Origin of the sequence: Streptomyces sp. NPDC048639, assembly GCF_043199075.1 — a bacterium.
GTDB lineage: Bacteria > Actinomycetota > Actinomycetes > Streptomycetales > Streptomycetaceae > Streptomyces.
In genome coordinates this window covers 514608-570099 of the sequence record NZ_JBICVP010000006.1, presented here as the reverse complement: position 1 = coordinate 570099, position 55492 = coordinate 514608, and the positions used below count along the sequence as shown (strand labels likewise).

The following is a 55492-nucleotide window of genomic DNA, read 5'->3' as shown; positions in this document are numbered from 1 at the left end:
CATGACGAACGCGATGAGGACGAGCGCTGCCGCCCATGCGCGGTCGAAGGAGACGTCCGTGCCCAGTTTGTACTGCTCGTAGACGTACAGCGGGAGCGACGACTGCGCCCCGTTGAACGGGTCGTTGTTGATGAACGCGTTGCCGAACACCAGGAGCAGGACAGGGGCGGTCTCACCGGTGATGCGCGCCACGGCGAGCATGACGCCGGTTGTGATGCCGCCGATCGCGGTGGGCAGGACCACCTTGAGGATGGTGCGCCACTTCGGCACGCCCAGGGCGAGGGACGCCTCGCGCAGCTCGTTGGGCACGAGCTTGAGCATCTCCTCGGCTGAGCGCACGACGATCGGCATCATCAGGATCGCCAGGGCCAGGGCGCCGGCGAGGCCGGAGAAGCCCATGCCGAAGGTCAGGACCCAGGTCGAGAGGATGAACAGGCCGGCGACGATCGAGGGGATGCCCGTCATGACGTCGACGAAGAAGGTGACGGCCTTGGCCAGCCGGCCGCGCCCGTACTCGACCAGGTAGATCGCGGTGAGCAGGCCGATCGGGGCGGCGATCAGGGTCGCGATGCCGACCTGCTCCAGGGTCCCGATCATGGCGTGGTAGACGCCGCCGCCTTCGTCGCTGCTGCCGAGACCGGCCATCGAGTGCGAGAGGAAGTCCGCGTCCAGGACCTTGGCGCCGCGGGCGATCGTGCCCCAGGCGAGCGAGATCAGCGGGATGATCGCGACGACGAAGGAGACCCATACGAGGCTGGTGGCGACCCGGTCCTTGGCCTGCCGCTTGCCCTCGACGGCACTGGTGATCACGTAGGTGCCGAGGACGTAGAGCAGACCGGCCATCAGGCCCCACTGGACCTTGCTGTGCCAGCCCGCGCCGAGGCCGATGCCCACACCGGCGGCGAGGGCCGCGACGGCGATGCCGAGCGGGGCCCAGCGGGGCAGGCGCCGGTGGGCGAGGGGGGACGGGCCGGGGGACCCGGTGACGGGGGGCTTGTCCATGACGACGTTGCTCATGCGTTGGCCCCCGAGTACTCCTTGCGGCGGGCGATGATCAGCCGGGCGGTCCCGTTGACCAGCAGCGTGATGACGAAGAGCACCAGACCGGAGGCGATCAGCGCGTCACGCCCGTAGTCGTTGGCCTCGTTGAACTTCGCGGCGATGTTCTGCGCGAACGTGCCGCCGCCCGGGTCCAGCAGATGGGCGGAGAAGAGGAAGCTCGGGGAGAGCACGGTGGCCACGGCCATCGTCTCGCCGAGTGCGCGCCCGAGGCCGAGCATCGAGGCGCTGATGATGCCGGAGCGGCCGAAGGGCAGCACCGACATGCGGATGACCTCCCAGCGGGTGGCGCCGAGGGCCAGGGCCGCCTCCTCGTGCATCTTCGGCACCTGGAGGAAGACCTCGCGGGTCACATTGGTGATGATCGGCAGGATCATCACGGCCAGCAGGATGCCGACCGTGAAGAGCGAGCGGGCCGGTCCCGTGCCCTCCTTGTCGAAGAGATACGTCCAGCCCAGGTACTCGTTCAGCCAGCTGTTGAGGCCGCCGAGGTAGGGGACGAGGACGAGCGCGCCCCACAGGCCGTAGATGATGCTGGGGACCGCGGCGAGCAGGTCGATGACGTACGCCAGCGGGGCGGCGAGGCGCCGCGGCGCGTAGTGCGAGACGAACAGCGCGATGCCGACCGCGATGGGGACGGCGATGAGCATGGCGATGACCGAGCTGACGACCGTGCCGTAGGCCAGGATCGCGATGCCGAACTCCGGCGGGCTCCCCGCCGGGTTCCACTCGAACGCTGTGAGGAAGTTGGCCTCGTCCTTGGAGATCGCCAGGGTGGCGCGGTACGTGAGGAAGACCGCGATGGCCCCCATGATCACCAGCAGCAGGATGCCGGAGCCGCGGGTGAGGCCGAGGAAGATGCGGTCCCCGGCGCGGGTGGACTTGCCCTTGGTGGCGGCGGGCGGTGGCGGTGGCGAGGCGGATGTAGTGGGAGTTATGTCCATTTTTGCTCCGGTCTGTGGGGACCATTCCTCATGGTGAGGGATCCCTGGCGGCGGTGCACCGGATGGGTGACCTCGGGCGGTCGGCCCCGCCCGTCACTGCTGGTGGGCGGGGCCGAGCACGGAGGTCAGGAGAGGGTCGGGACGGTCTCGCGAACCTTGTTCGCGATCTCCTCGGGGAGCGGCGCGTAGCCCTCCTCGCTGAGGATCGACTGGCCGTCCTTGCTGGAGGTGTAGGTCAGGAAGGACTTCACCGCGTCGAGGGTCTCGGTCTTGTTGCCCTTGTCGCAGGCGATCTCGTAGGTGACGAGGATGATCGGGTACGCGCCCTGGGCCTTGGTGGTGTAGTCCAGGTCCATGGCGAGGTCCTTGCCCTTGCCGACGAGCTTCGCGGCCGCGATGGCCTTGGAGGCGTTGTCGGAGGTGGCCTCGACGGGCTGGTCGGCACCGGTGTCGACCTTGACGGTGCTGATCTTCTGCGAGGTCGCGTAGGAGAGCTCGAAGTAGCCGATCGCGCCGTCGGTCTGCTTGACCTGGGAGGCGACGCCGGAGGAGCCGCTCGCGGACTGGCCGCCCTTGGCGGGCCAGGACTTCTCGTCCTCGTACTTCCAGTCCTTCGGCGCGGCCTTGCCCAGGTACTTGCCGAGGTTCTGGGTGGTGCCGGACTCGTCCGAGCGGTGGAAGGCCTGGATCTCGGTGGAGGGGAGCTTGGCGTCCGGGTTCAGCTTCTTGATCGCCGGGTCGTTCCACTTCTTGATCTTCGAGTCGAAGATCTTGGCGATCGTCGGGGCGTCGAGGACGAGGTCGTCCACGCCGGAGACGTTGAAGCCGATGGCGATCGGGCCACCGAGCATCGGCAGGTTGATGCCCTGGCCGCCCTTGCAGACCTTCTTGGACTCGGCGACCTCCTCCGGCTTCAGCGCGGAGTCGGAGCCCGCGAACGCGGTCGAGCCCTGGAGGAACTCGGTGATGCCGCCGCCGGAACCGATGTCCTTGTAGTTGATCTGCGTGTCCTTGCAGGCCGTGGTGTAGGTCTGGACCCAGGCGTCGATGGCGTTCTTCTGAGCCGAGGAGCCGGAGGCCAGGAGCTGGCCCGAACCGTCGCACTTGATCTTGCTGGCGGCGGCCGTGTCGGTGTCGGCGCCGTCCTTGGCGTTGTTGTCCGAACCGCAGGACGTCAGTACCAGGGCACCGGACAATGCGACCGCGCCGACGGTCAGGGCGCGCAGTCCGCGGCCGCTCTTACGCTGAGGCTTCACCTTCGAGGTTCCTTCCTGGGGCCCGCCGGCGGACGGCGAAGCAGAGAGTGTCTTCCGCATGGCCCGGCGGACGCACCGGACCACCGGTAGGGCTGAAATTAGGCAGATCAGGTGAATCGATCGACGGGCACGAGTGAACGCGAGGTGAACCTCGACCGTCGGTGCGGCGACTCTGCCGACAGGGACCACCGCGTGCCTCTGTTGAATTACAGAGAGGCATGGCAACATCCGCACCTGGGACAACACAACACCAACTCGGATCGGTCGGGCGAAACAGGAGGTGGCCGGTGAGGCGGCAGGGGGGCATGGGCATACGGCTCGTGACGGCGACTGCTCTGGTCGGTGCGGTAAGCGCGCTGGTCGTGCCGGGAGTGGCGAGTGCGGCGCCCCGCGAACCCGCGCCGAGACCGGGAGCGGACCGGAGCCTGGAGGAGGTCCGCAAGCAGGTCGACCGCCTGTACCGGAAGGCCGAGGCGGCCACCGAGGCGTACAACGCCGCCCGCAGCGCCTCGAAGAAACAGTCCCGGGAGATCGTCCGGATCGCCAAGGAGATCGTCCGCGCGCAGGAGAAGATGGACCGCCTGAAGAACCGGGCGGGTGCCCTCGCGCGCGCTCAGTACCGCAACGGCACGCTCCCCGACCAGGCCCTGCTCCTGCTGAAGAGCCGGCCCGAGGACTTCTTCCACGACGCCGACCTGGCCCGCAAGGGGCAGCAGGCCACCAGAGGGCTGATGGGCGCGATGGCCCGGACGCAGAGCGACCTGGACGAGTACGCGAGTTCGGCGAGCGAACAGTGGCAGAAGCTCGAAGACAACCGGAAGAAGAAGGCCGGCGCCAAGCAGGAGATCAAGAAGCGTCTCGCGGCCGCCAAGAAGGTCGAGGACCGGCTCGAGAAGGACGAGCTCAAGCGGCTGCGCGAGCTGGAGAACGAGGCCGCCCGCCAGGCGCAGGCCAAATGGCTCGACTCCGGGGTGCTCGACGAGATCAGCGACCGGGCCTCGAAGAAGGGCCGCAAGGCCATCGCCTTCGCGACCAAGCAGATCGGCAAGGACTACGTGTGGGGCGCCGAGGGTCCCGACACCTATGACTGCTCCGGGCTGACCTCACAGGCATGGCTCGCCGCGGACCGCCCCATCCCGCGGACCTCGCAGGAGCAGTGGCGGCAGTTGCCGCGCGTCGAGATCCGGGACATGCGCCCCGGAGACCTGATCATCTATCACCACGACGCGAGCCATGTGGGGATGTACGTCGGGGACGGCGCGATCGTGCACGCCCCGCGGCCGGGACGGCAGGTGACGCTCGCGGGCGCGGGGTCGATGCGGATCCTCGGAGTCGTACGCCCGGACAAGTAGGCCGGGTCCGACAACGGCAGTGGCCCATGGCCCGGTCCAGTGGCGTGCGGTCCGGCGCGGTGGCCTGTGGTTCGGCGCGGTGGCCTGTGGTCCGGCGCGGTGGCCTGTGGTCCGGACGCCGAGCCTCGCCCGGACGCGTAGCCCGCGGTCCTGACGAGGAGCCCACCGGCCTTCCCGGGCACAGGTGTTGACGGTGCGGCAGATGGGCGGGCCGGGCTGCGGAAGCGGTGCGGGAGGGGTACCGGACCGGTCAGCTCTCCTTCCGCAGCGCCTCCCACGTCCGCGCGAACACGTCGTAGGCGTCCTGGCCGAAGAGCACGAAGCGCGCCTCCGTGACGGCGGTCGTCCCCGCGTCGCGGACCTCTGTGAGCGCGATGCGCGCGGCGTCGTCGAGCGGCCAGCGGTACACGCCTGTCGAGACGGCCGGGAATGCGACGGTACGGGCGCCCAGCTCGTCCGCGACGCGCAGCGACTCCCGGTAGCAGGAGGCGAGCGTCTCCGACCGGTCCTCGCCGGACGACCAGACAGGCCCCACCGTGTGGATCACCCAGCGGGCGGGGAGTCGTCCGGCCGTCGTCGCCACCGCCTGGCCGGCCGGGAGCCCCTTCCCGTACCGCGAGGCGCGCAGTGCCCGGCACTCCTCGAGGATCTCGGGTCCACCGCCACGATGGATGGCGCCGTCGACGCCGCCTCCGCCGAGAAGTGAGGAGTTCGCGGCGTTCACGATGGCATCGACCGTCTGGTCCGTGATGTCCCCCATGGACAGAGTGATGTTCGTCATTCCCCGATTGTCTCGCTTCCGGTCAAAAGCCCAGCATGGAGCGGCATATGACAGGTGCGGTTTCCGATTCGCCATTCCGTATCGGTGCGATGGACCGCTAGGGTCGCCTGTCAGCGTCCGCCGTCGGGCGGTTGCTGTGCCCTCGGGGGGAGGGAAGGAAGAAGAGGAAATGCCCGTACCCGTACCGCAGCAGGGCGCAGCTCTCGCTGCGGGAGGTGCTTCGGCCGGCACCCCGATCCGCACACATGCGGAACGTCCGGTGCTGCCGCAGCAGGCAGGTCCGGTCGACAGCGCCGGGCCGGACCGCCCCTCCGTATCCGGGTCCGCGGCCGCCGGTGAGGCGCCTCACGGTCCCGGGCTGACGCTGCTGGTGATCGAGGACCACCCGGCCCTCCCGCTCAACCTCCCGGAGATGCTGGACGCCGAGGGCAAGCGGGTCCGGATCCGTACCGCCCGCAACCTCACCGAGGCCGAGCGGCTGCTCACCGACGACGTGCACTGCATCCTGCTCGACCTGGCTCTGACCGGCCCCGGTGGCCCCGGAAAGGGGAAGGGCGAGGGCGACGAGCTGGACACGCTCCGGCATGTGCTGCACCTCGCCCCCCACCACGCGGTGCTCGCCCTGACCGCCGAGGCGGACGCGGAGCGCGGCGCCGAGGCCGTACGCGTCGGGGCGCAGGACTACCTCTTCCGCAGCGAGCTCGACGCGCAGCTCCTCAACCGTGCCATCCGTTATGCCGTCGAGCGCAAACGCGCGGACGTGGCGCACCGCCGCCTGACCGAATCGGTTCTGCGCAGCCAGGAGAACTCCCGGCTGGAGCGCGGTCTGCTGCCCAAGCCGCTGCTCGACGGCTCCGACCTGCGCTTCGCCGCCCGTTACCGCCCGGGCCGCAGCCGCGCCCTGCTGGGCGGGGACTTCTACGACACCGTCCGCACGCCGGACGGCACGGTGCACGCGATGATCGGCGACGTGTGCGGGCACGGCCCCGACGAGGCCGCGCTCGGCGTCGAACTGCGCATCGCCTGGCGCGCCCTGACCTTCGCCGGCCTGTGCGGCGACGAACTGCTCGGCACCCTGCAGAAGGTGCTGGAGAACGAGCGGGCGGACGAGGAGATCTTCGCCACGCTCTCCACCGTGGACATCGCGCCCGACGGTCGCCGCGCCGGCCTGTGCCTGGCCGGCCACCCGGCACCCCTGGTCGTCCGCCCGGGTCTGGGCCCGCAGCTCCTGCCGTACGAGGAGGGCGGCCCGGCGCTGGGTCTGCTGCCGCGGGCCCGCTGGCCGAGGCTTCAGGTGGAGCTGGGCGGCGACTGGAGCCTGATGATGTACACCGACGGCCTGATCGAGGGCCGTATCGGACAGGGCACGCAGCGGCTGGGCCAGGAGGGCATGGTCGCGATGGTCGGCCGTCAGCTGACGACGGGCCTGCGCGGGGAGGCGCTGCTGGACGCGGCGCTGGCCGAGGCGCGTGCGCTCAACGGTGGCGAGCTCAACGACGATGTGGCGATGCTGCTGCTCGACCGCGGGCAGTGCTGACGCGCGAGGCGCCGACAACTCTGCGGAAACGATCCTCCCCGGCACGGAACGCTGACGGCGGTCCGGTGCTCATCCGGTTCCGAAGGGGCGGCGTCCGCCCTGAGAAGGGCCGGGGCGTCCGCCGTGGGAAGGGCCGACCGTGGGAAGGGCCGACCGTGGGAAGGGCCCGCCGTGGGGAAGGGTCAGCGCCCGCCGTTGAAGGGTCCGTACGGGCCGTCGGAGCTGCTTCCGCGCCGCTTGGGGCCCCGGCCACCGCCCGACAGCGACTTCACAGCGGGCCGGACGTCGACGATGTAGACGATCGCCGCGATGAGCCCGATGATCACGAGGAAGAGCAGGTTGAACAGGTTCACGACGACCGCGAGCCCCAGAATGATCAGCCAGAACGGCTTGGTCTGCTTGTTCGCGGCGCGGAACGCGTCCTCACGCCGGAACAGGGCGTCACCGAACGCGAACACCGTGAACAGGAGCACGCCCAGAAAAAGCCACCCCAGCAGGCTGGAGAACCCCTGCACCAACACGCTGCCCACCACCTAAGAGAACCGTGAATCGATCGGGCGAACTTCGTCCCGTCCGTCACCGTACCCGCGGCGACACCCGACATGCACCCACTGCGACCGGGCCACCGGTAACGGCGAGGGCCGGGCGCGCCTCGCGCGCCCGGCCCTCCCGGTCGTTTCCGGTGCCGTCGGTCACTGCCCCGGCTTCGCTGCCGGCTTCTTGGTGGACACCGGCTTGCGGGCCGGGGCCGGCTTCTTCGGACCGGCGGTCCTGGCCTGCTCGGCCTTCGGCTGCTGGGACTTGCCGTTCTGCGCCTGGGGCTCGGGCTTCCGCTCCGGCTCGGGCTCGACGGCCACGGCGATCTCCGCGATCTCCTCGGCGGTCTCGCCCCGCCAGGTCCGCACGGCACGCTGGCCGCGCTCGGCGAGCTCGTCGTACGTCTCACGGGCCTTGACCGCGTACTCGGCGGCCTTGCCCACGCCCTGGAGCGCGAAGTCCTGCGCCTGGTCGCGGAACTTCTTGAGGTCGGTGTCGAGGTTGCCCATGACCTCGTTCATCTTGGTCTGGACGACGGTCTGGGCCTCCTTCGCCTGCTTCGTCACCCGGTCCTGAACGACCTTGGGGTCGGTGGACCGCACGGCCGCGATGCGCTCCGGAGCCTCGGCGCGGAACTTCTCGATCAGCCCCGGCACCTCCCGGAGCTTCTCGGCGGCGAGATCGGTTGCACCGGCCGCGGCGTAGAGGGGGGTCGGGTCGGTCAGGGTCTTGCGCAGGTCGTCGGTGATGGCCATGGCTATGCGTTCTCCCGGATCAGTTGGAGGGTGTGCTGGCTTCGTGGTCCGGCTTGTCGTCGCCCGTCACGAGTCCGTTCTCCTTGCGGAACGACTCGTAGATCTGCAGCAGCACCTGCTTCTGCCGCTCGTTGATCGTCGGGTCGGTGAGTATCGCGCTCTGCACCTCGACTCCCTCCCGGTCCCGCTCGTCGAGGATCCCGGCCTGCACGTACAGCGTCTCGGCGGAGATGCGCAGCGCCTTGGCGAGCTGCTGCAGGATCTCCGCGCTCGGCTTGCGCAGGCCGCGCTCGATCTGGCTGAGATACGGGTTGGACACTCCGGCGGCGTCCGCGAGCTGCCGCAGGGAGAGCTGCGCGCTGCGCCGCTGCTCCCGCAGGAACTCGCCCAGGTTGCCGACGTTGAGTGAAGCCATGATGCGATCCTGCCCCTGCGTGCTAACTTTTGCAAGCAGGCGCTTGCAAAAGTGTCGTAACCAACAGGTGACAGAGACTGAGCCTGTGCACGCTAGGTGTCGTATCTGCACGACAACTGTCGTCATCCGCGTCCGGCCTCCTGGTACAGGTGCTCTCGGGACGCCCTCCACGCGTCGCCCAGAAACGGCGTTGTCGGTGGGCTCTGCCAGGGTGTGCGACGTGGATGAATTGGTGGAGCGTGTCGACGGTCAAGATCGCGTGCTGGGGGTGGTCAGCCGTCGGGAGGCCATACGGGCGGGTTGGCTGCACCGGGTCGCCGTGACGATGTGTCGTGATGAGCGTGGGCGGATCCTCATCCACCGGCGGTCGGAGCAGGTATCGCGCTTCCCCGGGCTCTATGAGGTCGAGGTCGGTGGCGCCGCAAATGTCGGCGAGTCCTATGAACAGGCCGCCGCACGGGAGTTGGCCGAAGAGCTGGGCATTCGTGCGCTGCCGCGCCTGCTGTTCACGTTCATCAACTGCAGCGGCTTGAGCCCTCACTGGCTCGGCGTGCACGAAGCCGTAGTGCCGGACGCCGTGGCCCCCGATCCCGATGAGGTCGCCTGGCATGGCTGGCTGACCGAGCCGGAGCTGTGGTCGGCCCTGCTGGAGTGGCGCTTCACCCCCGACAGCCACGAAGCCTTCAGCCGGTATCTCGCGTTTCGGACCGCGCAGAGTTGACCTTGCCCGCTTCTCGGGCTGGGGGCCTGCTTGCCAACTTGCCTGCAATAAGCACGGAACACGTCAAACAACGATGCGAATTCGGCGACAGATATCGTGACCAGTGCTTCAAAAAAGGCCAGGTCGGGGTGGCCCGGACGAACTCTGCAGCACGCCGCCTTCCGTCAGGCCATCACCCCGCGCCATTCGGTCGCGACCATGTGCCTTGCCACTCACCCGAGTCGTTCGGCCTTGTGTCCCGGTGAACCCAGGCACGGGGGCATGCCCGGCCTGGTCCTGAGGCCAACCGTCCGCTTCCTCGTCCTGACGGAAAACCCGTGGCGGCTTCCACGGCCTGGGGGATCATCAAGCATGCGACCGGATGGCTGGTACCTCAGCGAAGACGTCGACGACTTCCTCGCCCGAGCCGGAGGCTTTCTGCGCTCGCGGCCGGGCCCGCACGTCATGCAGCTGACGTGGGCCGAGAGAGTGCGGGCGCGTGGGGCGGAGACATTCGGCACCGAAGCCCCCGTCTTCGGCGTGCTGGAACGAGCAGGCGAGGTCGACGCCACCTGCTACCGCCTCCCTCTCCGTGGTTTCGGCCTCTCCCCGCTCACGCCTCAGCAGGCCGACTCCCTCGCCGTTCGCCTGGCCGCCCTCGGGCACTCCCTTCCCTCCGTCAGCGCGGATCACAGCACGGCTACCGCTTTCGCCGAGGCCTGGCAGCGGCACACCGGGGCGACGCCGACACTCCGCGACACGCGGCTCCGTCTGTACCGCCTCGGCACGCTCACCCCACCGGAGCCGTTGCCGGCGGGCCGGGGCCGCATCCTGGGCGAGCAGGACCTCGAGCAAGTCATGTTCTGGTGCGGCGAGTTCGCCAAGGCGGTCGGGGAAGCCGTCTCCATGGACGCCGACTCCTGGGGCGACACGCGCTTCGCCGACAAGCGCTACACGCTCTGGGAGACCCCGGACGGCACCCCCGTCTCCATCGCGGGAATGAACCCGATGATCGGCGGCCAGATCCAGGTGGACATCGTCTACACACCGGCCCATCTACGCGGGCGCGGTTACGCGGGCGCCGTGGCGGCGGAGGTGAGCCGGGCCGCTCTGGCCGCGGGCGCGAGTGACGTCGTCCTGTTCGCGGACCTGTCCAACCCCACCAGCAACGCCCTCTACCAGCGCCTCGGCTATCGCACGCTCGCCGACTGGGCGGTGTACGACTTCTCGTGCGCCGCACCGGAAGTCGGCTGAGAACCGACGACCGGGGATCGTGCCGGACTGTGCCATCACCCGGAGGGCGAGGGGTTCGGTCCCGTTTTATCTGCTCAGCCCCTGTGGGTCGCATAGGGGCATGCAGGGGGCTGGGTGTGCTGGAGGGGCGAAGCCGTTGGAACTGAATCCATGTCCCCTGGGAACGGGCGATGAGTGTCGTACGTGGAGGACACCTGTCGGTGTTCCGTCTCACGCGATCGCAACGTCCCACCCTTTCGGGTCGCGACTGCGCGCTCAGCCGACGGCAGCGCCGAACCACTCGGTCAGCCGGCCGAGCAGATCCTGCTGATCTTCACCGACCCAGGCCACGTGGCCGTCCGGCCGCAGCAGCACGGCGGGCACGTCCAGTTCCTCGCTGACGTCGACGACGTGGTCGACCCGATCCGCCCAGCCCTCCACCGACAGCCGGCCGGTCCGGTCGAGCAGCAGGCCGCGGCCGTCGTGCATCAGCTCGTAGAGGCGCCCCCGCTTCAGTTCCACGTCCCGCATCCGCCGGCCGAGAAGGTCATGCCCCTCGCCCAAGTCGTAGCGGACGTCGACCGCGGTGATCATCTCGGTCACGTACCGGTTCACCTCCTCGAAGTCCATCAGCGTCGAGAACAGCTCCCGCAGCGCGGTCGCGCCCGGATCGGCCCCCAGCAGCGTCATCTGCGCGCGGGTGTTGTCCAGCACGCGGGCGCCCACCGGGTGCCGTTCGGCGTGGTAGCTGTCCAGCAGCCCTTCCGGCGCCCAGCCGTTGACCGCTGCGGCCAGCTTCCAGCCGAGGTTGAACGCGTCCTGCACGCCGAGGTTGAGCCCCTGCCCGCCGGTCGGCGGGTGGATGTGCGCCGCGTCGCCGGCCAGCAGCACCCGGCCGACCCGGTAGCGCTCGGCCTGCCGGGTGGCGTCGCCGAACCGGGACAGCCAACGCGGCGAGTGCACGCCGAAGTCGGTGCCCGCGAACGCCCGCAGCTGCTGCTTGAACTCCTCGAGGGTCGGCGCGGCCGCACGGTCCTCGGCCACCCCGTCGGCGGGCACGACAACGCGGCACACCCCGTCCCCGCCGGGGGCGACGCCGAACCGCAGTTGGGTCTTGCGCACTTCCTCGACGACGGCGGCAATCGTCGCCGGATCCTCGGTCACCTCCATTTCACCCAGCAGCGTCTCGACCTTGGCGGGCTCACCGGGGAATCCGACGCCGAGCAGCTTGCGCACCACGCTGCGGCCGCCGTCGCACCCGACGAGGTAGTGCGAGCGCAGGTGCGTGCCTTCCCCTTCCGCTTCCGCTCGCCCTCCCCCTCCCCGGGCGGCTACGCCCCCATTGCCGGGGGGACCCCCACTGGCTACGCCCTCATGGGCGGGGGCACCCTCACTGGCCAGCTCGACGGTCACCCCGTCCTTGTCCTGGCTCAGCCCGACCACTTCGCAGCCGCGCCGGATCTCGGTACCGAGTTCGACGGCGCGCTCTTCGAGCAGCCGCTCGGTGACCGGCTGCGGGGTGGCGACGCCGAACGGGTGCGCCGTGTCCAACCGGTCCGGCCACGGCTTGACGATGCCGCCGAAGAGGCCGCCGACCTGGAACTTCTCGCTGATCGCGAGGAACCGGTCCAGCAGGCCGCGCTGGTCCATCATCTCGACGCTGCGCGTGTGCAGGCCCTGCCCGCGGGACTGTTCTGTCCGCTCGGCCAACTTCTCCAGCACGACCACGTGCACTCCGGCCAACCGCAGCTCGCCGGCGAGCATCAAGCCGGTCGGTCCACCGCCGACCACGATCACGTCAATCATGAAAGCCCCCATTCAACGAGATGACATTCCGGGCCGACCGCTCCGCGCGGTCCGATGGCGCGCGCACCCGCACCTGCGCGCCGAGTGCCCGCAGCCGAACCGCGAGCCCCTGCCGGCGGCCCGACGTTCCCGCGCAACCCATAGGTCGACAACACCACATGTACTTCGTGAATCTGCCATTTCTGCAGGTTCCGGCCTTGGCCGATCATTCTGCGGCACCCCCCGGGCCTTGCCGCAAGCCCCCCGGTGCGCTATACGTTGAGAGTGGCAAGGAGCGGGGAACTCTCCTTGCCTTTTGTCATTCGCTGTGGACGGACCCGCTCCTCCCGAAGCGGTGACGGGCCGCGTACGGCGATGCCGGCGGTCCAGGAGGACTCTCAGGTATCCCGCGGATGCAGCCGAGGAACGAGCGGTTCCTCACCCTCTTCGGCAAGGTCCGCCCGAACCTCGTCAAGTGCGCGGCCATTCTCAGGAGTTCGTCGTAGCGCCGCACGAGCGCTGGGCAGAGCTCGCCTAACGCATGCACGACACCCCAACGCGTCGGCCTGACACCACTTGAGGTCCGGGTGCTGTCGACGAACCACCCATGCCTCTTCGGCGTCCTCGGCGCACGAACGCCGTCACTCCGAGCCAACCTGGCGGGATGCGTGCCCAGTTCGAGACGGAGCCGACCACCTTCCGGGAGATCTTCAGCCACGCCTGACCTGGCCAGGTCCTGCACATCGCGCTCCCGAACGGGTGGGGCACCATACGGAATCCTCGGTCCGAGCACGATCGCGCCGAGGTCGCGTACGGGCCGGGGGCGCGGCACCGGTCGGGCTTGCGCCGGGGCGTGCGGGGCCGGAGTGGCACGGGGCGGAACTCGGGCGGGGGTCGCTCGGGCCGGACGTATCCGGCTGACGCCGGGCACTCGGCGCTCGCCGGGGAACCTGAGCGGCGAAAGCGTCGTCCGTCCGATCGACGGCACGATCATGGAAGGCGAGGGGGAACTCGGGACATGACGGGGACCGCGACGCGCTATCTCCATCTCGCCCGGCACGGCGAGGCGTCGCCCGACGAGAGCGAGCTGACCGGGAAGGGCCGCCGTCAGGCCGTGCTGCTCGGCGAGCGGCTCCGGAACGTACCGCTGTCGGCGATCCACCACGGACCGCTGCCGCGCGCGCGGGAAACGGCCCGGCTGATCGGGGAGCAGCTCGACGGGGTTCCACTGCGGGTGTCGGAGCCCGCCGGCGACTACATCCCGTACGTACCGCGGCGTGACGAACTGCCCGCGGAATCAGCCGACTTCTTCCTCGACTTCGTCGGACGGTTCCCGGCGTACGACCGTGAGCGTGGGCCGGGTCTGGCGCGCGAAGCCGTGGCGCGCTTCACGGGCCCCGTGTCCGGTGACGAACCCCGACACGAGCTGGTCGTCACGCACAACTTCCTCATCGGCTGGCTCGTGCGCGCCGCTCTCGACGCACCGCCGTGGCGCTGGCTGGGGCTCAACCAGGCCAATGCGGCGCTGACGGTGATCCGTTACGCGCCCGGCAGGCCCGCCTCGCTCGCCTTCTTCAACGACATGGCGCACCTCCCGGACGACCTGCGCTGGACCGGCTTCCGCCCGGAGGCGCGGGCCTGACGCTCATGGTGCGGCTGTCCGTCCGCGCCGCGCGTCCGCGCCGCGCGACCGGGCCGTGCGACCGGGCCGTGCGTCCCGCGCCGCGCGACCTGACCGCGCGTCCAGGATCGATCACGTACGGCCGTGATCGGCGAGGACCTCGCCGATCACATGGCGCGCGTTGGCCGCGATCGTCGGGTTGGTGTCGCGGTAGTACGGGAGTTGGATGAGCGCCATCGACAGCGCCCAGCCGCGGCCCCGGGCCCAGGTGGCGTCATCGACCGCGAGAGCGGCGCGGAAGGCGTCCCGTTCGCCGCGCGGAAGGAGATTCCAGGCGGGGATCAGGTCGGAGGCGGGGTCGCCCACGCCCACCGTTCCGAAGTCGATGACCGCGCTGAGCCGCCCGTTCTCGACGAGCAGGTTCGCCGGCATCAGGTCGGCATGGACCCACATGGGCGGGCCGGACCACTGCGGGGCGTTCAGGGATGCCTCCCATGCCGCCGTGGCCGCATCCGTGTCGATGGTCCCCCGCAGCTCCTCCAGCGCCGACCGTGTCTCGGTGTCCTCCGTTGTCAACGGCCCTCCACGGTAGGCCGGTGGCCCGTCCGCGGGGTCGATCCGCCGGAGCGCGGCCACGAACCCGGCGAGGTCGGCGGCGAGTCCGGCGGGTTCGGTGAGGCCGCCGACGGCCGGGTGCTCGCCGTCGAGCCAGCGGTGGACGGACCAGTGCCAGGGGTAGCCCTCGGCGGGTACGCCCCTCCCCAGGACGGCGGGCACGGCGACCGGGAGGTGCGGGGCGAGCCGCGGCAGCCACCGGTGCTCGAACTCCACGTCCTTCGCGCCGCCCTCGATGCGGGGCAGGCGTACGGACATGGCGTCGCCGAGCCGGTACACCGCGTTGACCGTCCCCGACGACGGGAACGGCTCGACGGGCAGGTCGGCCCACTGCGGAAACTGCCCGGCGATCAGACGGCTTACGAGCGCGACGTCCGTCTCCGGCTCGTTTGCGTGCATCGTGCCGACGCTCATCAATACCTTCTTCGGCTTGTGGATTCGACGGTCATGGGAGCGCTTCGCGATCGTGCCCGTCAAGCGGATTTCGCCGCGGCGGGCGGTGGGCGGCGGGCGGTGGGCGGCAGCACGGCCCGATGCGTCGGTGCCGCCCCTCCGTCTCGTGTGCGCCGGCCCCACGGCCGGGTGTGCTTGTGCGGGCGCCGTACGGCCTGACGTCTCCAAGGGGCCGCCCCCGCACGGGCGGGGCCGGCGGACGACCTGGCGGCCCGTCCGGGCTCCTCGCGACCGCCCGTCACTGTCCCGAATCGCTTGTCACTGTCCCGAGGAGCGCCCTGGGAGCGGATGCGCGCGGCTGCGTAGGATCCGCACATGAGCCACGATCCGACAGCAGATCCGACCGCCGCCGCCTCGCCCGGCCCCGACGCGAAGACCGGCTTCCCGCGGATCCCGGTCCCGAAGGCATGGACTCTTCCGGCCCCGGAGTGAGCCTGTGACCCACCCCGGACTGCTGGTTCTCACCCCGCAATACACCTCTTCGGGCGCCCGGCTCGCGCAGGCAGCGGCAGAACGCGGGCTGCTCGTCGAGGAACTTCCGCCGAGCCGCCGGATCCCGGAGCCGCTGCGGGACATACGCCCGGCGCACCTTTACGGCGGACCGCGCTTCGCCGCCGCCGTGGCTCCGCAGATCGGGGCAAAACTACTGGATCCGGCCGCCCATTGGCTCGCTCGCCTGCCGTATCGTTTTGTCAGCCGGGCGATCCGCGAACTCCCGCTCTCCGCGGCCCGCGAGCTTCAGCAGCCCTTCTTCGCCAAGCCGTTGGCGGACAAGACCTTCCCCACCGACGTCTACGCCTCGGGCGTACGCCTCCCGGGCGGCCTGCCGGACGCGACCCCGGTCCAGGTGAGCGAAATCGTCACGTTCGCCGCCGAGTTCCGGCTGTTCGTCCTCGACGGCGAGATCCGCACCGGCAGCCGTTACGCCACCTTCGGCCGCCTCGACCCGGCCCCGCTCGCCTCCTGCCCGGAACACGACGACCTGCTCGACTTCGCCCACGATCTGCTGACGGCCCGCGCCCATACGCTGCCCCGCGCCTTCGTCCTGGACGTGGGCCCGATGGTGGCGGACGTCGGGGGAGAGGGGCCGTGGGCGGTGGTGGAGGCGGGTCCGGGGTGGTTCAGCCCGCTCTACGCCTCGGACGTGGACGCCGCGCTCGACGTGGTGCTGGAGTCCGTGACCCCGGCCGACGACGCGAGCTGACCAATACCCGTAGCCGCTCCGGCATCGGCCCTTGCACCGGCACCGGCACCGGCCCCGGCCCCGGCATCCGCCACGACAACGGTCATTGCCCGGGTCCCCGCCCCGGCTCCGGTATCGGCCCCGCCCTCGGCTCCGGTATCGGCCCCGGATCCCGTACGGGTACGGATCCGGCCATGAGGACGGACTCGGCCGGTCGACCATGCGCGGAACACCGCCTCGACCTCCCGCACCCCCGGCACCCCGCTCATGTCCAACGCCCGCTCCGCGCGCGCGAGTACGGGCGCGATCCGCTCGGCCGCGTCCCGCAGGTCCGCCCGCGCCGGCGCGGCGCCGAGGGTCAGCGCGGCGCGGATGACGTCCGTGCAGACGGACTGGGCCCGCTTGAAGTCGAGGTGGAGCGGGAGGTCGTTCTCCCAGCCGCTCAGGCAGGCGGGGCGGCTCGACGCGACCGCGTCGCGCCAGCGGGCGGCGGCCTCCGCCTCCTGATCCTCCGGGTATCCCATGAGGTGGAGATGGGTGGCGAGGTCGTACAACGGGTCGCCGATCGCCGCGAGTTCCCAGTCGATCGTCCAGATCCGGTCGTCGGCGTCGACGACGAAGTTCTCGCGGTGCAGATCTCCGTGGAGGAGGCAGAAGGGCCGGTGGGCGAGGCCCGTGGCCCGCTCGCGCAGCCGGTCCAGTCCGTCCGGCGGGACGCCGAGGGCGGAGAACAGCTCGCCGTACCGGGCGTTGTGGCGGCGGAGCACCTGGTGCTCGGTGAAGTGGATCAGACCGCGGAGGAAGCCGGTGGTGTCCCCGTCGGGGAGCCGAGCTTCGTCGCCGCAGCCGGGCTCCACCGTCAGTTCGCCCGGTTTGACGGCGACGAGTTGCTCGAAGAGTCGTCCCAACTGCCGCAGATACGTGGGCGGTAAGCGGGTGCCGACGGGGTGGCTCGTGCCGAGGGTGCTGCCTTCGATGAAGCCGTGGAGCGGGAAGCCCTGGCTCATGTCGATCACCGGTATGCACTGGATGCGCCCGGCGAGCGCGGCCAGGAGCCGGGTCTCGTTGCCGAACGAGCGGCGGTCGAACCAGAGGAGACCGGGCCGGGGTTCACGGAGCTTGGCGCGCCGGAAGCGGCCGCTGAGGGAGCTGGCCGGGGGGAGGGGGACCGCGTACGCCTCGTGGTGGTAGCCCTTGAGAGGGCCCTCGACCTCCTGGTCGGCCGTCAGCCAGGCGGCTTTGCGCGGGCCGGAGGGCGAGGCCGCCGTGGGAGTCATCGAGGGGCACTCTCCATGGAGTGGGAAGGAGCAGCGTAGTCCTCTTGCCCGCCATGCTGGCGCGACTAACGGCCGGTGCCTCCGCCGCTGAGGGGCGCACAGCCCCGTCAGCGCTGTCCCCGCCGGGTGCCGCTGCTCCGTCAACTGCCGCACGTGACGGTCCCGTCGGTCCCGTCGGTGCGTCGGTGCGTCGGGCCGTCGGGGGCGTCGGTACGTCGGCGCGGTGGCTTCCGGCCAGGTCCTCGGCGGTGGTGCCTACGGCATACCTTTCCGCACGTACGGCACCGGGATTCGTGCGTATGCCCTGCGCGTTCAGATCTGCGCCCTGCGCGGAGGCGCGAATGCCCTGTGCGTCGTCCTTCGCAGGCCTAGACGACGGCCACCCGGCCGAGGGCTTCGTGGATCTCTTCCATGCTGCTCACGACACGGTCCGCCCCGGCCGTCCTCAGCCGTTCCGCCTTGCGCGGGGAGTCGGCGAAGCCGATGAAGGCGGCGCCGATGGCCGCCGCGGCCCGGACGTCCGGTTCCGAGTCCCCGATCAGCAGGCCGGCGCGGGGCGCGGCTCCGAGCGCCCCGAGGGCCCGTTCGAGGACATCGGGGTGGGGCTTCATGCGCCGGTGGTCGGCGGAACGCCCGAAGACGCGGTTCTCGAAGACCGCGAGGAGACCGGTGCGGTCGAGCAGGACGCGGATGGCGTCGGCGGAGTTGTTGGACGTCACGGCCAGGGGGACGCCGAGCCGGTGCAGTTCGCGCAGGACGGCCTCGACTCCCGGCGTGGGCACCGCGCTCTCGGCAGCCGCCGCCATCTCCTGGTCGTCGAGGCACCGGCGCAGCGCCGCGTCCAGGGCGTCCCTGCGGAGCGTGCGCGGCCGGTCGCCGAGGCTGTCGAGCGCGGCGGAGTACAGGGCGAGCGGGTCGTCGGGGTTGGGCAGCACCGGGAGCAACTCGTCGTGCTCGATCAGGATCTTCTCCAGCAGCCGCGCGGTCTCCGGGGCGCGGCGCTCCAGGCCGGGACGGCGGGCGGCGTAGAAGTCGAACATGGGGCCGTCGAGGTCGAACATGACGGCCCACCTCTCGTGGACAACCGTCGAGAGAAGGGGTGTGAGGTCGGAGATCACGATCAGTCGTCGAACCTAGCGTCGTGGGCCAAATGATCCCAAAGCGAATCGAACCACCGCTGGGCGTGATCCACGAACGTCGCGTCCTGGGACACCGTCTCCGTGTCGCCACCGGTGAAGGGGAAGAGCGTCGCGCCCAGGCCCATGACGTCGAAGATCTCCAGCTTCTCCGTCCCGCCCGGGTCGTCGGCCGCTCGCACATCCACCGGCCGCTTGACCACGCGGTACATGCCGAACAACGCATGGCGGCGGTTGATGATGTAGAGCTTGGCGATCGGGGTCAGGGGCATGGTCCTGATCTCGACCGAGACGTCCTCCACCAAGTCGCGGTTGCGCAGCTCGATGATGGCGTCGCGCAGCGCGCCGGCATGCCGCTTGGTGAGCATGCGATGCCGGTCGCGCGGGCGCTCGTCGTTCGGATCGGCGACGGAGCGCGGCAGCGCGAGGTTGATGTCGGTGCTGGGCAAGAGTAGCCGCACGGCGATGCGTTGTGGCTTGATTTCTTCGCTGTGGATGCGCAGTGTCTGGGCCCGAATATGCGCGTCCATCGATTCGGCCGTGAGGGTCATCAGGTCGAGCGTGACCGTGGGTGCCTCGAACGCCTCTTCTATGTACGGCTTCAGATGCACCATCGGTGACGATGTGCCCGCATGGTGCGAGGGCCTGCGGGCCACCACGGCGCCACTGCCCTGACGGGACTCGATCCAGCCTTCGTGCTGCAGGTCCTGCAGGGCACGGCGGACCGTGTCGCGGGAGACGGCGAACCGCTGGACGAGTTCCCGCTGGGTGGGGATGCGCTGGCCGTACCGGTACTGGCCGTCGCTGATCTCCATCCGCAGCACGTCCGCAACGTGCTCGAATTTTGGGTCACTCGTGTTTGCTTCGCCCGGGGCGGAGCGGTCCTGAGTCACCTCACCACCCTACAACTGGGTCGTGCCTGTACGTAATTGGGCTGCTGGAGGTCTAGTGGGTTCTTGCTTGACCGGGTCGATGTCCGGTCACTCTCCGGAGAGTTGGTGAGGTTATGCATGCGGATGTATGGCCGTGTCGGCCTTCGCACCTACTTCCGGTCAACTGGGGCAGCCAAGTTGGCCGGTGGGTTAGTCGTTCTTCGGTGTAGGGCACAACCCTTGTAGGGCTAACCCGACTAATTTGATGGGTAGTTGATTGATCCGGTGTCTGCCCGTCTCGCCCATCCGATGGCGTATGGGTGCAGAGCTTCCAGCCGTTCGCGCACCGTCCCGAGGGAGGGACCCATCATGAACGAAACCCGGCTCGCGCCCGTCGTCGCCCTCCTCCTCGCCGTTGTCGTCGTCGGATTCGAGCAGCTCGTGCAGTGGCGGTTCGGCGCCATGGGCATCATCGGGCTGACCATGCTGGCCGTCGGCGTCAAGGCGAAGAACGTCACCTGCAGTTGCATCGGAGCAGTGGTCCTCACGATGCTGCTCGTGCACTGACCACCGTCAGCCGGTGCTGTCGCGCGACGGAGCGCAACGGCACCGGCGCCCACCGGAACGACCCGCCGGGCACTCCCCACCGGAACGACCCGCCCAGCAATCCCCATCCGGAACGACCCGCCGGGCAACCCCCATGGATGGGCAGGGCCCGCCGCCCCGCCCGCGGCGTCAGAAGACGTCCGGGCACCACGCGCGGCGGGAGGTCCGCAGCAGTGTGTCCGCCCGGACCGCCGCGCCCGCGCGTTCCTCCGTCACCCGTCCCAGTGACGCCAGCCGTACCGCCGACTCGTCGCCCAGGTAGAGCGCCCCCAACTCCCCCACGGGCAGCGTCAGATCGGCCGTCGCGGTCGTCGGCGTGCACGAGGCGCCGTCCGGGGACGCGTCCAGGCGGAAGCGGCCCCCGGCGAGCCCCGCCGCGTCGTGGACATCCAGCACCAGCGAACCCGCCGTCGGGTACGTCCGGCCCTCCAGTGCCCGCGGTACGTCCAGCAGCCGGACCCAGAGGAAGTCCGCGTGCGTCGTGATCCGTGCGGCGCGCGGGTCGGGGAGGAACAGCGGGAGGAGGTCGTCCGGCGCCCGGGAGCCCGAGAGGACCGTGGTGATCCAGTCGACCGAGAGCAGGAAGTGCCACAGCGCCCGCTCCGCCGCCGGTGTCGCCGCGATCATGCCGCGGACCTTGGCGCTGCAGTGCGGCCGCTTGGCCTCCCACCGGTTCCGGGCCGTGTAGACCAGCAGGCCGTCGATCCTGCCGTCGCCGCCCGCCGGGCGGTGGATCGCGTAGAACGGCTCCGTCCACGCATCCGAGGCGACACGGATCTCGCCCGTGCTCCGCCGCCACCAGCGCTCCGTGCGGTCCACCACGCCGTGCTGCACGGCACGCAGCCGCTCATGCAGCTCCGGGCCCAGCTTCCGCACCTCCGCGCCGTCCGTCAGATCGATGCGGCCGCCGTCGTCCGGGCCCGCCCAGCGCGGGTCGACACCGGCCCGTGCCACGTCGACCTCCCACTCGGTGGTCCACGCCGCCGGGCCGAAGCCGTACCGCCCGTAGATCGGGTACTCCGCGGCGATCAGCGTCGAGAGGACGTCGCCGCGCTCCTTGGCCGACGCTTGGTCGTTCTCCATCATCCGGCTGAGCAGTCCGCGCCGCCGGTGCGTGGGGGAGACGGTCACGTTGCTGACCGCGTTGGCCGCCACCGCGCCGCCGCCGACGACGGTGATCAGCTGGTCGAAGCTGCGGTACGTGCCGACACAGCGGCCCGCGTCGAACGCCCCCTGCGTCCGGTCGAGGTCGATTCCGGGGCGGCGCGCCTCGACCTCCTCGGCGGAGATCTCCGGCTCCTGCAGGAAGCCGGTCGCCATGGCGCGCATCCAGTCGCGCAGTTCGTGGTCGCCGACCGTCCGGACCTCGGTGCTCATGCGGCCACGCTAGGCCAGCGGGCCCGCGGTGGTCTCCCGATTTTTCCCGGCCTCGTGCGGGCCCTCGCATGAGCCCGTACCGGCGCTCGTACGGCTCCGAACCGGGCCTCCGTACCGGATGCCCTCGACGGCTCTCGTGCCCGCGGTCAGAACGCCGCGCGCACCTCTCCCGCCGGCCGGCCGCCGCCCAGCAGCGGGGCGTCTCCGATCCGGCCGAGGACCGGAGCGGAGACGCCCATCAGCCGGAGCGCCCGGGCCAGGACCGGTCCCACGGCGCGCTTGCCCCCGTCCTCGATCTTGAAGGCGAGGGCGCGGCCGTCCGCCAGCGCCACCGCCTGCACGGCCTCCGCCCCGACCTTGGCCAGAGCGCCCGGCACGCCCTGCATCAGCCAGGTGTCGATGCGGCGCGTCCCCGCCACGTACTCGGGGTGCGCCCGCATCGCGTCCGCCACGCGCCGCTCCGCGGTGCCGGGGGCGGCCAGGACATGGGAGCGGAAAGCGCGGGCGAGCCCGGTGAGGGAGAACGCCAGCAGCGGCGCTCCGCACCCGTCGACACCGACGTGGGCGACCTTCTCGCCGCTCGCCTCCTCGACCGTCTCCCGTACGAGGAGCTGGAGCGGGTGTTCCGGGTCCACATAGCCGTCCACGGACCAGCCCGCCGCGACACAGGCGGCGAGCATCGCGGCGTGCTTCCCCGAGCAGTTCATGGAGACGGGGTCGGCGGACCCGCCGGCGGCCAGATGCGCCTGCGACTCGACGGGGTCTATCGGGAGGTCCGCCGGTGTCCTGAGGGCCGCGGTCGTCAGCCCGGCCTCCGCCAGCATCGTGAGTACGAGATCCCGGTGGAACGGCTCGCCCGAGTGGCTGCCGGTGGCGAGCGCGAGCCGCTCGCCGGAGAGGTCGGCCCCGGCGCGCAGCACACCGGCCGCCTGCATGGGCTTGTTGGCGGACCGGGGGAAGACCGGGGAGACGACGTCGCCGAGCGCGAGTTCCACTTCGCCGCCGGCGCCGAGGACGACCAGGGATCCGCGGTGGAGGCTCTCGGAGAAGCCGGAGCGGATCGCCTCGGCGAGCACCGGAGCAACCGCCGCGCCGGAGTCCCGGGCCACCGCCCCGCCGGAGTCCGGGGCCACCGCCCCGCCGGAGTCCGGAGCAACCGCCCCGCCGGAGTCCGGGGCCACCGTCCGGCTGCAGTCAGGAGCCCTGCCGGAGTCAGGAGACCCCGGCACCCGCGTCGGCCCCGGAGCCGGAGCGCGCGCTTCCGCGCCCTCGGCCGCCGCCACGTCCCGTATCCGTATGCCGTCCGTCATGCCAGCAGATCATCCACCTGTGCCTCGCCGTCCCGGTACCGGCGGGCGATCTCCGCGCTGCAGCCGTCGGCCGTCCGCTGGAGCTGCTGCCGCCACCGCGACACCTGCTGCTCGCAGCGCACCAGCCGGCCCATCGCGCCGAGCAACTCCTCGTCCGTACGCGACTCCAGGTCCGACAGCTCCACCTCGGACAGCATGTCCTCGGCCAGTTGGCGGTACTTCTCGCTGTGCGGGGTGCCCAGCGTCACGTGCCGCGCCGAACGCCCGCTGCTCGGCCCGTCCGCCAGGATCTCGTGCAGCCGGTCCACCACCGGCGACTCCGGCGCAGCTCTCCGCGCCTGCTCCGCACGGAGGATGTCGATCCGGCCCTGCAGCAGCCGCCGTACGTAGCTGAGATCGGCCTCCTCCTGCTGCGACTGGCGGCGCAGCGCCCGCAGTTCGGGCAACCGCAGGGACTCCAGGTCCGGCTGCGGTGCGTCGGCCAGCGCCACCGGGGCCGTACGTTGTGTGGGCGGGCGGCTGGTGGTGGCCGCGTGGCCGGTGCCAGGTGTACTCATGCCTCATCCGTCCCCTCGTCCGGTGCGGCAGCAGGGTGCCGTGATGCGCACCGCTTGTGTTGCATCGTGCCACTATCGCCCGTGCACATGCATCGGCACCGCTGCGGATAAGACCCGGACGGACGCAGGGCATCATGGTCCGTATGCGTGCTGTGGTGCAGAGGGTCAACGGGGCGAGCGTCGTCGTCGAGGGGGAGACGGTCGGCGAGATCGTCGGTCCCGGGCTGTGTGTGCTGGTCGGGGTCACGCATGACGACACCGAGGACAAAGCGGCTCAACTGGCCCGCAAGCTCTGGTCGGTGCGCATCCTGGAGGGGGAGAAGTCCTGCTCGGACCTCGATGCGCCCCTGCTCGTGATCTCCCAGTTCACTCTCTACGGTGACGCCCGCAAGGGGCGCAGGCCCACCTGGAACGCCGCGGCTCCCGGCGAGGTCGCCGAGCCGCTCGTCGACGCGGTCGTGGCGCAGCTCAGAGCGCTGGGCGCCCACGTGGAAACGGGCCGGTTCGGAGCGGCCATGAAGGTCTCGCTCACGAACGACGGCCCGTTCACCGTGCTCGTCGAAGTCTGAGCCCGCCGGGGCCCGGCTCCCACCCCTGTGGAGCCGTCCTCGCCGCGGAGGCGGACTACGGCCGGAGGCCGGAATCCCGGAGAGCGGATCTCCGCGGGGAGAAGGGTTCCCCTGGAGATCCGCTCTCGTGCCGCTCCGTACGGCTCACTTCACCGAGCCCGCCATGACTCCCTGGACGAAGTGCCGCTGGAAGGCGAAGAACACGACCACCGGCACGATCAGGGACAGGAAGGCACCGGGCGCCAGCACGCCGATGTTGCTGCCGAACTGGCGCATTTGCGACTGCAGTGCCACCGTCAGCGGCTGCGTGCCGCTGTCGGCGAAGATCAGCGCCACCAGCATGTCGTTCCAGACCCACAGGAACTGGAAGATGGCCAGGGACGCGATGGCCGGCCTGCCGAGAGGGAGGATGAGCCGGATGAAGATCCGCCACTCGCTGCCGCCGTCCATCCGCGCGGCCTCCAGCATCTCCCGGGGGATCTCCGCGAAGTAGTTGCGGAGCAGGAAGATGGCGAACGGCAGACCGTACGCGACGTGGAAGAGGACCACGCCGGGGATGGTGCCGAAGAGGCCGACGGCGCCGAACATCTTGGCCACCGGCAGCAGGCCGACCTGGACGGGCACCACGAGCATGCCCACCACGACCAGGAAGATCCAGTCGCGGCCGGGGAACTCCAGCCAGGCGAAGGCGTATCCGGCCAGGGCCGCGACGACCACGACCGTGACCGTGGCGGGCACGGATATCGCCACCGTGTTCCAGAAGGCGCTGACGATGCCGGAGTCCTCGAGGAGGGCCGAGTAGCTGTCGAAGGACAGGTTCCCGGCCCCGGTGAGGGCGGTCCACCAGCCGCTGGTGGCGTTGTCCTCGTCCGCGCGCAGCGAGGAGAAGAACAGGCCGGCGGCCGGGGTGAGCCACAGCAGTGCGATGAGAGCCAGGCCGACCTGCACCAGGCCGCGGCCGGCTCGCTGGGCCAGCCAGGTGGCGGGGCGCCGCTTGGGCGCCGCCGTCCCGGTGTGAGGCCTGGCGGTCGTCCGGGGAGGGGCGTCGACGGTCATGACTGGCTCCTGCGGAAACGTCGGATGTTGAGGATCATGGCCGGGACGACCAGGAGCAGCAGGAGGACGCCCAGCGCGCTGCCGAGGCCCTGGTTGTTGCCGCCGCCGAAGGAGACCTGCCACATCTGGAGGGCCAGGACGTTGGCGTCCTGCTTCACGGGCCCCGGGGCGATGATGTAGACGAGGTCGAACACCTTCATCACGTTGATCACCAGGGTCACGAAGACCACGCCGAGGACAGGTGCGAGCAGCGGCACGGTGATCCGTCGGAAGATCTGCCACTCGCCCGCGCCGTCCATCCGGGCGGCCTCCAGGACGTCCCGGGGCATGGCCGCGAGTCCGGCACCGATGAGCACCATCGAGAAGCCGGTCCAGATCCACAGATAGGCACCGATGATCGCGGGGGTGATGAGGGCCGGGCCGAGCCACTCGACGCCGCCGTACGGCTCGGCGAAGTTCGCCGCGGGGAGCCGTACGGAGTAGTCGCCCGATTTCAGACCGGTGAAGCGGTACGAACCGTCGGCCGCCGTGGTGGCCTTGTCCACCACCTTGCCGTCCTGGACCGCTTCGACGGTCATGCTCGGCAGGCCCTTCTCCTTCGGGTCCACCTTTCCGGGCTTGCCGCCGCCGCCGAACGTGAAGTCGAACCAGACCACGCCCCGCAGCTCGCCCTCGGCCGCCGAGGAGGGCGTGCCGGCGGGCTTCGCGTTCTTCGGCAGCTCCTTGGGAGGCACCCCCACCAGGCCGAGGTCGACCGTGTTGCCTGGGGACGCCTTGTCCTTCGTGGTGTACGAGCCGTCCTTGCCCTTGGCGAGAACGGAGTTGTCCTTCGGGTGGGCGGAGGGGTAGGCGTGGCCCTCGTCGAAGGCGTCGTGGATGCCGACCGCCGCCGCGTTGAGCACACCCTTCTCCGGGTCGTGCTCGTACACGACGCGGAAGATGATGCCCGCGGCGAGGAAGGAGATCGCCATCGGCATGAACAGCACCAGCTTGAACGCGGTGGCCCAGCGGATCTTCTCGGTGAGCACCGCGAGGACCAGACCGATGCCGGTCAGCAGCGCGGGGGCCACCACGACCCAGATCGCGCTGTTGCGGACGGCCTTGAGCGTCGCCGGGTCCCGGAACATCTCGGCGTAGTTCTCGCCGCCGACGAACTGCGTGCCCGAGGCGTCGAAGAAGCTGCGGCCGACCGTGAACAGGATGGGGTACGCGACCAGCGCGCCGAGCAGCAGCAGGGCCGGCAGCAGGAAGACCAGGGCGATCAAACGCCGCCGCCGGGCCGCCTGCTGGCGCGGGTTGTGGGCGCCGCCCCCCTTCCGGGACGACGCCTTCGTGGTGGTGTCGGGCGGAGCGGCGCCCTTCACAGAAGTGGCAGACATGGGTAAGGCCCTCAGTTCTGGGTGTCCTTGTACGCCTTGGCGGCTGCGGCCTCGAGCTTCTCGGCCGCGCCCTGGGGGTCGGACGGGTTGCGCAGGAAGTCCTGGAGGGCCTTCCACTCGCCGGCGCCCTGGGTGCCGCCGAAGGCCGCGGGGGCCAGGTCGGACAGGTCGAACCGGACGGCGTTGCCGGCCTTGACGATCGACTCGGCGGTCTTGCGGCTGGTCTCGTCCTGGTAGGCGTCCAGGTTCAGCTTCTCGTTGGGGGAGATGAAGCCGCCGGCCTCGGCCCAGATCTTCGCCGCCTCCGGGGTGGCCATGAACTCCACCAGCTTCATGGCCGCTTCGCGGTTCTTGCCGGCCTTGAGGACCGTCGCGGCGTCGCCGCCGGCGACGATGGGGGCCTCGCCGCCCTTGACGGCGGGGAAGCCGAAGAACTTGGCGTCCTTGCCGACCTTCTTCTTGAACTCGCCGGAGACGATGCCGCCGACGAAGTCGCCCTCGTAGACCATGCCGGCCTTCGGCTCGCTGCCGAAGACGTTCTTGACGGACTCGGGGAAGTCGGTGCGCAGGGCCTCGGCGTTGCCGCCGGCGACCAGGTTCTTGTCCTTGAACAGCGTGCCGAGCGTGGTCAGAGCCTTCACCACGGAGGGGTCGGTCCACTTGATCTTGTGCTGGGCCAGCTGGTCGTACTTCTTCGGGCCCTCCTGGGAGAGGTAGATGTTCTCGAACCAGTCGGTGAGGGTCCAGCCGTCCTCACCCGCGACGGAGAACGCGGGCAGGCCCGAGTCGGCCAGGGTCTTGCCGTTCTTCAGCATGGCGTCGAAGGTCTTCGGCGGCTGAACTCCCGCCTGGGTGAAGGCTTCCGGGCTGTACCAGACCGTCGACTTGTGGGACGCCTTGAAGTACAGGCCGTAGTACTTGCCGTTGATGGTGCCGTAATCCCGCCACACCGGCGCGAAGTTGATGCCCGCCTTCTCGTAGACGGTGGCGGAGAGCGGCTGAAGCCAGTTCTTGTCGGCGAACTGCTGGAGCACACCCGGCTGCGGCACCATGACGACGTCGGGCGCGTTGCCGCCCTCGATCTTGCTGCCGATGACGGTGGAGACGTTGTCACCGGTGGAGATGAAGTTGGTCTCGGCGCCGGTCTCGTCCTCGAAGGCCTGGAGCACCTTCTTGAAGTTCTTCTGCTCGACGCCGGTCCACACGCCCGCGACCGTCACCGACTTGCCCTTGAGCTCCTGCTTGCCGTCGCCGGACGAGCCGCTGCCGCCGCAGGCGGTGGCGGTCAGGGAGAGGCCGAGGACGACGGCGCCGGTCGCCGCGAGGCGACGGTGCTTCCGGTCGCTTCTGGTGGTGCGCTTCATCGGGTGGCTCATGAAGTGGTTCCCTTCGTGGAGAGATCGCTGATCCACCAGGCAGCGGTGGAGCCGGGGAGGATTCCCGGAGGGCAGTCGCCGCTCGAGAGGAGCGGGGTCCCGGCAACGGGCGCCGGTACGGGATCGAGGCCGAAGTTGACCGCGCAGACCAGGCCGTCGCCGCGTTCGAACGCGAGGACCCCGGGCTCCGTCTCCATCCAGCGCAGCGGGCCCTCGCCGAGCTGGGGCAGGGCGCGCCGCAGGGCGAGCCCGTCGCGGTAGAGGTGCCAGAAGGAGCGGGTGTCGGACAGGGCCCGGTCGGTGGCGTGCTCGGCGAACCATTCGGGCTGCGGCAGCCACGGCCGCGCCGCGCCGTCGCCGCCCGCGGTGAAGCCGAACGGCGAGGCCTGACCGGACCAGGGCAGCGGCACGCGGCAGCCGTCGCGGACGCGCAGCCTGCTGCCGGTCCTGCGGAAGATCGGGTCGGTGAGCACGTCGTCCGGCAGGTCCACGACCTCGGGCAGTCCGAGCTCCTCGCCCTGGTAGACGTAAGCGGCGCCGGGCAGGGCCAGCATCAGCAGGGCGGCGGCGCGGGCGCGCGAGGGGCCGACGGTGGTCGACTCACCCTCGTAGCGGGTGACGGTCCTGACCTGGTCGTGGTTGTTGAGGACCCAGGTGACGGTGGAGCCGGTCCCGGCGATGTCGGTGAGCGCCTCGGAGATGGTCTTGCGGAACGCGTCGTGGTCCCAGTCGGCGCTCAACAGGTCGAAGAAGAACGCCTGGTGGAGCTCGTCCGGGCGGACGTACTCGGCGTGTTCGCGCGCCGTCGGCACCGACACCTCGCCGACCAGCAGCCGGTCGTGACCGTCGTTCGCCGTGTACTCCTCGCACACCGCCCGCCACTGGCGCCACACCTCGTGCACCTCGGGCTGGTTCCAGGCCAGCGGGTTGACCGAGTCGCGGGCGCGCTCGTCCGCCTCCGGGTCGGGAGAGTCGGGGAGTTCGGCGTTCTTGAACAGTCCGGCGGCCACGTCGATACGGAAGCCGTCGACCCCGCGGTCCAGCCAGAAGCGGAGGATCTCGTCGAAGGTGCTGGCGACCACCGGGTCGCGCCAGTTGAGGTCCGGCTGCTCCGGCGTGAACAGGTGCAGGTACCACTGGCCGGGCTCGCCGTCCGGCTCGGTGACCCGGGACCAGGCCGAGCCGCCGAACATGGCGTGCCAGTTGTTGGGCGGCAGTTCGCCGTTCTCGCCGCGCCCGTCGGCGAAGTGGAACCGCTTGCGGGCCTCGCTGCCCGGACCGTCCGCGAGCGCGGCACGGAACCAGGGGTGCTCGCTGGAGCAGTGGTTGGGGACGATGTCGATGAGGACCTTCAGCCCGAGCCGCTGGGCGTCCGCCACCAGGTGGTCGAACTCCTGCAGGTCGCCGAAGACCGGGTCCACGCCGCGGTAGTCGGCGACGTCGTAGCCGTGGTCGTGGTGCGGTGAGGGATAGAACGGGCTGAGCCAGATGCCGTCCACGCCCAGCTTTCTCAAGTACGGCAGCCCCGCGCGGACGCCGGCGAGATCGCCGATGCCGTCGCCGGTGCTGTCGAGGAAGCTGCGGACGTAGACCTGGTAGATCACCGCATCCCGCCACCAGTGCTGGGTGGCGGCGGCCGTGGCTATGTGCATTCCCGTTGACCTGTCTGTCTGGCTCGACGCGCCCCGCGATCCACTCCGCCCCGGCGCGTTATGCATTCATGTTAAGTAACTGTTTCCAGCGGGTGTCAATGAGTCTGCGAGAAAATGAGGAGTATCCCGGAGGGACTTGTCCGGGTTGAAGGGGGAATGATGAGGGAGCGTCTGTACCTAACAAGTAAGTAGTCGCTACTCAGAAGCAAGATCGCGCAATCGCGGGCGCGACACCGACGCCGACGCCCAGGGGCCGGGCGCGACGCTCAGGGCTCAGCCCCGGCGCGCGATCGCCCCGAGCTCCCGCGCCAGCCGTGCGACGGCCCGATCCGGCGTCTCCCGCTGCGCCATCGCGTCGTGCACCACGGCCTGGACGGCCAGGTTCACCTGCTCGTACCGCGGGCTCTTGGGGCGCGGCTTGGCGGCGAGCACAGCCTTCTTCAGCGTCGGCAGGTACGGGTACCGGCGCACCATGTCGGGGTCGGTGTACACATCGGCCCACACCGGCGGCAGCGCGCCCTCGGCCAGCACCCGTCGCTGGACCTTCTCGCTGGAGAGGAACGCGAGCAGGTCCGCCGCCGACTCCTTGTGCCGGGAGTTGGCGTTGACGGCCAGGTTCGATCCGCCGAGGACACCCGCGGCGGTGCCGTCCGGCCCGGGCAGCGGGACGACGCCGAACTTCCCCGCGACCTTCGAGTCCGCGCCACCGGCCAGCCGGTGGGCGTACGGCCAGTTGCGCATGAAGAGCAGCTTCCCGTCCTGGAAGGCCCGCCGGGACTCCTCCTCCTTGTACGTGAGGGCGGCCTTGGGGATCCACCCGTCCCGTACGCCGTTCGCCAGGAACGCCATGCCCTTGCGCGCGGCGTCGGAGTCGACCGTCACCCGGGCACCCTCGTCCGCGAGGAGCGAGCCGCCCGCCGACTGGACGGCCTCGATCGCGTTCACGGTCAGACCCTCGTACGGCAGGAACTGCCCCGCGTAGCCGTCCAGTCCGTACTTCGGGGCCACCGTCCGCGCCAGGCGCTCCAGCTCGCCCCAGGTGCGCGGCGGCTTCGCGCCCTCCTTGGCGAGGATGTCCTTGCGGTAGTAGAGGAGGCCCGCGTTGGTGACGTACGGCAGGGCGTGCAGCCGGCCGCCGAAGGTGGCGGTGTCCACGACGGGGGGCAGGAAGTGCTTGAGGGGGAAGCGGCCGGCCTCCAGCGGGGCGATCCACCCCGCGGCCGCGAACTCCGAGGTCCATGCGACGTCGATGTTCAGGACGTCGAAGCGGTCGCTTCCGGAGCGCAGGCTGGTGGTCATCTGGGCGCGGACCTCGTCCGCGGCCTCGGGCAGTTCGACGAGGGTGACCTTCTCGGCGGGGTGGCCGCGGTTCCAGTCGGTGAGGACACCGCGCAGATAGCTGGTCGTGTCCCTGCCGGTCACCAGAGTCATCGGGCCGCGGCCGTCGCCGTCGGCCGGTTCGCCCGCCGATGCGCCCGTGCCCGCGTAGCCCGCGAGTATCAGCGCCGCCACCAGGAGACCTCTACCCGCGGCGCGCCTCCACCGCATAGGTTCCTCCTTGGCACACGGGTGCCGGCCCGTCCTCCGCCTTACGCGCCCCTGTATACCTGTTAGGCATGCGCGATACTAGACGTCGCGGACATATACCGGGGCGATGCGGCTCACAACCTGGGACACCCCTGTTCAGCCGCCCGTATCGCCACCTAACGAGCAGGTAACAACGCAAGGCACCGGGGAGGGAGGAGGGCAAGCGTGCGTCTGCCCCTCCTGGCACTTCTCGCCAAGGGCCCCGCCCATGGCTACGAGCTCAAGCTGGCCCTTGAGAAGCTCCTGGGCGCCGCGTACCCTCAGCCGAATGTCGGGCAGATCTACGTCACCCTCAGCAGGCTCGAGAAGGCCGGGCTGATCGAGGGCCAGGAGGTCGCCCAGTCGAGCCGGCCGAACAAGCGCACCTACCAGCTCACCGACGCGGGACGTGAGGCGGTGGCCGCCTGGTTCGAGGAGCCGACCGACGAGCCCCGGGTCCGGGACGAGTTCTTCATGAAGCTCGCCATCGCCCCGGACACCGGGATGGCCGACCCGATCGCCCTGATCAACAAGCAGCGCCGCCATTACCTCAACACCATGCGTGATCTGTCGAAACTGGCCGCGGCCGAGGACCGGGACAACCCGGTCTCCCAGTTGCTCATCGAGGGCGCCATGCTCCATCTGCAGGCGGACCTCGACTGGCTGGAGCGCTGTCAGGAGGAGCTGGAATGAGCCGCGAGCCACGCGAAGCCGTGCCCGCCGAGGGGGCCGCCGCGCCCGCCGAGAACGCCGAGGGGGCCGCCGCGCCCGCCGAGGGCACCGCCGCGGCCGACGCCGGCGGCACCGCCGCCGTCGATGCCGTCATACGGGCCGAGGGCCTGGTCAAGACGCACCGGCCCGAGGGCGCCCCGGTCAAGGCCGTACGGGGTGTGGACCTGTGCGTCGAGCGCGGCGAGTTCGTCGCCGTCACCGGCCCCTCCGGCGCCGGCAAGTCCACCCTGCTCCATCTGCTCGGCGGTCTGCACCGCCCCGACAGCGGGCGCATCTGGCTCGAGGGTGAACGCGTCGACACCTACAGCGAGGCCCGCTGGGCCGTCCTGCGCCGCCGCCGCATCGGCATCGTCTTCCAGTTCTTCAACCTCGTCTCCCACCTCACCGTCGCCGACAACGTCGACCTGCCCGCCCTGCTCGCCGGAAGCTCCCCGCGCCAGGCCCGGGAGAGCCGTACCGAGCTGCTGGCCGAGCTGGGGCTCGAAGGCAAGGAGAACTCCACCCCCGGCGAGCTGTCCGGCGGTGAACAGCAGCGCGTCGCGCTCGCCCGCGCGCTGGTCAATCACCCCGGCCTGCTGCTCGCCGACGAGCCGGCGGGCAGCCTGGACAGCAAGGGCACCCGCGAGGTGCTGCGCCTGCTGACCCGCTACCACCAGCGCGGCCAGACCATCGTGCTCGTCACCCACGACGCCCGGATGGCCAGCGCCGCGGACCGTGTGATCACCCTCTTCGACGGACGCATCGCCGACGACGCCACGCTCGGCGACCCCGCGGGCCAGGGCTCCACCGGCAAGCGGCGGCCGGGCGGTGTCTCCGGCATGCTCGAGCTGAAGGGCTGAGAAGAATGCGGGCCACGGCGCGCCGCCCCCGCGGCGCCGCCCCGCGTACGGCGGGCATACGGGCCGCCGTGCACCGGCTCGTCCGGCGCGCGACCGAACCGAGGGCAGGGGCACGGGCCACCGCACGCTGGGTGCGCGCCGACCTCCGCGCACACCGCGGCGAGGCACTGTTCCTCGTCCTCGCCACGGCCGGGATCATCGTCTCGCTGCTGCTGGCCGGCGCCTTCCTCGCGTACGCCGCGAACCCCTGGCAGCGCGTCTTCACCCAGTCCACCGGCGCCCATGTCTGGCTCCAGACCAAGGGCGCCACCGACGCCGGGGCCCTGGCCGAACTCGACGGCGTCGAGGCCGTCTCCGGCCCGTTCGGTACGGCCGGGGCCACCGCGCAGCTCGGCGGCACCCGGGCCACGGTGCAGCTCCGCGCCGCCGAGTCCCAGCCGCCCGAGGTGGCCCGTCCGCTCGTCGACGCGGGCCGCTGGCTCGACACCGGCGACGAACGCGGCGGGAACGGGATCGTGCTGGAGTCCTCGCTCGCCCGCGCGCTGTGGGCCGAGCCGGGCGACGCACTGAAGGTCACCGGCACCGGCGGCGAGGTCCGTACGCTGCGTGTCACGGGCATCGCGGAGACCGCCGAAGCCCGGTACAGCCCCGGGGAGACCCCCGGCATCGCCTGGGTGCCGCCCTCGGCGCTGCACAAGGTCGAGCCCGACGGCGACCGTCGCGGCCAGACGATCGGGCTGCGCCTCGAAGAACCCGACGACACCGACTTCGCCGTCCAGCGGGCGGTCACCGAGGTCGGCGCCGACCAGGTCGCCAAGGTCTCCACCTGGCAGGGCGCGCGGGCCGACGCCGAGGGCGGCGACCGCCTTCTCGGGCTGCTGCTCGGCCTGTTCGGGATCGGGGCCCTGCTCGCCGCAGCGCTCGCCGTGGCCGGGGCGATCAGCACGCGCATCCGCGGCCACCTGCGGGACATCTCCATCCTCAAGGCCATCGGCTTCACGCCCGCCCAGCTCGTCCGCACCTTCCTCGTCGAGCATGCGGCCCTCGCCCTGCTCGGGGTTGCCCTCGGAGCGGTCCTCACCGAGACGCTCGGCCCGCACCTGCCCGGTCGCGTGGGTGAGGCGATGCGGCTGTGGCAGGCGCTGCCCGCGCACACCTGGATCCCGCTGGTGATCCCCCTCGGGGCGCTGCTCCTCATCACCGGGACCACGGGGTTGGCGGCCTGGCGCGCCGGCCGCGTCCCGCCCGTGCCCGTGGCCCACGCCGCCGTCCCCGCGGTACGGCGCATGACCGGGACCGTACGAAGGGCCCTCGGGCTGCGTCTGCCGCCCGCCCTGGTCCTGGGCTGGCGCGGCGCCTTCCACTCCCGGGCGCGCTCCTTCGCGGCGGTGGCGCGGCTGGCCGTACCCCTGCTGCTGATCACCGTCGTCCTCGGCACCTGGACGACGCTGGACCGCTTCGAGAACCACCCGGAGAAGGTCGGCATCCCGGCACCGCTCAGCGTGCGCGGCGACGGCCTGGACGACGGCTCGGTGCAGGGGATGCTGAAGGGCCGCCCGGAGGTGACCACGGCCTACCCGGGCGCCGAGGTCGAGGCGCTGGTTCCCGGCCAGACCGGCACGATCACGCTGCGCGGCCTCGGTACGGCCCGCGACCCGTACCCGTTCACCATCGCCCAGGGCCGGGCCGCCCATGGGCCCGACGAGGCGGTGGCCGGGCAGGGGCTGCTCGATCTGCTCGGCGTGGAGGTCGGCGACTGGGTCCGTATGACGGTGGAGGGCAGTCCGCAGGTGCTGCACATCGTCGGGCGCAGCATCGAGCCCGAGGACGGCGGCCGGGTCATCTCCACGTCCGTCGACACCCTGAAGGAGCGGGATCCGGCCCTGCGGCCGGGCTTCTACCATCTCGCGCTCGCGGGGGGCGCGGACCCGGCCACGGTCGGCGAGAAGCTGTCCGAGTCGCAGGGCGGGCGGCTGGACGTACGCGAAATCCCCAACCCGGCGGACGAGTTGTCGGCCGTGCGCGGCGTGCTGGCCGGGCTCGTCACGGTCCTCGCGCTGATCGGGCTGGCCGAACTGTCGACAACGATCGGCGCGGGTGTACGGGACCGGCGACGGGATCTGCTCGCCCTCAAGGCCATCGGACTGACGCCGCGCCAGATCATGGCGGTGATCGTCGCCGGGACCGGCTTCACCGCGCTGGCGGCCGCGGTGGCGGGGACCACGGCCGGTGTCCTGGCCGCGGGCTGGCTCATCGACCTCCAGGGCAGCTCCAGCGGCATCGGGGCGGGGATAGCCCAACAGCCCCCGCTCGCCGCGCTGTTGCTGCTCGGGGCAGCGGCGGTGGCGGGGGCTGTGGCGGTATCGGTGCTGCCGGCGTCGCGCGCGGTGCGCCAGCGGCTGGGGGACACGTTGAGCGACACGCTCTGAGGGGTTGTTCAGCCCCTTCCGCGCGGTTTCCCTAGGGCTCGACGACGACTTCCTGCGCCGCCGCCGTCGTATCGGCGATCAACTGCGCATCCGTGGGCACGTTCCGCTTGACCAGTGCCAGCGCGATCGGCCCCAACTCGTGGTGGCGCGCCGACGTCGTGACGAAGCCGAGCTGCCGCCCCTCCTCGCCGTCCGCAGCCAGCCGTACGGGCGCCCCGTGGCCGGGCAGCTTCACCTCGCTGCCGTCCAGATGCAGAAAGACCAGGCGGCGCGGCGGCTTCCCCAGGTTGTGGACACGGGCCACGGTCTCCTGACCGCGGTAGCAGCCCTTGTCCAGATGGACCGCCGACTCCAGCCAGCCCAGCTCGTGCGGGATCGTCCGGTGGTCGGTCTCCAGGCCGAACCGCGGCCGGTGACCCTCCACGCGCAGAGCCTCCATCGCCATGATGCCGATGGCCGGACCGTTCGCCTCGGCGAAGGACTCCAGGCCGGAGCGCGGCAGGAAGAGGTCCCGGCCGTGCGCGGTCTCCCGTACGGCGACGCCGTCCGGTGTCCCGGTGATGGAGCCGGCGGGCAGGTGCACGACCGCGTAGTCGCCGGTGGCGTCCTTCACCTCGACCCGGTAGAAGAACTTCATGCTCTCCAGGTAGGCGATGAGATCGCCTTGCGTGCCCGGCTCGACATGGGCCCAGGTCGTCTCGCCGTCGTCCACGAGATAGAGGGCGTGCTCGATGTGGCCGTGCGGCGACAGGACCAGGGCTTCGGTGGCCCGGCCCGGCGGCAGTTCGCTGACGTGCTGGGTGAGGAGCAGGTGCAGCCAGCTCAGCCGTTCCGCACCGCTGATCGTGACCACTCCGCGGTGCGAGAGGTCGACGAAGCCGGTGCCGTCGGCGAGCGTGCGCTGCTCGCGGAACAGATCGCCGTAGTGGGCGGCGACGCCTTCGTCCGGGGCCTCGGCGGGGACGGCGCCGGGCAGCGACAGCAGGGGGCTCTTCATGGCTATTAGCCTACGGTCCGGTCCGCGGTCCGCCAGGGCGCCCCGTGCCCCTTCCGGCCGGTGATCCGCCACGCGCTCCGGCCGGTGCTCCCGTACACGCTCCCCGGGCCGGTTTTTCGCCCGTGCCCACCGAGCCTGTCCCCGTCGCATCGCCCGTGCCCACCGAGCCTGTCCCCGTCGCATCGCCTGTGCCCGCATCGCCTGTGCCCGCATCGCCTGTGCCCGCTGCATCGCCTGTGCCCGCCGCCTCGGATCCCCCGGCCGCGGCGGCCGTGCAGTCGCGGCACCTGCCGAAGATCGCGAAGTGCTTGAGATCCGTGTCGAACCCGAACGTCGCGCGCAGCTCCCGCGTGAAGCCCTCCGCCACCGACACATCGGCCTCGATCACGTCCGAGCAGTCCCGGCACACCAGATGCAGATGATGGTGCCGGTCCGCCAGGTGGTACGTGGGCGCGCCGTGACCCAGGTGGGCATGGCTGACCAGCCCGAGTTCCTCCAGCAGCTCCAGCGTCCGGTAGACCGTGGAGATGTTCACGCCACCTGCGGTGCGCCGCACCTCGGTGAGGATGTCGTCGGGAGTCGCGTGCTCCAGCTTGTCCACGGCCTCCAGCACGAGCTGGCGCTGCGGGGTCAGCCGGTACCCGCGCCTTCTGAGATCGCTCTGCCAGTCGGTGGTCACCACATGGTCAGTGTAGGAGGAGAGCGGCGGTGACGGCCGGGGCCGCGGCCCGCGGCGAGGAGCGGGAAGTCGCCGGCGCGAGGCGGACCGGCGACGGACCGACCGCCGGGCCGGCGCGAAGGAGGGCCGAAGCGGGGAAGCGGCGGCCTACTTGAAGAAGGCGATGCCGTCGTCCGGCAGATCCTTGAGGTCCTTGGCCCACTCGCGCGGGTCGACGACCTTCTTGAGCTGGGCCGACATGTAGGGACGCAGCTCGACCTCCGGGGTGGCCTTCTCGCCGACCCACATCAGGTCGCCGTTCACATAGCCGTAGAGCCGCTTGCCGCCGGAGTACGGGCCGGAGGCGGCGGTACGGGCCACGGCGTCGGTCGCCAGGTCGATCTGCGGCTTCTGGTCGGCCAGCTCGCCGTACCAGACCTCGGCGACACCCTGGTCGCGGACCATGACGGCCTCGACCTTGCGGTCCTTGCCGATCCGCCAGAAGCCCGTCTCGGTCTCCAGCGGACGGACCTTCTTGCCCTCGCTGTCCAGAACCCAGGTGTGCGAGACGTACTCGAGGAAGTCCCGGCCGTCGTGGCCGAAGGTCACTTCCTGGCCGAAGTTGCACTTCTCGTCGCCGGGGAAGTCGAAGACGCCGGCGCCTTCCCAGCGGCCGAGGAGGAAGACGAGGGGGACGAGGTCCGGGTGGAGGTCGGACGGGATCTCGATCATGAACTCAGGCGATCTGTGGGAGGGATGTGGCCTGCGGCGGTCAGCGCTGGCCCTGGAAGAGCTTCTTCACGGTCAGCCCCGCGAACGCGACCACACCGACGGCGACGAGGACCAGCATGGCGGTGAAGAATGCATCAAGCACGAGCGCGCTCCTCGGCGGATCTGCGGGTGACGGGTTCTTGAATCCTCCGTCGATTCTAATCGGCGCCCGAAGCGGATCCGAGCAGCCCCCCTGGTCGGCGGCGGACCCGCTCCCGCGCGGCCATAGAGTTTCCCCATGGCGAAGAAGCTCGTGATCAAGGTGACAGCCGGTGCGGATGCGCCGGAGCGGTGCTCGCAGGCGTTCACGGTGGCGGCGGTCGCCGTGGCCAGTGGTGTCGAGGTCTCGCTCTGGCTGACCGGCGAATCCGCGTGGTTCGCGCTGCCGGACAAGGCGGCGGAGTTCGAGCTCCCGCACGCCGCCCCGCTGCCCGAGCTGCTGGACGCGGTGCTCGCGGGCGGGCAGGTCACGCTGTGCACGCAGTGCGCGGCGCGCCGGGACATCACGGAGAAGGACGTACTCGACGGGGTGCGGATCGCGGGGGCCCAGGTCTTCGTGAGCGAGGCCGTGGGGGACGAGGCGCAGGCGCTCGTCTACTGACCGGGACGCTCGGCCGTCGCCGTACGGGCCGTTCGCCCGCTCCTCTCGACCGCCTGCTCCGTTCGACCGCCTGCTCCGTGGTCGACGACCCCTAGCGGCGGTTCTTGCCGTCGAGTTCGTCCCACCACTGGTCGGACTGCGGATCCCCCGAGGGGTCGTCCCACCAGCGGTCGTCGGGGCCCCGGCGGTTCGCGACGATCGCGGCGACCGGCGGGATGACCATGGCGACGACGCACATGCCGACCGCGGCGGGTACCGACCACAGCCGTACGACACCCCAGGCCAGCACGAACAGCCCCACGCACAGCCCCATGAGGACGAAGTAGCGCCGTCGTCGCACCGCGTACATGACTCCAGCGTACGACCGGAACGGCCGCCTGTCCGGGATGGATCCGGCCGCTCCTGAACACTGCCCTGAACGGCTCCGGAGCGGCTCCGGAGCGGGTCAGGAGCGGCTCCCGGAGCAGCTTGGGAGCGGCTCGGGGGCGTCTCGGAGGCGACTGGGGGGCGATTCGGGGGCGGTTCCGGAACGGTTCCGGGCACGGCGGAGGGCCGCACCCCGCAGAGCTGTCCAACCCTGGGATGCGGCCCTCCCGCCCGGGAAGCCGTGACGAGCGTCGCGCCGACGCCCGCCGTGCCGGCTGCCGGATGCCGTCAGACGGCGATCGCGATGTCGGCCGCGGCGCCCTGCTGGGCGACGACCGTACGGTCCACCGTTCCGCCCGGCACGAGGGCGCGCAGCGTCCAGGTGCCCGGGGCGGCGAAGAACCGGAACTGGCCGGTCGCCGAGGTCGGGACCTCGGCCGTGAACTCGCCGCCGCCGTCGAGCAGGCGGACGTAGCCCGAGACGGGCTCGCCGTCGCGGGTCACCGAACCCTGGATGATCGTCTCCTTGGCCACGTCAACGCCTGCCAGGTCGGGGCCGCCGGCTGTTGCTCCACACATGTGCGTCCTTCTTCTTTCGGGAGGGGATCGGCCGTAGGCCAGGGGTCACTTGGCGGCGCCGAGCTCGATCGGCACGCCGACGAGGGAGCCGTACTCGGTCCAGGAACCGTCGTAGTTCTTGACGTTCTCCTGGCCGAGCAGCTCGTGCAGCACGAACCAGGTGAGCGCGGAGCGCTCGCCGATCCGGCAGTACGCGATGGTGTCCTTCGACAGGTCGACCCGCTCGTCCTCGTAGAGGGCCTTGAGCTCGTCGTCCGACTTGAAGGTGCCGTCGTCGTTGGCGTTCTTCGACCACGGGATGTTGCGGGCGCTCGGCACGTGGCCGGGGCGCTGCGACTGCTCCTGCGGCAGGTGCGCCGGGGCGAGCAGCTTGCCGCTGAACTCGTCGGGGGAGCGCACGTCGACCAGGTTGTCGCTGCCGATGGCGGCCACGACGTCGTCGCGGAAGGCGCGGATCGCGGTGTTCTGGGCCTTGGCCTTGTAGTCCGTGGCCGGGCGCTCCGGGACGGCCTCGACCAGGTCGCGGGAGTCGAGCTCCCACTTCTTGCGCCCGCCGTCGAGGAGCTTCACGCTCTCGTGGCCGTAGAGCTTGAAGTACCAGTAGGCGTAGGAGGCGAACCAGTTGTTGTTGCCGCCGTAGAGGATCACCGTGTCGTCGTTGGCGATGCCCTTCTCCGACAGCAGCTTCTCGAAGCCGTCCTGGTCGATGAAGTCACGGCGCACCGGGTCCTGGAGGTCCTGCTTCCAGTCGATGCGTACGGCGTTGCGGATGTGGTTCTTTTCGTAGGCCGAGGTGTCCTCGTCTACCTCCACGACGACCACCTTCGGGTCGTCGAGGTGGGCCTCGACCCAGTCGGCGTCCACGAGGACGTCACTGCGGCTCATGTTCTTCTCCTCCGGGGCTGGGTGCACCCCCAGGTGAAGTGCTGGGGGCGGCGGATTTCGCGAGCGGTTGCGGGCTGTGCGGGGGCGCGCGACGGTACGAATGCGCGAAGAGGGCGCGCCGCTTCGATGAGCGGGGGCGGCCCGCAAAGGGCCTGCGGAGAGCGGGAGTCGGGGACTCCGCTTCAGAAGCTGCGACAGAGCATCGCGGCGACACGGCACAAGTCGACTGCCCGCCGCTTCGTGAGATCCGCCTGTCGAGTCATGCCTCGATCGTAAGGAGGGCGGGTGAGCATGTCACCGACGTGTCAAATAATGAGACGCGGATATCCGCGATGCGGGATTCGGGTCGGCCGATTCCGAGCGTTCCGGGCTCCTGTGGCCTGGCGGGCGCCTCGCTATCTGCGGTACGGACGGGCGCGTCTCGCTCTGCGGACGTGCCGACCCCTGAGCCCCTGGTCGGCGGGGTTTTCGCCGTGCCGAAGTGCCGCCGTGCCGCAGTGCCGCCGTGCCGGGGGGTGCCCTCTGCCCCGTGCCACGCTCCGCCGCCGTGCTGCTCCCTGCCGACCGGCCCGCCCGGTGTGCGCTCCGCCGGTGCGCTCCGCCGGTGTGCGCCCCGCCGGTGTGCGGCCGGGCCGGGCTCGCGTCAGCCCGCCAGCTGCACCTGGCTGCCGGTGACCCCGATGTCGACACCGTCGGGGGTCGCGACGACCTTGTCCAGTTCGATGCCCTTCGGCAGTCCGACGAGCTTGCGGTCGAAGTCGATCCGCTCGCGGACGACCTTCTCCAGGCCCGGCAGTTCCGAGCCCGGTACCGACTCGGCGCGCAGCCGGATCGTGTCGCCGTCCACGATGCTGACCGTGCTCACCACGCTCCGCCGAAAAGCCTGCCCGAGGACCGGGAGCTGAAGCTGCGCGGACACCTTCACCTGGCTCTTCCCCGCCTGGTCCTTGCCGCCGTATCCGACCGTGACGCCCTCGCTGGACGCCTTCGAGAGGTCCGCGTACGAGATGTGGGCCGAGCCGGTGGCGCGCGCCGCGGTGGCGGAGGAGAAGTCGCTCCCGAGCTCCACGTCGTGCAGCTCGGCGCTCATCCTGCCGACCCGGATCTCCCGGCCGCCCGCGCTGGCCGTGGCCCCGTCGAGCTTCACCTCGACCTCGTCGAGACGCTGGCTCGCCACCTGGGTGAGGAAGGGGAAGCCCTTGATCGAGACCTCGGGGTCGCCGCTCAGGCCCTGGGTGTTCCTGATCTTCTCCGCGGCCTCGTCCTCGGCGAGACCGACGGCAATACGGTCGGCGGCCACGAACAGGCCCCCCAGGACCACGGCGACGATCACGAATATTCGCAGTGCGCGCATTGAGCTGGCTTCCCCACCCTCTGGATCAGACCCGTTCAGATCCGCTGTCACGCGAGCCTAACGGCCCGGACGACGGAAGGGGAGGTTCACCCGAACGAGCGAGTTTGCGTCAGATGCCCGTCCTGAGCGAGGGCGTACGGGCGGGCAGGCTCAAGGGGCTTCAGAAGGGCGGGTGTTGACGGAGGGCCGGCAGCCGGGCGCACGGACACCGGTCGGACGTCCCTCGGGCCCGGGCCGGGCGCGTCCGTCAAGAGCGCCCGGGCGCCGGGCCCTTGGGCGTCAGCCCAGGGCCCGGCCCAGGACGTAGACGGCGGGCCCGGCCATGGCGAGCGGCAGCGCGACGCCCGCCGTCATGTGGACGAAACGGGACGGGTATTCGTAACTCGCCACCCGCAATCCGATCAGGGCGCAGCCGCCCGCGACCGCACCGAGCAGGGCCGCCGTGGAGCCGCCGATCCCCGTCGCACCACCCGCCACGATGCCCACGCCCGCGGCGGCGATGAGTGCGGCGGCGGGGGAGACGTACGGCGGCAGGCTCAGCGCACGGGTCAGCGCCGCCACGGCGACGGCGGCCGCACCGATGACCACGGCGTCCGAGGAGACGTCGACGGCGGCGAGATGGCCTGCGGCGAGCACGGTGAAGGCGGTGGAGGCGATGCCGGCCGTCAGCGCGTAGAGCCGCTCGTCCGCCGAACTGTGGTTGCGGAGCTGGAGGACCAGGACGAGGAGGCACCAGACGCCGAGGGTGCCCAGCGCCACGGTCGGCGCGTACTGGCGTGCGGTCGCCAGGAGCGCGATGTCGGTGGCCAGTCCGCCCGCGAAGGCCAGGGCGATGCCCTGGCGGGCGGGCCACATGCCGTTGAGCCGGTACCAGCCCGCGGCCGTCAGCGCCTGCAGAAGGACGACGGGCACGGCGAGTACGAAGGGGCCGAACGGCCCGTGCACCAGCGCGGAGAGACCCAGCAGCGCCGACAGTGCGGCCGTGAGCAGCGCGGGCCGCATCCCCGGCGGAATGATCGGCGAACGCCCCTCGGCACGGGCCCGCTGGGCGGGAGTGAGGGACGTGGCGGACGTCGCCGGGCGGGCGGATGGGGCGACGGCGGCGGGCGCGCCGCCCGTGTGGCCCGGGCCCTCGCCCTCGGAGTGCGCCCGCGCCCCGGACGAGTGGCCGGGGAGCGGGGTGTGCCCGCCGGCTGGCGCGTGACCGGGCGCATGCGCCTGCGGCTGTGCCGACGGCTGGGCGGCGCCCGGCATCGGTGCGGGGCCGGGCGTGTGCGTGCGGCCCGGGGCCTGGGCGTAGCCGGGCGCCTGGGGGTGACCCGCGGCCTGCAGGGGGCCGGGTGCCGGGGCGCGGCCGGGCGCCTGCATGTGGTGCGGTCCGGGCTGCTCCGGCGGGAGGGGGCCGGGAGCGTGGGGCTGTTGCTGGTACGGCGGCAGATGCTGGAACTGCCCGCTGTCCTGGTGCGTCAGGCCCCGCCAGGACTGCGTCTGCGGATCCTCGGAGGAAGGCGGCCCGCCCTGTGCGCCCGGCTGCGGCCAGTCCCCGCCCTCCGGCGGCGGTCCCGGCGGTCCCGGCGGTCCCGGCGTTCCGGGCGGTCCGTAGGGCCCGGGCTGCACCGGCTGCGGGGCCTGCTGCGCGTACGGATCGTGGGGCCTGTAGGCGTGGCGTGCTTCGTACGGCGGCTGGTGATGCGGGTCGCCCGGGCGAGAGCCGTACGGATCGTGCTGTGCGTACGGATCCTGCTGCCCGTACGGCCCGTCCGGATTCTGCGGCTGGTCGTTCATCGCGTCGCGCTCACCCTCCTGCGAACGGCGGGAGCACCTCGACCGTGCCGCCCTCGGCCAGTGTGACCGTCTCATGGCTGCGGGTCCCGACCGGGGTCCCGTCGACGAGGAAGGAACAACGCCGGAGCACGCGGGCGAACTCGGGCCGCTCGCTGTGCCGTTGGCGCGCCGCGTCGAGGGCGTCGGCGAGGGTCGCGGCCTCGTACGGTTCCTCCGCCGTCCCGGCCGCCGCCTTGGCCGCGGCCCAGTAGCGGATCGTGCCGTGGCCGCGGCCGCCTGCCGGGGCTGCGCCTGCCGGGCTGCCGGCGGTGCTCGTCCCGTCGGCTGCCGGCGTGCTCCCGGCGGTGCTCGCGCCCTCGGCCCGGGGGTCGCCCGGTTCGGCCGCGGCGGCGTGCGCGCGCGGGGTGGCCTGCGATGCGGCCATGGGGGCTCCTCTTCTCCGTCCTCGGCGGTCGGTGCGCTCCTCGCGGAGCGCCGCCCTCCATCATGGCGTGTGCGGCGGGCGGCCGGAGCGAGGCGTGCGTCCCCGGCCGTGGACGCACCGGATCGCGGCAGCGCCTCCGCACACGGCTAGCCCGCCGCCACCAGCCAGTCCGCGACCCGGTGCAGCAGCACGGCCTCCGCCGCGTTCTCCGCGTGTCCCAGGCCCTCCTCGATCCACAGCTCTGCCGCACCTTGCGGGGCGGCCGCGGCCAGCGAGTGCGGGTGGTCGAGCGGGAAGTACGGGTCGCGGTCGCCGTGGACGATCAGCAGGGGGACCGGCGGAATCAGCGGGACCGCTTCGACGGGCGAGAGCGGCACCGGATTCCAGTCCTTCGTATGGATACGGGTGCGCAGTCCGAAGCGGCCGACGAGCCGGCCGACCGGCCGCTGCACCACCCAGTGCAGTCGCCGCATCGGGGCGGTGCCGCGGTAGTACCACCGGGCGGGGGCGCTGATCGCCACGACGGCGTCGGTGTGGGTGCCGGGGAGGGACCGCGCGTCCGTGTTGCGGTCGCGCCCTGGCCGCCCGGCAGCATCCGCAGCGTCGGCCCGGTCGGCCCGGTCGGCCCGGTCCTCCGGGTCCGCCGCGTCGGCAGCGTCCGCCGCGGGGGGCCGATCCGTCGCGTCGGCCGCGTCTTCCGCCGGACGGCGGTGGAGCGCCGCGTGCCGGATCACCACGGAACCGCCCATCGAGAACCCGACGGTCGCCACCCGCGTATGCCCCAGGGACCGGGCCCACCGCACGGCGGCCGCCAGGTCGAGCACCTCGCGGTCGCCGACCGTCGACCGTCCGCCGGACCGCCCATGGCCGCGGAAGGAGAACGTGATCACGGCCGCGTGCCGGCCGAACGTCCGCGCAGCCCGCTGCAGTGCGGGGCGGTGCAGGGAACCGGTGAAGCCGTGGGCGACCACGATGGCCAGGCCGGCGGAGGGCGGCGCTCCGGCGCCCTGGCCGCCCGTGAAGTCGGGGCCGTCTGCAGAGTCCGGGCCGCCCGCGGACCCGGCGCCGCCTGCGGAGTCCGGGCGGTCCTCGCCGCCCGCGGAGCCCGCGTGGTCCGCCTCGTGGGCCTCGTCCGCGCTGCCCGGAGCGCCCGCCCAGGGCTCGTACGCGGCCTCGATCCGCACGCCGTCCTCCGTCAGCAGCGTCGTCCGCAGGTGTCCATGACGGATACCTGACGTGATCGAGGGAACACGGCTTCGTGCGAAGTCGGCCTCCGGCTCGGGACTCATGTGGGCTATTCTTGCTGCACAGAGGATCCGGGCAGTGCAGCCCCCGGGTCCTTTCGTGCTTTCAGGCGCATGGTGCGCGGGTGAGCGCGGGCGTGCTCCGTGGCGCGGGGCCGCCGCCGTACGACGGTACAGAGCCGTGCCGCAGACTCCCCCAGGCCTACTGGGTTGTGCCCCCGTACAGGGACCGAGGAGGAACCGACGTCATGGGCAAGCCAAGCGTGCGAAGTGTGCAGAGCCGTACGATCCGGACATACGGATACGTACCCACGACAGAAGGGGGCCGTCGATGAGCTCGCTGCTGCTGCTCACGAACGCCCTGCAGCCCTCGACCGAAGTCCTCCCCGCCCTCGGGCTGCTGCTGCACAGCGTGCGCGTGGCACCGGCGGAGGGCCCGGCGCTCGTGGACACCCCGGGCGCCGACGTGATCCTTGTCGACGGGCGGCGCGACCTCCCTCAGGTCCGGTCCCTGTGCCAGCTCCTGCGCTCCACCGGTCCCGGCAGCCCGCTCATCCTCGTGGTGACGGAGGGCGGTCTCGCGGCCGTCACCGCCGACTGGGGCGTCGACGACGTCCTGCTCGACACGGCGGGACCGGCCGAGGTCGAGGCCCGGCTGCGGCTTGCCATGGGCCGCCAGCAGATCACGGCCGACGACAGCCCGATGGAGATCCGCAACGGCGACCTGTCGGTGGACGAGGCGACCTACAGCGCCAAGCTCAAGGGCCGGGTCCTCGATCTGACCTTCAAGGAGTTCGAGCTGCTGAAGTACCTGGCGCAGCACCCGGGCCGGGTGTTCACGCGTGCGCAGCTCCTCCAGGAGGTGTGGGGCTACGACTACTTCGGCGGCACGCGGACCGTGGACGTCCACGTACGGCGCCTGCGCGCGAAGCTCGGGCCCGAGCACGAGTCGCTGATCGGAACCGTCCGCAACGTCGGTTACCGCTTCGTCACCCCGGAGAAGGCCGAGCGGGCTGCCGAGCGCGCCGCCAAGAGTGCCGTGAAGGCCGAGGCGGCGGACGCCGGCGGGGCCGCGGAGGAGCGCTCGGGCGGTACCGGACGCGAGGAGGGGCGCGAGGTGGCGCGGAACGGCGTACAAGCCGTTACCGCACGCCCGGCGAAGGGCTGAGTCATCACGCGTAGACTGCCCGCCGTGGCCAAGGTGACGCGTGACGATGTGGCAAGGCTGGCGGGGACCTCGACCGCGGTGGTCAGCTACGTCATCAATAACGGACCGAGGCCGGTCGCCCCGGCCACCCGCGAGCGAGTTCTCGCCGCCATCAAGGAGCTGGGCTACCGGCCCGACCGGGTGGCGCAGGCGATGGCGTCCCGGCGCACGGACCTCATAGGAATGATCGTCCCGGACGCGCGGCAGCCGTTCTTCGCGGAGATGGCCCACGCCGTGGAACAGGCCGCCGCCGACCGCGGAAAGATGGTGCTCGTCGGCAACTCCGACTACCTGGACGAGCGCGAGGTCCACTATCTGCGGGCGTTCCTCGGCATGCGCGTGGCCGGGCTCATCCTCGTCAGCCAGGGCCCCAGCGAGCACGCTGCCGCGGAGATCGACGCCTGGGACGCGCGCGTGGTGCTGCTGCACCGGCGTCCGGACGCGATCGACGACGTGGCCGTGGTGACCGACGACGTGGGCGGTGCCCAGCTCGCCACCCGCCACCTCCTGGAGCACGGGTACGCCTACGTGGCGTGCCTCGGCGGCGTGGAGTACACGCCGGTGATCGGTGACCCCGTGACCGACCATGTCGAAGGCTGGCGGCGCGCGATGCGCGAGGCCGGGCGGCCCACGGAGGGCCGCCTTTTCCACGCCCAGTACAACCGCTACGACGCGTACGAGGTGGCGCTGAAACTCCTCGGCGGCCCCGACCGGCCCCCGGCCATCGTGTGCGCCACCGACGACCAGGCGATCGGCGTGCTGCGCGCCGCGCGCGAACTGCGCATCGACGTGCCGGGGGAGCTGGCGGTCGCGGGATTCGACGACGTGAAGGAAGCGGCGCTGACCGATCCGCCGCTCACCACGGTCGCCTCGGACCGCGAGGCGATGGCGCGGGCCGCGGTGGACCTGGTCCTGGACGACGGGCTGCGGGTCGCCGGATCGCGGCGGGAGCGGTTGAAGCAGTTCCCGTCGGGGCTGGTGATCCGCAAGTCCTGCGGCTGCCACTGAGGGCAGTCCTCCGGGGGCACCGTCGATCTTCTGGTCCGGTTCTCAGGACGGTCTCAGCGGATTCTCATAGTGCGCGGTGAGAGTCGGTGGCATGACCGACAACGATGCGTTTCGCAATCCGTATCAGGGGCCGCGGATCCCGCAGCGGCCCTCGCACGAGCCGCCGGTGGCCGGACCCGGGGGCGTCACCATATGGCCGGGCGGCGGCAGTGCCGGTCCGGGCGGGGGACTTGGCGTTCCGGGCGGAGGCGGTACCGGTGACGGCGGCCATGGACCGGGTGGCGGCCGCGATGCGGGCCCGGTGCCGGGCGGTTCGCACCCGCGGGCGCGGAAGCCCGTCGCCCTGATCGCCGCCGTGGCCATCCTCGCCGCCGGAGTGGGCGGTGGCAGCGCGCTGTTCGTCGACCGACTCGCCGGCGGTTCGGGCGACAGCGGCAGCAGCTCCGTCGCCGGCACCGTCGCATCGAGCTCGGTCTCCACGGACGGCACCGTGTCGTCCGTCGCCAGTGCCGTCAGCCCGAGCGTCGTCGAGATCACCGCGACCTCGCAGAACGGCCGCTCGACCGGATCCGGCGTCATCACCACCGCGGACGGCGAGATCCTGACCAACAACCACGTCATCTCCGGCGCAGACTCGATCAAGATCACATTCAGTGACGGCAGGACGGCCACCGCCGAGGTCGTCGGCACCGACCCCGATCTCGACATGGCGCTGGTGAAGGCGCGGGACGTGAGCGGGCTGAAGCCGGCCGCGCTCGGCGACTCCGACCAGGTGAAGGTCGGCGACGAGGTCGTCGCCATCGGGTCCCCCGAGGGCCTGTCCGGCACCGTGACCAGCGGCATCATCTCCGCGCTCGACCGCAAGGTGACCGTCCAGAAGGAGGGGGACGAGGGCGGCAGGCAGCCGGGCGGCAACGACCGGTGGCCCTTCGAGTTCGGCGGCGGCCGGTACAACGGCGACGTCGGGGAGTCGACCACCACGTACAAGGCGCTGCAGACCGACGCCTCGCTCAACCCCGGCAACTCCGGCGGCGCCCTGGTCAACATGCGCGGCCAGATCGTCGGCATCAACTCGGCCATGTACGCACCGGCGTCGGCGACCGGCGCTCAGTCCGGCAGTGCGGGCAGCATCGGCCTCGGTTTCGCCATCCCCGTCAATGACGTCAAGAAGATCCTCGACGACCTGCGCGACGGCGGCAGTGGCGGCTGAGCCTCCGCCGCCGCCCCCGGCGTGCGAGGCTGACAGCGTCCGTCCGCCCTGCAGAAGACCACCGAGGTACGAGCCCGTATGAGTCCCGCCGAAGACGACCACCGGATCCTGATCGTCGACGACGAACCCGCCGTGCGCGAGGCCCTGCGGCGCAGCCTCGCGTTCGAGGGGTACGGCACCGAGCTGGCCGTCGACGGGCTCGATGCTCTGGAGAAGGTCGCGGCCCAGGAGCCCGATCTCGTCGTGCTGGATGTGCTGATGCCCCGGATGGACGGGCTGACCGCGGCCCGGAGGCTGCGCGCGCAGGGCGTACGCCTGCCCATCCTGATGCTGACGGCGCGCGACACGGTCGGCGACCGCGTCACCGGTCTGGACGCGGGCGCCGACGACTATCTGGTCAAGCCGTTCGAGCTGGACGAGTTGCTGGCCCGGATCCGGGCGCTACTGCGGCGCAGTTCGTACGCCGCGACCGCCGGGGTGCCCGAACCGCCGGACCATGTGCTGGCGTTCGGCGACCTGCGGATGGACCTCACCACGCGCGAGGTCACCCGCGGGGAGCGGGCGGTCCAGCTCACGCGGACGGAGTTCACGCTGCTGGAGATGTTCCTCTCCCACCCCCGCCAGGTGCTGACCCGCGAGCAGATCCTCAAGGCCGTCTGGGGCTTCGACTTCGAGCCGGCGTCCAACTCCCTGGACGTCTACGTGATGTATCTGCGCCGCAAGACCGAGGCCGGCGGGGAGCCGCGGATCGTGCACACGGTGCGCGGTGTCGGATACGCCCTGCGCGGCCCGGACGGCGGTACCCCATGAGCGCACGGCGGCAGCCCGGGCGAGCGCACGGCGGCACGGCATGCACGGCGGCACCGCATGCACGGGGGCACCCCATGCACGGTGGCGCCTCATGCACCGCGGCACCTCATGAACGGCGGCGTGTCATGATCGGCGGCCCCCGGTGACCGGGCGGCGGCACCGCATCGTGAGCCGCTTCCGCCGTCTGCCGCTGCGCTCACGGCTCGCCCTCCTCGCAGCGCTGGCCGTCGCGGTGGCGGTGGCGGTGTGCGCGACGGCGTGCTGGTTCCTGGTACGCGGCGCACTGATCGACTCCCTCGACGAGTCGCTGCGCGACAGCCGCGGCCGGTTCCCCGACCGCGCCGTCATCACGCTCCTCGACTCCGGCGACTGCCGGGCGACCCCGCCCCCGCAGAACGAGCAGGGGCTCGGCGACCCGTTCCGCTCCACCGTCCAGGTGGTGACGCGCGACGGCACCGGCTGTGTGGTCTTCGGGCGGCAGTCGCTGGACGTGACGCCCGAGGACACCGCTGTCGCGGGCGGCACGTCGGAGGAGGCCGTGCACAACGCGAAGGGCTCCAACGGTGCGGAGTACCGCGTCCTGACCACCCGGCTGCACGGCACCGATGCCGCGGTGTCGGTCGCCCGGCCGCTCGGCGAGGTCGACGACTCCCTCGACTCGCTCGCGCTGGTCCTCGGCCTGGTCGCCGGTATCGGTGTGGTCGGTGCGGCCAGTGCGGGGCTGTGGATCGCGCGGGCCGGGCTCAAACCGGTCGATCGGCTCACGGAGGCGGTCGAGCATGTGGCGCGTACGGAGGATCTGGCGATCCGTATCCCGGCCGACGGGGAGGACGAAATCGCCCGGCTGTCACGGTCGTTCAACGCGATGACCGCGGCGCTCGCGTCCTCCCGCGACCGGCAGCAGCAGCTCATCGCCGACGCGGGGCACGAACTGCGCACCCCGCTCACCTCGCTGCGCACCAACATCGAACTCCTGCTGCGCAGCGAGGAGACCGGCCGTGCGCTCCCGTCGGACGACCGGCGCGCACTGCTGGACTCGGTCCGCGCCCAGGTCGTCGAACTGGCCTCGCTCATCGGCGATCTGCAGGAGCTGTCCCGCCCCGACGCGGCGGCCGGGAGTGCGGGCGCGGAGGTCGTGGCGCTGCACGAGATCGCCGACCGGGCGGTTCAGCGGGCGCGTCCCCGCGGCAAGGGGCTGACGATCACGGCCGATCTCGACCCCTGGTACGTGCGCGGGGAATCCGCCGCCCTGGAGCGCGCCGTGATCAACCTCCTCGACAACGCGGTGAAGTTCTCCGGCGGTGACACCAACGCGCCGGCCGGGTCGGCCGGTGGCGAGAGCGCGCCGACTGGGTCGGGCGGTGACGAGAGCGCGCCGGCCGGATCCGGCGGTGACGGTGACGCGCCGGCCGCCGGGTCGGCCGGTGACGGTGACGGTGACGCGCCGGCCGGATCCGGCGGTGAGGAGAACGCGCGAGCCGAGGGCATCGGCGGCGCAGGCACGGGTGGTTCGGTCGAGGTCGCACTCAAGGGCGGGGAGCTGACCGTACGGGACCACGGGCCCGGCGTTCCGGCCGACGAACTCCCGCACGTCTTCGAGCGGTTCTGGCGCTCCCCCTCGGCGCGCAGCCTCCCGGGCTCCGGCCTCGGCCTGTCCATCGTCGCCCGCGCCGTCCGGCAGGCGGGCGGGCAAGTGGCCCTCCGCCCGGCGGAGGGGGGCGGAACCGTCGCCGTCGTCACCCTGCCCGGGGCCGACCGGCCGCCGCCCGCCCAGCCATGGCCCACTTGCTAGCCCGTGGCCCACTTGGGGCGGGTGCCCCGTGCCGTACTGTCCCCACACCGGCACGGGGCTCGCGGTGCGCTCCTCAGCGACGGGCCGCTTCGCCGAAGGGCAGGTCCATGCCGGACAGGTCGGCGCGGATGCCGTCCCGCTCCACCGAGATGTTCCGCAGTCGAAGGTAGCCCGGCACCTCAGGCAGTTCGAAGGCCAGCGAGAGCCGCTCCGAGAGCACCGGGGGTGTGAGCTTCGTCAGCCCCGCCAGCAGCGAACGGTCGACGCCGACCTTCTCCAGCAGCCAGGGGTGATCGGCCACCACATCGACGAGATTGAGTCCCATCGCCTGCTGCACGAAGCGCGGCGAACCGGTGATCTCGCTGATCCGCTCGTCGCTGCGGAGCGTCTCCTCCAGGGCCGACGGCGGCACGCCGAACCGCTGAGCCAGCGAGGGCACCGACAGCAGCGTCTTCGCCTGCGCCACGTTGCGCCTGACCTTCTCCGCGCCCTTGCGGGTGAGTTGCAGCCCGGCCTTCTTGCCGGGCCGGTACGTCGCCACGTCCGCGATGTCGAGCCGCATCCCGGTGATGTCGGTCTCGATGCCCCGGCCGCCCACACGCCGGATGTGGGCCTCGGCCTGCATCCGCAGCTCGTGGCCCGCGACCGGCAGCGTGCCCACCGCACGTACCGAGTTGCGGCCGCGCTCGGTGAACTTCACCTGCGAGGAGCCCAGTTCGCGGTTGAGGTCGTCGAAGGAGAGCAGCACGTCGCCCTCCATCCGTCCCACGACCGCGCCCTTGATGGACGAGGGGAGGCTGCCGGTCAGCCGGATGTTCCGCGCGGACGCCTCCACCTTCGCGATCGAGACGCGGTCGGCGGCGACGTCGGGAATGGCCACATCCACGCGGTCGAGGCGCTTGTCGGCCATCTGCGTCAGGAACGGGAAGCCATGGATGTCGACCTCCGGATCCGCCGCCAGATGAAGGGAGGTCTTCAGTTTCTCCTCGGCCTTCTTCTCCGCGTAGAGCACCGCCCAGCGGTCGGCGACCGTCAGGAACGCGGCGGCGACCACCACTGCGACGACGGCCTTCAGTGCCATCGGCAGCGCGGCGAACCGCCCACGGCGGCGGCGCGACCGGCGGTGGTCGGGCCGCGTCCAGGCGTCCTCGTCAGCGTCCTCGCGGAGGCCGAGTCCCAGCGGGTCGTCGTCATCCCGGTCGCCGGCGCCGGCCGGGGCGTAGGACGCGTAGTCCTCCTCGGGATCGGCGAGCGCCGCCAGATCCTCGTACGGATTGCGCGGCGTGGCAGACGCGGGCGCGTATGTCCCCACGACAGGGGCGGCTTCGCCGTAGGAGGCTCCGACCGGTACGGGTTCCGCGTAGGGGCCCTCGGCGTAGGGGCCGTCCGCGTACGCGGGCATGGCATAGGGGTCGGGCGCGCTGTGTCCTGGGGGTATGCGCGTGGGGGTTCGCATCGGGACATCCGATCATGTCAGCCACCCCCGACCGCAAGTTCTCAGGGCTGATGTCGGCCAGTGCGGCCGATGTCACACCGCGGCCCGGCCGGACACGGACTCGCGTCGGCATGCCCGCAGGCTGCCCGTCCCCGACGGCGAGGCACCTCATGACGATGCCGGAGTTCCTGCGACGGCCGGCCAGCAGCCGGGGACCGTACAGAGCGGCACCTCGCGGACAGGACGACGACGGCCCGGCGGGGTGGTGTCCCGCCGGGCCGTCGCCGGTGTTGCGTTGGTGGCTTCCGCTACTTCTTGACCTCGATCCGGTCCGCCTTCGGGGCGGGCAGGGGCTCAGAAGCCGAGGAGTGCTCGCCGAGGTACGCGATGAGCGCGTCCAGGTCGGACTTCCCGACCAGCTTGTTCTTGCCTTCCTTGAAGGCGGGGAAGCCGTCCCCGCCGCCGGAGAGGAACTCGTTCATCGCGACGCGGTAGGTCTTCGCGGGGTCGATCGCCGTGCCGTCGAGCTTCACCGAGTCCTTGACGATGCGGTCCGCGCCGGACTTCGTCATGTCCAGGGTGTAGGTGAAGCCCTTGGAGACCTGAAGGATCTTCGGCGACGCCTCGTTGGGCCCGCTGACCTGCTGCTGCAGGGCGGTGATGAGCTGTTCACCGGTCATGTCGATCGCGGTCATCATGTTGGTGAACGGCTGGACGGTGAAGCCCTCGCCGTACGTCACCACACCGTCGCCCTCGCCGCCCGACGCCTTGAGCACCAGGTCGGACCGGATACCGCCGGGGTTCATCAGCGCGATCTGCGCCCCGCCCTTGTCGGCGGGGGCCATGGCCTCGAGCTGGGCGTCCGAGATCAGATCTCCCAGCGGCGTCTCGGGAGTGGTCGCGCCCCGGCCGGGGATGTCGGCGGAGATGTGCCCGATGGGGCGGTTGGCGATCGGTGCGGCCAGCTTGTTCCAGCGCTTGATCAGCGAGGTCATGTCCTCGGCCTTGGGCTGGTCGCGGCGCACGACGTGGTTGGCCGACCCGACCTTGGTGCGGACGATGTCACCGGTGCGACGGTCGTACGTCAGCGTGGTGTCCGTGTAGAGCTTGCCGAACGAGGAAGCCGAAGTGACCATGCGCGGCTTGCCGTCCGGGTCCGGGATCGTGCACACGTACGCCTGGTGCGTGTGGCCGGTGACCAGCGCGTCGACCTTGGGCGTGATGCCCTTGGCGATCGTGGAGATCGGGCCCGAGATGCCGTCGCCCGGACCGGGGCTGTCGCAGTCGTAGTTGTAGTCGGGGGAGGCGGGCGAACCGCCCTCGTGGATGAGGGCGACGATCGACTTCACGCCGCGCCGCTGGAGTTCCTTGGCGTACTTGTTGACCGTCTTGATCTCGTCGTGGAACTTCAGGCCCTTGACGCCCTCGGCGGAGACGATGTCCGGGGTGCCCTCCAGGGTCACGCCGATGAAACCGATCTTGACGCCGTGCTTCTTCCAGATCGTGTACGGCTTGAGGATCGGCTTGCCGGTCTTCTCCTCGGTGACGTTGGCCGCGAGGTAGGGGAAGTCGGCACCCTTGAAGACCTTGCCGTCCTCGAAGCAGCCGTCCTTGGGGTGACAGCCGCCCTTCTGCATCCGCGTGAGTTCGGTCCTGCCCTCGTCGAACTCGTGGTTGCCGACGCTGGTGACGTCGAGCTTGAGCTTGTTCATCGCCTCGATGGTCGGCTCGTCGTGGAAGAGCCCGGAGACCAGCGGGCTCGCACCGACCATGTCGCCCGCGGCGGCGGTGACGCTGTATCGGTTGTCCTTGCGGGCCTTGCGCAGCGAGGTCGCGAGGTACTCGGCGCCGCCCGCGTCGATCTTCGTCGTGCTGCCGTCCGCGTTCTTCTCGGTCACCTGGCCCGAGGACCCGGCCGGGGGCTCCAGGTTGCCGTGGAAGTCGTTGAAGGAGAGCAACTGCACGTCGACGGTGCGGCCGTGGTGGTTGCCATGGCCGCCGCCGTGACGGTCGGCGGTCTCGGCTCCGGCCGGCAGGGCGGCGGTCAGGATGCCGGCCGCGGCGGCCAGCGCGGCCGCACCTGCCGTGAACCGGCGGACGGCGCGGCGACGTTGAGGTGTCGCTGGCATGAGTTCCCCTTCTGTGACAGCGAGATGCCGCGGAACGACGGTCCCGGGTCGGTGGCAGCCTACGGTCAACGCGCGTAGCGTGTCAGGACCGTTGAGGTAACGAGCACATTGCGCCTGGGGTGGATGATCACCACCTTGGCCGGACAACCGTGATGAAAGCGGCGAGTCGCTCTCCATGGCCGCAGGAAACGGCCGGTACGGCCCGGCCCGTCCCGCAGTCGCGAACACCCGCCCGGCGCGCCCGCCTCCGCGGATTCCTCCATCCCGCCCGTGCCCGGGTGGTCCTCCGCCGGGGCACCGGGTCGTAGGCTCAGGTCATGAGCAATCTGGTGGACGGTACGAGCGCCGCACGCAACATCGAGGTCCTCGACGAGGTAGGGCCCGAAGCGATGCCGGACGTACTGGAACTGCTCGAAGAAGCGGCCCGCGCCGACGGTCAGCAGGCCGTGTCGGAACAGGGCCGGCTCCAGCTCCGCGGCGGACGCCGCGACGGCGTACGGCATCTGCTGCTCCATGAGGACGGCGGCGAGGGCGGGCCCGTACTCGCCGGATACGCCCAGCTCGAGGTGACCGACCCGGTCGAGGCGCCGGCCGCCGAACTGGCCGTACGCCCCGACCGTCGCGGCCGCGGCCACGGACGCGCCCTCGGCAGCGCGCTCCTCGAGACCTCGGGCAAGAGGCTGCGGCTGTGGGCGCACGGTGGCCACCCCGCGGCACGTCATCTGGCGCAGGTACTCGGCCTCTCGCTCTTCCGCGAGCTGCGGCAGATGCGGCGGCCGCTGGCCGGACTCGACCTGGCGGAGCCGGTGCTGCCGGAGGGCGTGACCGTACGGACCTTCCGCCCGGGCGAGGACGACGCGGCATGGCTTGCCGCCAACGCCGCCGCCTTCGCCCACCACCCGGAGCAGGGCACGCTCACCCAACGGGACCTGGAGGACCGCATGGGGGAGCCCTGGTTCGACCCGCAGGGCTTCTTCCTGGCGGTGCGCCAAGAGCCGGAGGGCGAACGGGTCGTCGGCTTCCACTGGACGAAGATCCACGCCGAGGACCAGCTCGGCGAGGTGTACGTGCTGGGCGTCGTCCCCGGGGAGCAGGGAGGCGGCATGGGCAAGGCGCTCACGGCGGTGGGCCTGAGGCATCTGGAGGCCCAGGCCCTGCCGACCGCGATGCTCTACGTGGACGCGGACAACACCGCGGCGGTGACGGTCTACGAACGCCTGGGCTTCGTCACGCACGAGACGGACCTGATGTACCGCACGGAAACGTAGGCCTGCGCGC

Annotated in this window: 50 protein-coding genes and 1 pseudogene (1 of these 51 running past the window's edge); 18 read left to right on the top strand and 33 right to left on the bottom strand. The window is 71.3% G+C overall.

Annotated features, from left to right (window positions below; genetic code table 11):
- From pstA to pstS, 3 genes are all read right to left on the bottom strand, one after another.
- On the bottom strand, positions 1-1017 hold the 5' portion of the coding sequence (gene pstA, locus ACGFNH_RS19795) for a phosphate ABC transporter permease PstA (protein WP_393655345.1). It extends 60 nt beyond the left edge of the window; only the first 1017 of its 1077 coding nucleotides appear in the window; it begins with the start codon at positions 1015-1017; the stop codon falls past the left edge of the window.
- Positions 1014-2003: a phosphate ABC transporter permease subunit PstC gene (gene pstC, locus ACGFNH_RS19790; RefSeq protein WP_393655343.1), complete on the bottom strand. Its 990-nt coding sequence runs from the start codon at positions 2001-2003 to the stop codon at positions 1014-1016. The genes pstA and pstC overlap by 4 nt, the downstream gene beginning before the upstream one ends.
- A gap of 125 nt (positions 2004-2128) precedes the next feature.
- Positions 2129-3259, bottom strand: a complete 1131-nt coding sequence (gene pstS / locus ACGFNH_RS19785) for a phosphate ABC transporter substrate-binding protein PstS (protein WP_393655341.1) — start codon at positions 3257-3259, stop codon at positions 2129-2131.
- Between the two features lie 305 nt (positions 3260-3564).
- On the opposite strand from pstS, the gene ACGFNH_RS19780 reads away from it, so the two are divergent.
- Positions 3565-4611: an NlpC/P60 family protein gene (locus ACGFNH_RS19780; RefSeq protein WP_393655442.1), complete on the top strand. Its 1047-nt coding sequence runs from the start codon at positions 3565-3567 to the stop codon at positions 4609-4611.
- Positions 4612-4861: 250 nt separating this feature from the next.
- On the opposite strand, the gene ACGFNH_RS19775 is transcribed toward ACGFNH_RS19780, so the two are convergent.
- Positions 4862-5392: an O-acetyl-ADP-ribose deacetylase gene (locus ACGFNH_RS19775; RefSeq protein ID WP_393655339.1), complete on the bottom strand. Its 531-nt coding sequence runs from the start codon at positions 5390-5392 to the stop codon at positions 4862-4864.
- 169 nt (positions 5393-5561) lie between these two features.
- Between ACGFNH_RS19775 and ACGFNH_RS19770 the strand changes: the two genes are divergently transcribed.
- On the top strand, positions 5562-6929 hold the full coding sequence (locus ACGFNH_RS19770) for a PP2C family protein-serine/threonine phosphatase (RefSeq protein WP_393655337.1): 1368 nt from the start codon (positions 5562-5564) through the stop codon (positions 6927-6929).
- A 182-nt stretch (positions 6930-7111) separates the two neighbouring features.
- On the opposite strand, the gene ACGFNH_RS19765 is transcribed toward ACGFNH_RS19770, so the two are convergent.
- From ACGFNH_RS19765 to ACGFNH_RS19755, 3 genes are all read right to left on the bottom strand, one after another.
- On the bottom strand, positions 7112-7462 hold the full coding sequence (locus ACGFNH_RS19765) for a DUF2516 family protein (RefSeq protein WP_393655336.1): 351 nt from the start codon (positions 7460-7462) through the stop codon (positions 7112-7114).
- Positions 7463-7621: 159 nt separating this feature from the next.
- On the bottom strand, positions 7622-8221 hold the full coding sequence (locus tag ACGFNH_RS19760; RefSeq protein WP_393655334.1) for a hypothetical protein: 600 nt from the start codon (positions 8219-8221) through the stop codon (positions 7622-7624).
- A 19-nt stretch (positions 8222-8240) separates the two neighbouring features.
- The gene (locus tag ACGFNH_RS19755; protein WP_393655332.1) at positions 8241-8636 is read right to left on the bottom strand and encodes a helix-turn-helix domain-containing protein; all 396 of its coding nucleotides are present in this window, start codon (positions 8634-8636) and stop codon (positions 8241-8243) included.
- A gap of 211 nt (positions 8637-8847) precedes the next feature.
- On the opposite strand from ACGFNH_RS19755, the gene ACGFNH_RS19750 reads away from it, so the two are divergent.
- Together ACGFNH_RS19750 and ACGFNH_RS19745 are read left to right on the top strand one after the other, a co-directional pair.
- Entirely contained in the window at positions 8848-9357 is a 510-nt protein-coding gene (locus ACGFNH_RS19750) for an NUDIX hydrolase (RefSeq protein ID WP_393655330.1), read from the top strand.
- A 351-nt stretch (positions 9358-9708) separates the two neighbouring features.
- Complete coding sequence (locus tag ACGFNH_RS19745; RefSeq protein ID WP_393655328.1) at positions 9709-10590, top strand: GNAT family N-acetyltransferase; 882 nt, start codon at positions 9709-9711, stop codon at positions 10588-10590.
- 255 nt (positions 10591-10845) lie between these two features.
- Here ACGFNH_RS19745 and ACGFNH_RS19740 read toward each other — a convergent pair whose 3' ends face one another.
- The gene (locus ACGFNH_RS19740; protein ID WP_393655326.1) at positions 10846-12375 is read right to left on the bottom strand and encodes an FAD-dependent monooxygenase; all 1530 of its coding nucleotides are present in this window, start codon (positions 12373-12375) and stop codon (positions 10846-10848) included.
- 997 nt (positions 12376-13372) lie between these two features.
- Between ACGFNH_RS19740 and ACGFNH_RS19735 the strand changes: the two genes are divergently transcribed.
- Entirely contained in the window at positions 13373-13996 is a 624-nt protein-coding gene (locus ACGFNH_RS19735; protein ID WP_393655325.1) for a histidine phosphatase family protein, read from the top strand.
- Positions 13997-14107: 111 nt separating this feature from the next.
- Here the strand turns inward: ACGFNH_RS19735 and ACGFNH_RS19730 are convergent, their stop codons facing one another.
- Entirely contained in the window at positions 14108-15004 is an 897-nt protein-coding gene (locus ACGFNH_RS19730) for an aminoglycoside phosphotransferase family protein (RefSeq protein ID WP_393655323.1), read from the bottom strand.
- A gap of 475 nt (positions 15005-15479) precedes the next feature.
- On the opposite strand from ACGFNH_RS19730, the gene ACGFNH_RS19725 reads away from it, so the two are divergent.
- Positions 15480-16247 (top strand): ATP-grasp domain-containing protein, encoded by a 768-nt coding sequence (locus ACGFNH_RS19725; RefSeq protein WP_393655321.1) that lies wholly within the window; start codon positions 15480-15482, stop codon positions 16245-16247.
- Here the strand turns inward: ACGFNH_RS19725 and ACGFNH_RS19720 are convergent.
- From ACGFNH_RS19720 to ACGFNH_RS19710, 3 genes are all read right to left on the bottom strand, one after another.
- Complete coding sequence (locus ACGFNH_RS19720) at positions 16175-17503, bottom strand: phosphotransferase (RefSeq protein ID WP_393655319.1); 1329 nt, start codon at positions 17501-17503, stop codon at positions 16175-16177. The genes ACGFNH_RS19725 and ACGFNH_RS19720 overlap by 73 nt on opposite strands.
- 368 nt (positions 17504-17871) lie before the next feature.
- Positions 17872-18564 (bottom strand): HAD family hydrolase, encoded by a 693-nt coding sequence (locus tag ACGFNH_RS19715; protein ID WP_393655317.1) that lies wholly within the window; start codon positions 18562-18564, stop codon positions 17872-17874.
- 59 nt (positions 18565-18623) lie between these two features.
- Positions 18624-19532 carry a winged helix-turn-helix domain-containing protein gene (locus ACGFNH_RS19710; protein WP_393655315.1) on the bottom strand — a complete coding sequence of 303 codons (909 nt, stop codon included), beginning with the start codon at positions 19530-19532 and terminating at the stop codon, positions 18624-18626.
- Positions 19533-19880: 348 nt separating this feature from the next.
- Here ACGFNH_RS19710 and ACGFNH_RS19705 point away from each other — a divergent pair, with 348 nt between their 5' ends.
- A complete protein-coding gene (locus ACGFNH_RS19705; RefSeq protein WP_393655313.1) occupies positions 19881-20078 on the top strand; it encodes a hypothetical protein in 198 nt (65 codons plus the stop codon).
- Between the two features lie 168 nt (positions 20079-20246).
- Here the strand turns inward: ACGFNH_RS19705 and ACGFNH_RS19700 are convergent, their stop codons facing one another.
- The 3 genes from ACGFNH_RS19700 to ACGFNH_RS19690 all read right to left on the bottom strand — a co-directional run bounded on the left by ACGFNH_RS19700 (position 20247) and on the right by ACGFNH_RS19690 (position 23361).
- Positions 20247-21494 carry a GNAT family N-acetyltransferase gene (locus tag ACGFNH_RS19700; protein ID WP_393655311.1) on the bottom strand — a complete coding sequence of 416 codons (1248 nt, stop codon included), beginning with the start codon at positions 21492-21494 and terminating at the stop codon, positions 20247-20249.
- Positions 21495-21640: 146 nt separating this feature from the next.
- A complete protein-coding gene (locus ACGFNH_RS19695) occupies positions 21641-22804 on the bottom strand; it encodes an asparaginase (RefSeq protein ID WP_393655309.1) in 1164 nt (387 codons plus the stop codon).
- Positions 22801-23361 carry an ABC transporter substrate-binding protein gene (locus ACGFNH_RS19690; RefSeq protein WP_393655308.1) on the bottom strand — a complete coding sequence of 187 codons (561 nt, stop codon included), beginning with the start codon at positions 23359-23361 and terminating at the stop codon, positions 22801-22803. Before ACGFNH_RS19690 ends, ACGFNH_RS19695 begins: the two co-directional genes overlap by 4 nt.
- 143 nt (positions 23362-23504) lie before the next feature.
- Here ACGFNH_RS19690 and dtd point away from each other — a divergent pair, with 143 nt between their 5' ends.
- Complete coding sequence (dtd, locus tag ACGFNH_RS19685) at positions 23505-23930, top strand: D-aminoacyl-tRNA deacylase (RefSeq protein WP_393655306.1); 426 nt, start codon at positions 23505-23507, stop codon at positions 23928-23930.
- 144 nt (positions 23931-24074) lie between these two features.
- On the opposite strand, the gene ACGFNH_RS19680 is transcribed toward dtd, so the two are convergent.
- The 5 genes from ACGFNH_RS19680 to ACGFNH_RS19660 form a co-directional block, all read right to left on the bottom strand.
- Positions 24075-24986, bottom strand: a complete 912-nt coding sequence (locus ACGFNH_RS19680; RefSeq protein ID WP_393655304.1) for a carbohydrate ABC transporter permease — start codon at positions 24984-24986, stop codon at positions 24075-24077.
- Positions 24983-26365, bottom strand: coding sequence for an ABC transporter permease subunit (locus ACGFNH_RS19675; protein ID WP_393655302.1), 1383 nt, complete (start codon positions 26363-26365; stop codon positions 24983-24985). The genes ACGFNH_RS19680 and ACGFNH_RS19675 overlap by 4 nt, the downstream gene beginning before the upstream one ends.
- A gap of 11 nt (positions 26366-26376) precedes the next feature.
- A complete protein-coding gene (locus ACGFNH_RS19670) occupies positions 26377-27729 on the bottom strand; it encodes an ABC transporter substrate-binding protein (RefSeq protein ID WP_393655440.1) in 1353 nt (450 codons plus the stop codon).
- Between the two features lie 8 nt (positions 27730-27737).
- Positions 27738-29393, bottom strand: a complete 1656-nt coding sequence (locus ACGFNH_RS19665) for a glycoside hydrolase family 13 protein (protein WP_393655300.1) — start codon at positions 29391-29393, stop codon at positions 27738-27740.
- A gap of 273 nt (positions 29394-29666) precedes the next feature.
- Positions 29667-30941, bottom strand: coding sequence for an ABC transporter substrate-binding protein (locus tag ACGFNH_RS19660; RefSeq protein ID WP_393655298.1), 1275 nt, complete (start codon positions 30939-30941; stop codon positions 29667-29669).
- Between the two features lie 204 nt (positions 30942-31145).
- On the opposite strand from ACGFNH_RS19660, the gene ACGFNH_RS19655 reads away from it, so the two are divergent.
- The 3 genes from ACGFNH_RS19655 to ACGFNH_RS19645 are packed head-to-tail and all read left to right on the top strand — an operon-like array spanning position 31146 to position 34959.
- Positions 31146-31652, top strand: coding sequence for a PadR family transcriptional regulator (locus ACGFNH_RS19655; protein ID WP_393655296.1), 507 nt, complete (start codon positions 31146-31148; stop codon positions 31650-31652).
- Positions 31649-32530, top strand: a complete 882-nt coding sequence (locus ACGFNH_RS19650) for an ABC transporter ATP-binding protein (RefSeq protein ID WP_393655294.1) — start codon at positions 31649-31651, stop codon at positions 32528-32530. The genes ACGFNH_RS19655 and ACGFNH_RS19650 overlap by 4 nt, the downstream gene beginning before the upstream one ends.
- Positions 32531-32535: 5 nt before the next feature.
- Positions 32536-34959 (top strand): FtsX-like permease family protein, encoded by a 2424-nt coding sequence (locus ACGFNH_RS19645; protein WP_393655292.1) that lies wholly within the window; start codon positions 32536-32538, stop codon positions 34957-34959.
- 31 nt (positions 34960-34990) lie between these two features.
- Here ACGFNH_RS19645 and ACGFNH_RS19640 read toward each other — a convergent pair whose 3' ends face one another.
- From ACGFNH_RS19640 to ACGFNH_RS19630, 3 genes and pseudogenes are all read right to left on the bottom strand, one after another.
- On the bottom strand, positions 34991-35956 hold the full coding sequence (locus tag ACGFNH_RS19640) for a YgfZ/GcvT domain-containing protein (protein WP_393655290.1): 966 nt from the start codon (positions 35954-35956) through the stop codon (positions 34991-34993).
- Between the two features lie 243 nt (positions 35957-36199).
- Positions 36200-36638, bottom strand: a pseudogene (locus ACGFNH_RS19635) (Fur family transcriptional regulator); the annotation flags it as partial.
- Positions 36639-36782: 144 nt separating this feature from the next.
- On the bottom strand, positions 36783-37346 hold the full coding sequence (locus ACGFNH_RS19630) for an FABP family protein (RefSeq protein WP_393655288.1): 564 nt from the start codon (positions 37344-37346) through the stop codon (positions 36783-36785).
- A 277-nt stretch (positions 37347-37623) separates the two neighbouring features.
- Here ACGFNH_RS19630 and ACGFNH_RS19625 point away from each other — a divergent pair, with 277 nt between their 5' ends.
- Complete coding sequence (locus ACGFNH_RS19625) at positions 37624-37986, top strand: DsrE family protein (protein WP_393655286.1); 363 nt, start codon at positions 37624-37626, stop codon at positions 37984-37986.
- Between the two features lie 91 nt (positions 37987-38077).
- Here ACGFNH_RS19625 and ACGFNH_RS19620 read toward each other — a convergent pair whose 3' ends face one another.
- From ACGFNH_RS19620 to ACGFNH_RS19585, 8 genes are all read right to left on the bottom strand, one after another.
- Positions 38078-38335, bottom strand: coding sequence for a DUF3099 domain-containing protein (locus tag ACGFNH_RS19620; RefSeq protein WP_393655284.1), 258 nt, complete (start codon positions 38333-38335; stop codon positions 38078-38080).
- Between the two features lie 305 nt (positions 38336-38640).
- The gene (locus ACGFNH_RS19615; protein ID WP_393655282.1) at positions 38641-38931 is read right to left on the bottom strand and encodes a DUF1416 domain-containing protein; all 291 of its coding nucleotides are present in this window, start codon (positions 38929-38931) and stop codon (positions 38641-38643) included.
- 45 nt (positions 38932-38976) lie between these two features.
- Positions 38977-39816 (bottom strand): sulfurtransferase, encoded by an 840-nt coding sequence (locus ACGFNH_RS19610; protein ID WP_393655280.1) that lies wholly within the window; start codon positions 39814-39816, stop codon positions 38977-38979.
- A 182-nt stretch (positions 39817-39998) separates the two neighbouring features.
- Positions 39999-40079, bottom strand: a complete 81-nt coding sequence (locus ACGFNH_RS19605) for a putative leader peptide (protein ID WP_393655438.1) — start codon at positions 40077-40079, stop codon at positions 39999-40001.
- Between the two features lie 380 nt (positions 40080-40459).
- Positions 40460-41170, bottom strand: a complete 711-nt coding sequence (locus ACGFNH_RS19600; protein WP_393655278.1) for a DUF2993 domain-containing protein — start codon at positions 41168-41170, stop codon at positions 40460-40462.
- 279 nt (positions 41171-41449) lie between these two features.
- Positions 41450-42955, bottom strand: a complete 1506-nt coding sequence (locus ACGFNH_RS19595; protein ID WP_393655276.1) for a hypothetical protein — start codon at positions 42953-42955, stop codon at positions 41450-41452.
- A gap of 10 nt (positions 42956-42965) precedes the next feature.
- On the bottom strand, positions 42966-43211 hold the full coding sequence (locus tag ACGFNH_RS19590) for a MoaD/ThiS family protein (protein WP_393655436.1): 246 nt from the start codon (positions 43209-43211) through the stop codon (positions 42966-42968).
- Positions 43212-43525: 314 nt separating this feature from the next.
- Positions 43526-44668 (bottom strand): alpha/beta hydrolase, encoded by a 1143-nt coding sequence (locus ACGFNH_RS19585; protein WP_393655274.1) that lies wholly within the window; start codon positions 44666-44668, stop codon positions 43526-43528.
- A gap of 286 nt (positions 44669-44954) precedes the next feature.
- On the opposite strand from ACGFNH_RS19585, the gene ACGFNH_RS19580 reads away from it, so the two are divergent.
- The 5 genes from ACGFNH_RS19580 (at position 44955) to ACGFNH_RS19560 (ending at position 50650) form a co-directional block, all read left to right on the top strand.
- Positions 44955-45791, top strand: coding sequence for a response regulator transcription factor (locus tag ACGFNH_RS19580; RefSeq protein WP_393655272.1), 837 nt, complete (start codon positions 44955-44957; stop codon positions 45789-45791).
- A 24-nt stretch (positions 45792-45815) separates the two neighbouring features.
- Positions 45816-46838 (top strand): LacI family DNA-binding transcriptional regulator, encoded by a 1023-nt coding sequence (locus tag ACGFNH_RS19575; RefSeq protein ID WP_393655270.1) that lies wholly within the window; start codon positions 45816-45818, stop codon positions 46836-46838.
- 91 nt (positions 46839-46929) lie between these two features.
- Positions 46930-48048 carry a S1C family serine protease gene (locus tag ACGFNH_RS19570; RefSeq protein ID WP_393655268.1) on the top strand — a complete coding sequence of 373 codons (1119 nt, stop codon included), beginning with the start codon at positions 46930-46932 and terminating at the stop codon, positions 48046-48048.
- Between the two features lie 78 nt (positions 48049-48126).
- A complete protein-coding gene (locus ACGFNH_RS19565; protein WP_393655266.1) occupies positions 48127-48858 on the top strand; it encodes a response regulator transcription factor in 732 nt (243 codons plus the stop codon).
- 163 nt (positions 48859-49021) lie between these two features.
- A complete protein-coding gene (locus tag ACGFNH_RS19560; protein WP_393655434.1) occupies positions 49022-50650 on the top strand; it encodes a sensor histidine kinase in 1629 nt (542 codons plus the stop codon).
- Positions 50651-50723: 73 nt separating this feature from the next.
- On the opposite strand, the gene ACGFNH_RS19555 is transcribed toward ACGFNH_RS19560, so the two are convergent.
- Positions 50724-52106 (bottom strand): DUF2993 domain-containing protein, encoded by a 1383-nt coding sequence (locus ACGFNH_RS19555; protein WP_393655264.1) that lies wholly within the window; start codon positions 52104-52106, stop codon positions 50724-50726.
- A 287-nt stretch (positions 52107-52393) separates the two neighbouring features.
- On the bottom strand, positions 52394-54214 hold the full coding sequence (locus ACGFNH_RS19550) for a bifunctional metallophosphatase/5'-nucleotidase (RefSeq protein ID WP_393655263.1): 1821 nt from the start codon (positions 54212-54214) through the stop codon (positions 52394-52396).
- A gap of 317 nt (positions 54215-54531) precedes the next feature.
- Here ACGFNH_RS19550 and mshD point away from each other — a divergent pair, with 317 nt between their 5' ends.
- The gene (gene mshD, locus ACGFNH_RS19545; protein ID WP_393655261.1) at positions 54532-55482 is read left to right on the top strand and encodes a mycothiol synthase; all 951 of its coding nucleotides are present in this window, start codon (positions 54532-54534) and stop codon (positions 55480-55482) included.
- Positions 55483-55492: the final 10 nt, after the last annotated feature.

Excerpts from the sequence above, each read along its gene's own strand:
- pstC (WP_393655343.1), bottom strand. The coding sequence starts at position 2,003 with ATGGACATAACTCCCACTACATCCGCCTCGCCACCGCCACCGCCCGCC.
- ACGFNH_RS19780 (WP_393655442.1), top strand. The coding sequence starts at position 3,565 with ATGGGCATACGGCTCGTGACGGCGACTGCTCTGGTCGGTGCGGTAAGC.
- ACGFNH_RS19775 (WP_393655339.1), bottom strand. The coding sequence starts at position 5,392 with ATGACGAACATCACTCTGTCCATGGGGGACATCACGGACCAGACGGTC.
- ACGFNH_RS19770 (WP_393655337.1), top strand. The coding sequence starts at position 5,562 with ATGCCCGTACCCGTACCGCAGCAGGGCGCAGCTCTCGCTGCGGGAGGT.
- ACGFNH_RS19760 (WP_393655334.1), bottom strand. The coding sequence starts at position 8,221 with ATGGCCATCACCGACGACCTGCGCAAGACCCTGACCGACCCGACCCCC.
- ACGFNH_RS19755 (WP_393655332.1), bottom strand. The coding sequence starts at position 8,636 with ATGGCTTCACTCAACGTCGGCAACCTGGGCGAGTTCCTGCGGGAGCAG.
- ACGFNH_RS19745 (WP_393655328.1), top strand. The coding sequence starts at position 9,709 with ATGCGACCGGATGGCTGGTACCTCAGCGAAGACGTCGACGACTTCCTC.
- ACGFNH_RS19740 (WP_393655326.1), bottom strand. The coding sequence starts at position 12,375 with ATGATTGACGTGATCGTGGTCGGCGGTGGACCGACCGGCTTGATGCTC.
- ACGFNH_RS19735 (WP_393655325.1), top strand. The coding sequence starts at position 13,373 with ATGACGGGGACCGCGACGCGCTATCTCCATCTCGCCCGGCACGGCGAG.
- ACGFNH_RS19730 (WP_393655323.1), bottom strand. The coding sequence starts at position 15,004 with ATGAGCGTCGGCACGATGCACGCAAACGAGCCGGAGACGGACGTCGCG.
- ACGFNH_RS19720 (WP_393655319.1), bottom strand. The coding sequence starts at position 17,503 with ATGACTCCCACGGCGGCCTCGCCCTCCGGCCCGCGCAAAGCCGCCTGG.
- ACGFNH_RS19715 (WP_393655317.1), bottom strand. The coding sequence starts at position 18,564 with ATGTTCGACCTCGACGGCCCCATGTTCGACTTCTACGCCGCCCGCCGT.
- ACGFNH_RS19705 (WP_393655313.1), top strand. The coding sequence starts at position 19,881 with ATGAACGAAACCCGGCTCGCGCCCGTCGTCGCCCTCCTCCTCGCCGTT.
- ACGFNH_RS19700 (WP_393655311.1), bottom strand. The coding sequence starts at position 21,494 with ATGAGCACCGAGGTCCGGACGGTCGGCGACCACGAACTGCGCGACTGG.
- ACGFNH_RS19695 (WP_393655309.1), bottom strand. The coding sequence starts at position 22,804 with ATGACGGACGGCATACGGATACGGGACGTGGCGGCGGCCGAGGGCGCG.
- ACGFNH_RS19690 (WP_393655308.1), bottom strand. The coding sequence starts at position 23,361 with ATGAGTACACCTGGCACCGGCCACGCGGCCACCACCAGCCGCCCGCCC.
- dtd (WP_393655306.1), top strand. The coding sequence starts at position 23,505 with ATGCGTGCTGTGGTGCAGAGGGTCAACGGGGCGAGCGTCGTCGTCGAG.
- ACGFNH_RS19680 (WP_393655304.1), bottom strand. The coding sequence starts at position 24,986 with ATGACCGTCGACGCCCCTCCCCGGACGACCGCCAGGCCTCACACCGGG.
- ACGFNH_RS19675 (WP_393655302.1), bottom strand. The coding sequence starts at position 26,365 with ATGTCTGCCACTTCTGTGAAGGGCGCCGCTCCGCCCGACACCACCACG.
- ACGFNH_RS19670 (WP_393655440.1), bottom strand. The coding sequence starts at position 27,729 with ATGAAGCGCACCACCAGAAGCGACCGGAAGCACCGTCGCCTCGCGGCG.
- ACGFNH_RS19665 (WP_393655300.1), bottom strand. The coding sequence starts at position 29,393 with ATGCACATAGCCACGGCCGCCGCCACCCAGCACTGGTGGCGGGATGCG.
- ACGFNH_RS19660 (WP_393655298.1), bottom strand. The coding sequence starts at position 30,941 with ATGCGGTGGAGGCGCGCCGCGGGTAGAGGTCTCCTGGTGGCGGCGCTG.
- ACGFNH_RS19650 (WP_393655294.1), top strand. The coding sequence starts at position 31,649 with ATGAGCCGCGAGCCACGCGAAGCCGTGCCCGCCGAGGGGGCCGCCGCG.
- ACGFNH_RS19645 (WP_393655292.1), top strand. The coding sequence starts at position 32,536 with ATGCGGGCCACGGCGCGCCGCCCCCGCGGCGCCGCCCCGCGTACGGCG.
- ACGFNH_RS19640 (WP_393655290.1), bottom strand. The coding sequence starts at position 35,956 with ATGAAGAGCCCCCTGCTGTCGCTGCCCGGCGCCGTCCCCGCCGAGGCC.
- ACGFNH_RS19630 (WP_393655288.1), bottom strand. The coding sequence starts at position 37,346 with ATGATCGAGATCCCGTCCGACCTCCACCCGGACCTCGTCCCCCTCGTC.
- ACGFNH_RS19625 (WP_393655286.1), top strand. The coding sequence starts at position 37,624 with ATGGCGAAGAAGCTCGTGATCAAGGTGACAGCCGGTGCGGATGCGCCG.
- ACGFNH_RS19620 (WP_393655284.1), bottom strand. The coding sequence starts at position 38,335 with ATGTACGCGGTGCGACGACGGCGCTACTTCGTCCTCATGGGGCTGTGC.
- ACGFNH_RS19615 (WP_393655282.1), bottom strand. The coding sequence starts at position 38,931 with ATGTGTGGAGCAACAGCCGGCGGCCCCGACCTGGCAGGCGTTGACGTG.
- ACGFNH_RS19610 (WP_393655280.1), bottom strand. The coding sequence starts at position 39,816 with ATGAGCCGCAGTGACGTCCTCGTGGACGCCGACTGGGTCGAGGCCCAC.
- ACGFNH_RS19605 (WP_393655438.1), bottom strand. The coding sequence starts at position 40,079 with ATGACTCGACAGGCGGATCTCACGAAGCGGCGGGCAGTCGACTTGTGC.
- ACGFNH_RS19600 (WP_393655278.1), bottom strand. The coding sequence starts at position 41,170 with ATGCGCGCACTGCGAATATTCGTGATCGTCGCCGTGGTCCTGGGGGGC.
- ACGFNH_RS19595 (WP_393655276.1), bottom strand. The coding sequence starts at position 42,955 with ATGAACGACCAGCCGCAGAATCCGGACGGGCCGTACGGGCAGCAGGAT.
- ACGFNH_RS19585 (WP_393655274.1), bottom strand. The coding sequence starts at position 44,668 with ATGAGTCCCGAGCCGGAGGCCGACTTCGCACGAAGCCGTGTTCCCTCG.
- ACGFNH_RS19580 (WP_393655272.1), top strand. The coding sequence starts at position 44,955 with ATGAGCTCGCTGCTGCTGCTCACGAACGCCCTGCAGCCCTCGACCGAA.
- ACGFNH_RS19570 (WP_393655268.1), top strand. The coding sequence starts at position 46,930 with ATGACCGACAACGATGCGTTTCGCAATCCGTATCAGGGGCCGCGGATC.
- ACGFNH_RS19565 (WP_393655266.1), top strand. The coding sequence starts at position 48,127 with ATGAGTCCCGCCGAAGACGACCACCGGATCCTGATCGTCGACGACGAA.
- ACGFNH_RS19555 (WP_393655264.1), bottom strand. The coding sequence starts at position 52,106 with ATGCGAACCCCCACGCGCATACCCCCAGGACACAGCGCGCCCGACCCC.
- ACGFNH_RS19550 (WP_393655263.1), bottom strand. The coding sequence starts at position 54,214 with ATGCCAGCGACACCTCAACGTCGCCGCGCCGTCCGCCGGTTCACGGCA.
- mshD (WP_393655261.1), top strand. The coding sequence starts at position 54,532 with ATGAGCAATCTGGTGGACGGTACGAGCGCCGCACGCAACATCGAGGTC.